This window comes from Deltaproteobacteria bacterium, from assembly GCA_029210625.1.
Lineage (GTDB): Bacteria > Myxococcota > Myxococcia > SLRQ01 > SLRQ01 > JARGFU01.
In genome coordinates, this window is record JARGFU010000010.1 from 173015 (window position 1) to 215407 (window position 42393).

A 42393-nucleotide genomic window follows, 5' to 3' on the forward strand; every position below is an offset into this window, starting at 1 on the left:
GCTCCTTCTCGGATCCCTCGGTGACGACCACCTCCACCCGCAACGTCACCCAGTGGCATACGGGAGACGCGAGCTATGCCGACACCGACGGTCGCTGGCTGACCTTCTACTCCTACGTGGGCGTGCACAACGTCTACCGCTTCGCGCTCGCCAACCTCTCCACCCTCGACGCGGGGACCTCGGCCTCCTACATCACGGAGGTCTCCGGGAGCGAGGTCGTCCAGCGGGGACCCACCCGGGTCTCCTCCTCCTCCCTCACCATGCGGGTCTTCTACATCGCCTACACGGCGCCCAACTATCAGATCTACCGCTACTTCAACTCGGCCTTCACCGGCACGACCCGCGAGATCATCACCAACAACCGCAGCGGGGGCTGGGACTCCAACTCCCGCTTCATCGTCTGGACCGAGCTCGTCGGCGGCGAGAACCAGCTCTTCTGGCTGCCCATCTCTGCCGCTCCGAACACGCGAACGGCGACCGGGGCGGCCGTCACCGGGATCGGGGGCATCTGGTCGCCCCCGGCCACCACGGGCTACGGCTACACCTTCGACGCCATGGTCGTCGTCACGCGCACGCCCGGGAACGGGAGCTCCTCGGAGCTCTACCTCTACAAGATCGGCGCCACCGACCCGGGGCCGACGCGGCTGACGGACTCGCCGGCCCCCAAGAGTGTCCCGGCGCTTTCCAACGGCGGCCGGATCCTCTTCCCGGCGTTCTCGGCGATGGCCGCGGACCTCTACGTCATGGACCTCTCGGAGACCCGGTGGATCACCGCGGATCCGGGGGACCAGTACTTCCCGAAGATCGACGGGGACCTCGTGATCTGGGGTGACGCCCGCCTCGGCGCGGCCGACCTGGGGGTCCACGATCTGAGCACGAAGACCGAGACCCTGATCACCTCCTTCGAGGGCGCTCCCCAGAGCCTGGGGGGAGCCTTCGTCGGCTACAGCGACGTCGGCATCCCCACCAACATTCGCCTCCTCGACATCTCGAACCCCGCCAGCCCGGTCCAGACCCTGGTCTCCACGTCCGGGGTCGGACCCACCGCGGTGGCGCTCGGCGGATCGCGGGTGGCCTGGACCCAGTTCAACGCCAACACCTACGCGATCTACCGCTCGGATCTTCCTCCGCCCATCAGCACGGTCCCCGAGACCTCCTTCGGGGCGAGGTTGTGGCCCGACGTGCAGTTCGACACGGTGGTCTGGTCGCAGGTCAACGACGGCTTCCGGATCTACTGCAAGAACATCGGAACCGGTCAGACGGCCGTCCTGGACACGGGCTTCTACGCGGACCTGGGGCCGGCCGTGACCGGCTCGCCCAACGTCGATCTGGTCTGGCGCGACGACATCAACGTCGCCAACGCCGACCTGCGCTATTGCCACCTCACCTGCGCGACCACCCCCACCTGCAACCAGATCGTCCTCGAGCCCGTCGGCTCGGCGCCGGCCAGCTTCTCCATCGCCGACGGCCTGATCGCCTGGCGCCGGGAGAGCCCCCAGGGCAGCGCCAACGTGAAGGTCTTCGACCAGAGCGTGGGTGCCCCCTTCACCCTGAGCCCCTTCGTGGCGCGCACCAGCACTCAGTCCGAGCCCGAGACCCAGGGCGGCCGGGTGGTCTTCGAGGACGATCGCAGCGGCAACCGCGACATCTACCTCTGGACCGCCTACCGCTGAGCTTCCGGCGAGAGCTCGGCGATGCGCCGGCGCAGGTGCTCGAGGTGGGTCGCGCAGGCGGCCTGGAAGGCCTCGAGCGTGCGGACGAAGTCCGAGTCGGTGGCCTTCACCACCGCCTCGAAGACGTCGTTGATCTCGGAGGCCTCGAGCTCCAGCACCAGGCTGAAGACCTCGTCGAGGGTCTCGGCCTCCCTCACCTGGATCTCGGCCGCCTCGAGCTCCTCCTCCAGCTTCGGGATCGAGGCGCGCCAGGGCGTGAAGGAGGCCTCCTGCCAGCCCGAGCGCTCGGCGGCCGCGCGGCAGAGGCGCAGCAGCTCGGCGTGGCCCTCCTCCTCCCGGGCCAGGCCGGCGAAGAAGGCGGCGACCTCGGGTCGATCCGAGAAGCGCCCCGAGAGGTCCTCGTAGATCGTCCCGGCGCGCTCCTCGAGGGCGATGGCCCGCTCGAGCAGCTCGGGCACCGCCACCGGCCGGGCGTGGGCCGGGACGGCGCAGACCAGCTCGAGGAAGGTCGTGCCGCGGCTGGCGGTCAGGGCCCGGAGGAGGACCACCCAGCCGAAGCAGCGGATGGTGACCACCGGGTGCGCGAGGATGTCACGGGTGCGAATGACGCCGAGCATCGAGTGTCCCCCTTCAAGCGATCCGTAGGCACCAGCGGGCACTTCGGCCTATGCTCGAAGCCATCTTGCAGAGCGCGATCGAGCTGAAGGGCCTCGTCAAACGCTTCGGGGAGCGAGAGGCCCTCTCCGGGCTGACCCTCGCCGTCCCGGCCGGCACCACCTTCGGCCTGGTGGGCCCGAACGGGGCGGGGAAGACCACCCTCTTCCGGATCCTGGCGGGCCTCTCCCGGCCCAGCGGCGGGGAGGTCGCGGTCCTGGGGACCACCCCCGACCGGGCCCGGTCGGGGGGGCAGATCGGCTACATGACCCAGGCCGAGGCGCTCTACCAGGAGCTGGGCGTCGAGGAGAACGTGCGCTTCTTCGGCTCCCTCTTCGGGCTCTCCGGGGCCGCCCTCGACAAGGCCACCGCGGGGGCGCTGGAGCTGGTCCACCTCGAGGATCGGGCGGACGATCGCATCCAGGATCTCTCGGGGGGTATGCGCCGGCGGGCCTCCCTGGCCTGCGCGGTGGTGCACCGCCCGAGGCTGCTCTTGCTGGACGAGCCGACGGTCGGGGTCGATCCCGAGCTGCGGGCCGAGTTCTGGGACGAGTTCCTGGAGTGGGGCAAGGCGGGGACGACCCTCCTCATCTCCACCCACCACCTCGACGAGGCCAGCCGCTGCGCCCGCCTGGGCCTCTTGCGGGCGGGCGCGGTCATCGCCGAGGGCGCGCCCTCCGAGCTGCTCGAGCAGGCGGAGGCCGAGACGGTCGAGGAGGCCTTCCTGACCTTCGCCCGGAGGCAGGCATGAACGCCGGGCGCACGGGGGCGGTGGCGGTCCGGATCCTGCGGCAGATCATCCGCGACCGGCGCGCCGTCGCCCTCTTCCTGATCGGACCGCTGGTGGTGATGACCCTCCTGGCCGTGCTCCTGCGCAGCGAGCAGAGGCCGCCGCGGGTCGCCATCGACGCGCGGGGCTCGATGGCGCTCTTCGTCGGAGAGCTCGAGCGGATGCTCGACGAGCCGGGTGAGGACGACGTCGCCCTCGAGCTGCGGATGGTCCCCGAGGGGATGAGCGCCCGGGAGGCGGTCGAGCGGGGCGAGCTGGACGCCGTGCTGGTCTTCCCCGAGACCTTCCTGGAGGAGCGGGCCGAGGGGCAGCGCTCGGGCACCGAGCTCATCGTCGAGGGCGCCGACCCGATGCGGACGGCCGAGATCTTCTCTCGCTTCCGCAAGGCGCTGCCCGACTCGATGGGGGGGCTGCCCCTCTTCCTGCCCGACGACTGCGACAGCCACTGCGCCGACACCATCGCCGACGGCCCCCCCGAGATGGAGCTGGTGAAGGTCTACGGGCAGGAGCTCGACGAGCAGATGGACTTCTTCACGCCCGTCCTGCCGCCCTTCTTCGCCTTCTTCTTCGTCTTCCTCATCTCGGGGATGACCTTCCTGCGGGAGCGCACCAGCGGCACCGCCGAGCGGATCCTCTCCAGCCCCCTGACCCGCTCCGAGCTGGTCGCGGGCTACGTGCTGGGCTTCCTCCCGGTGGCGATCGTGCAGGGGGGCGTGGTCATCGCCTTCGCCTACTGGGCGCTGGGCGGCCCCTGGGGCGGGATGGCCGTGGTGATCACGGTGCTGCTGCTCTCGGTGGTGGCCGAGTGCATCGGGGTGCTGGTCTCGGCCTTCGCCCGATCCGAGTTCCAGGTGATGCAGTTCATCCCGGTGATCATCCTGCCGCAGTTCCTCCTCTGTGGGTTGATCTGGCCGGTGGACCAGATGCCCGGCTGGCTTCAGGTCGTCGCCCACGCCTTCCCCCTGACCTACGCGGTGACGGCGATCCGGAACGTGGCCATCCGGGGGATGAGCCTGGGGGAGATCTCTTTCGAGCTGACGGTGATCGTCGGCTTCTGCGTCGCCGGGATCCTCCTGGCCGCCGCCAGCATCCGCCGGCGCGTCTAGGCGGCGCACTTACCTCCGCCGCGGCCTTGCCGGTGAGTCACACCGCCGCTAGCCGCGCCTCCGGTTCGCTCGGGTCGGGGCCGGCTTCGACCCGTGCTGGTTCGCTCCACGAAGCCGGCCCCTCCACGCCCTCGGCCGGGCACTCCCCCTCGACCCGCAGGCCGCTCGCGAGCCATCGCGCGCCGACCGCGCTATCGGCTACAGCTCGGCGAGGAAGTCGGTCACCGCCGCGTGGTAGGCGTCGCGGTTCACGAAGTAGATCCCGTTGTGGCCGCCCTCGTCGAAGGCGCAGCGCCGGGGGAGGGCGCAGGCCGCGGCGTTGGCCTCCGCGTGGTGCAGGCCGACGAGGTCGTCGTCCCGGGCGTGGAGGAGGAGGGTGGGGCCGGTGAAGGCCGCCAGCTTGGCCGCGTGATCGAAGTCGCGCTCGAGGGCGGCGGCGAACTCCTCTTCGGTGGCGCCCAGCTCGGCCGGGGCCATCCGCAGCCGCAGCCGCTCCCCGAGGTCGTGGATCCCGCTCTCGAGGATCAGCCCGGCCAGGGGCAGGCGCCGGCAGAGCTCGATGGCGTAGAGCGAGCCGATGCTGCGGCCGAAGGCCACGCAGCGGCCGGGGTCGAGCCCGAGGGCCTCCACCAGCGCGGCGCCGTCACCCAGCATGGCCGTCAGCGCTGGTTGGCCGGTCGAGGCGCCGTAGCCCCGGTACTCCACCAGGAGCGAGGAGAAGCCCGCGGCGGCGAAGAGGGCCGGGAGGAGGGGCTCCCAGTCGGCGACGACCTCGCCGTTGCCGTGGAAGTGCAGCACCCACCGGTCGCCGGGGACCTCGCTGCGGACACAGCCGAGGGTCTCGCCGCCCGGGAGCTCGAAGGTCCAGCAGCGGCGGGGAGGATCGCGGCGGGGGAAGAAGTAGCGCTCGGAGACGATCCGGTGGTCGAGGAGGCTCATCGGATCAGGCCCGGGCGAAGTGCTCGAGGCTCGCCTGGTTGAAGCGCTCGGCGCCCTCGCGGCTGACGCCGTGGCCGGCCTCGTCGATCCGCGCGAGGCGGGCCTCGGGGATGAGGCGGGCGAGGCGGTCGCTCTCTCGCGGCGGGACCAGGATGTCCTGACCGGGCCGGATCACGAGGGTGGGCAGGCCGCGGAGCTCGTGGAGGCGCGGTGCGGTGTGGTGTCCGGAGACGGCGTGGAGCTGCCGCAGCCGGACGCCAAAGGGGGCCAGGCTCTTGAAGTCCCGCCGGATGGCCTCCCGGGCCGCCTCGGGGTTGGCCCGGCGGTAGCCGTCCGAGAAGAGGAGGTGGGTCATGGCGTCGAGGCGCTCGGTCTGGCTCTTCGCCCGGCTAACCTTCAGGAACCACCTCGCCCCGCTGGCCGTCGGCAGCACCGGGAGCCGCCCCCCGGCGTGGGTGGCGGCCAGGGTCAGGGAGAGCACCCGCTCCCGGGCGTCGAGGGCCAGGTGCTGGGCGATCATCCCGCCCATGGAGATCCCCACCACGTGGGCCCGCTCCCAGCCCAGATCGTCCATCACCGAGAGGGCGTCCCGGCGCAGGTGGTCCATCGTGAGGCGCCGCACCGAGATGGGGCCGCTGTCGCCCACCCCGGCGTGATCGAAGACGGCCACCCGGTGGTGGGGGGCGAAGGCCTCCACCTGCCGGTGCCAGGCGATCCCGGACATCGTGAGGCCCATGATCAGCAGCACGGGGCTGCCGCTCTCTCCGGCGGTCTCGTACCAGATGCGGTGGGGGCCGCGCTCGGCGTGGGCGGTGGGCATGCCCCCCTCTCTATCAAAGCAGCCTTCGGTCGGGGGCCCTCTTCGTGCTAGTTGCCTGAGGGTGAGCGAAGGCAGACCCATCGAGCTCCCCCTCCCCGGCCTCACCCTGCGGGGCCTCGCCTGGGGCCCGAGGGAGGCCCCCCCGGTGCTGGCTCTCCACGGCTGGCTCGACAACGCGGCGAGCTTCTCGACCCTCGCCCCTCGGCTCGAGGGCCGGCAGGTCGTGGCCCTGGACCTGCCGGGGCACGGCCGCTCCGATCACCGGGCGGCCAGCGCGAGCTACAACTTCATCGACTGGGTGCCCGACGTCCTGTTGGCGGTGGATACCCTGGGCTGGGGGCGCTTCTCCCTCCTCGGGCACTCGATGGGCGCGGGGATCGCCTGCCTCCTGGCCGGCGCCCTCCCGGAGCGGGTCGAGCGGCTGGTGCTGATCGAGGGCTTCGGGCCGCTGACCGAGGCGGCCGAGGCCGCGCCCGCCCGCCTGGCCCGGCACCTGGTGCAGCGCGGCTTCGGCGGGGAGCCGCGGGTGATGGCGGGCCGGGAGGAGGCGGTGGAGCGGATGCTCCGGGCCAGCCACGGGCTGGAGCGGTCCTCCGCCGAGCTGCTGGCGGCCCGGGGGACCCGCGAGGTCGAGGGCGGTGTGGTCTGGGCCTGGGATCCGCGGCTGCGGCAGTCCTCGGCCATTCGCCTGACCGAGGAGCAGGTGATCGCCTTCCTCTCGCGCATCGAGGCGCCGGTGCTGGTGGTGCGGGGGGTCCCGGGCTGGCCGGCGGACGAGGCGCTCCTCGACGGGCGCAAGGCCGCGGTGAAGGACCTCACGGTGCGGGAGCTCGCCGGCGGCCACCACCTGCACCTCGATCACCCCGAGCCCGTGGCCGAGGTGGTGCGGGCCCACCTGGAGCGCTAGCGGTTCCGGGGCGGCGGCTTCAGCTCGAGTCGCGCTGACCCCCCCTCGGAGGCGAGGATCGAGAGGGTCAGATCGAAGTCGTGGCCCATCCGCATCTCGAGCAGCAGGTCGCCCTCGTTCTCCTCGAGCCACTCCGGCGGGACGCGGACCGTGCCCAGCAGGTCGCGGTCCACCGAGGTGGCGTCCACTGCCTCGTAGATCGCGATCATCAGGGGCTGCCCCGCGGGCGGCCGGGTGACCGCGGTTCGCTCGGTGCAGGGGATGGTCGAGTTCTGGGAGAGCACCTCCACCGAGCCGATCCCGGCGGCCATGATGCCGATGGGGATGGGGATGACGTCGATGAGGGCCGCGCCGTTGGGCAGGCCCAGGGTGCGCCCCAGGATGGCGGCGCCGACCGCCACCCCCAGCTCGGGGTGGACGTTCTTGCCGGGATCGGTGTCGAAGCGGTCCGTGAGGCGGTCGCGGATCCGGGGCATCCGGGTCTGGCCGCCGACGAAGACGACCTCGCCCACCTGCGAGGGCTCGCGGTTCCCGCGCTTCAGCACGTCCTCGACGATGCCCAGGCAGCGCTCGATGAGGCCCTCGGTGAGGTCCTCGAGCTCGTCGCGGGTGATCACGGTCTCGAGATCGAGGAAGCCCCCGGAGGGGTTCTGGGCGACGAAGGGCACCCGGATCTTCGCGGTGTCCTCCTTCGAGAGGAGGATCTTTGCGGTCTCCGCCGCCGAGCGCAGGCGCTGGAGCACGACCTTGTTCTCCCGCAGGTCGATCCCGTGCCGGTCCTGGAAGCTGTTCACGAGGTGATCGACGATCGTCGAGTCGAAGTCGTGGCCGCCCAGGAAGGCGTCGCCGCCGGTGGCGAGCACCCGCACCTCGCGGCGGTCGACCTGGAGGAGGGTGGCGTCGAAGGTGCCGCCGCCCAGGTCGAAGACCAGGACCTCGTCCGAGGCCTCGCGGTGCTTGGCGTAGTAGAGGGCCGCGGCGGTGGGCTCGTTCACCACCGCCCGCACGTCCAGGCCCGACATCTCGGCGGCGGTCCGGACGGCCTTGCGCTGCCCGTAGGAGAAGTGAGCGGGGACGGTGAGCACGACCTTTTCGAACTCGAGGCCCGCGGCGCCGTTCGCCAGCTCGACGATGCGGTGGATGATCTCGAAGGCGGCGTCGATGAAGGAGATGGGCGCGCCGAAGATGTCGACCGCCGCGTTGCCCACGTCGTCCTCGATGATCGGGTAGACGTAGCGGTCCTTGTTCTTGGTCACGAACTCGGAGTTGTAGCGCCGCCCGAGGAAGCGCTTGGCCCCGATGATCGTGTGGGTGGGGTCGTCGGCGATCTGCTTGCGGGCCATCTCGCCCACGAGGATACGGTCGCCGCCCCCGTACCAGACGATGGAGGGGAGGGTGTAGCGCTTCGCCGCCACGGGGACGAGGTGGATCTTGGAGGCCTCGTCACACCAGGCTGCTGCAGTGTTCGTCGTGCCGAAGTCGATGCCCAGGACGGGAGGATCAGACGCCATTCCCGACATTCTGCCGCGAATGACCCTCTCCTGGAAAGCGGCCTTCGGGTCTGGCCCGGCTCAGGCCCTACTCGGTGGCCTCGTCCGGGTGCGTCCACTTCGTCAGGAGCGGGGCGATCGCGAAGCAGATCACCGCGGAGACCAGGGCGGTCAGCCCGATGGTCCCGAAGACGTCGCCGTAGAGGTGGACGGTCTCGGCGGGGGCCGGGATGAACTGCAGCCCGCCCTCACCGTGACCGACGCCGGTCTGGGAGGCGATGAGCGAGGCGAGGTCGTTGGAGAAGGCCGTGGCCAGGAACCAGGCGCCCATCACCGTCGAGACCAGGCGGGCCGGCGAGAGCTTGGTGACCATCGAGAGGCCCACCGGCGAGAGGCAGAGCTCGCCGGTCGTGTGGAGCAGGTAGCCCAGGAGGAGCCAGCTCATCCCGACCATGCCCAGGGCGTCGCTCTGCTGCGCGCCCCACCAGAGCACGCCGAAGCCCATGGCCAGCTGCAGGAGGCCGAGGGCGAACTTGAAAGGGGTCGAGGGCTCCCAGCCCCGCCGGCCCAGGAAGGTCCAGAGGGCCGAGAAGACCAGCCCGAAGATCAGGATGAAGACCGGGTTGGCCGCCTGGAACTCGGAGGCCGGGATCTCGCTGCGGGAGAGGCCCATGCCCACGTTGGACTCGTCGATCTTCCACTCGACGAAGCGATCGGCCTCGGTGGCGCCCTCGGCGCTCGCGGCGGTGCGCAGGTAGGTCAGGCCGGTCATGGTGAGGGTGCCGGCGGCCCGCACCCGGGCGGTCAGCTCCTCGATCTCGGCGGGGGTCGCCTTGCCCCGGGCCTCCTCCTGCTTGCGGACCTCGGCGACGATGCGGTCGAGCATCCCCGGGTCGGCGTTCTTCCGGCCGAGCTGCTCCTGGGAGAGGAGGAAGGCGTCGCCGTCCGCCTCGTCGCGCAGCAGGTCCACCCGCAGCTTCAGGGTCTCGCCCACCTGTCCGGCGGCGACCCCCTGGCCCTCGAAGACCCGGTCGACGTTCCGGTCGGTGAAGTTGTTCACCGAGGAGCCGGCCTGCTCGAAGAAGGCCCAGAAGAGCATGGAGAAGAACATCAGGATGAGCACCACGAACATCCGCTGGCGCTCGACCTTCGCCGAGCGGATGGCGCCGACGAGGAGGTAGACGATCGCCACGCCGCCCAGGAGGACGAGGACGATCCGGTGGATGGGGATGGCGGTCTCGCCGACGTGCAGCTGGGCCTCGGTCACGGTGGCCAGCTTCACGATCAGGCCGAGGACGGGGACCAGGGCGAAGGTGCCCACGTAGACCCAGAGGCCCAGGGGGAGCCCGCCGACCTTCTTCTTCAGCTTCTCGGGGTCCGGCGGGCCGCCGGCCTCCGGCGAGAGGCCGCCGCGATCGAGGGCCATGAAGGCCGAGCCGCCGGCGATCAGCAGGGCCAGGGCGATGAGGATCCGCACGCCCAGCTGCAGCCAGCTGTCCTGCAGGAAGGGCAGGGAGAGGGCGACGGCCAGGGCGCCGGCGCTGATGGTGATCTGGGAGAAGCGGCCGGGGATGGCGAAGACCGCCAGGCCCACGAGCATGCCGATGGTGGCCAGGCCGAAGCCGTAGTGCCAGCCGTAGGTCTCGCCGATGTAGCCGCAGAGGATCGGCGACATGGCGGCACCCAGGTTGATGCCCATGTAGAAGATGGTGAAGCCCGCGTCCCGCTGGCCGGAGCCGGCCGGGTAGAGCGAGCCCACGATGGTGGAGATGTTCGGCTTGAAGAAGCCGTTGCCGCAGATCAGCAGGGCCAGGGCGCCGTAGAAGGCCCAGTCGAACTCCACGGACATCAGGAGGTGACCGGCGGCCATGAGGATGCCGCCGAGGATCACGCCCCGGCGGGGGCCCAGCAGCCGGTCGGCGAGCATCCCGCCGATGTAGGGGGCGGCGTAGACCAGCGCGCCGTAGGCGCCGTAGATGGCGTAGGCCGACTGGTCGTCGAGGCCCAGGAAGCCCTTGATGATGTAGAAGATCAGCAGGGCGCGCATGCCGTAGTAGGAGAAGCGCTCCCACATCTCGGCGAAGAACAGCGTGAAGAGGCCGGTCGGGTGGCCGTAGAGGGTCGGGCCTTCGATCTTCTTGTCTTCCATGGGGTCCCCGCAGCAGTAAGGAGGCGTCTAGCTACCACCTGCTGGCCCGCGTGCGTAGGGGGGGCGCGCCGGCGGCGGACGAGCCCGGAAGGGGTCTGGTAGACTTACCAGGTCATATCTTTCGGGCTTGACCGCTGGAGAACCAGACGATGACCTTCCCTCGCTCCCTCGCTCCCTCGCTCCCTCGCTCCCGGCTAGCCGCTTCGCTGGTCCTGCTGGGGTGTCTCGCCCCTTTCTCGGCTAGCGCTCAGCCAGCCTGCGACCAGTTGCCACCGCTCTTGCCGCTGCTCGACGGGTATCCCACTCGGGTGCAGAACCCGGGCGGGTGGCAGTCTTCCTCGTCGGCGATCCACGCCATCGACGGCGAGGTCGCCCGCGGGGTGTTCCTGGCGGTCGATGGCAACCAGGGCGAGATCGACTCGCTCACGGACGTCTCCGGTAGAACCACGAAGCTCGAGGAGGTGGTGGCGCCCCTCGCCCTGGAGCCGACCGCGCCGGACCTCCGGGGCGCGATCGCCGTGTTCGGCGGAAGGGACTCCAACAAGTCCGACATCTATCTCTACCCCTTCTCCCTCGGGACCCTGATCAACCTGACGGAGGAGGAGAACCCACTCCTCCCGGAGGACACGCTCCCCACGGTCGGCGGATTGGAGGGTGATGAGGTCTTCTGGCAGCGGAACCAGGGGATCTGGCCGCCTGCCGGGGTGACCCAGGAGTGGGACCTCTGGCACAAGCCCTCCGGGTGCGGGCGCCTCTCCTGCTCGCGCGCCATCTTCGAGAGGAATGGGCGGAACGAGATCCGTCCGCGGGCCTCCCGGGACCACCTGGCCTACGAGGTCTTCTCCCCCGGGGCGCCTCTTTCCGGTCACGATGTCGCCGTCTGGGACGTCGAGCAGAGGACCGAGGTGTGGCAGTCGAATCACCCGCAGGAGGAACGGGCGCCCGACACCCACGCAGGTCGACTGGCTTTTCTGCGTCGTCGCCCCGACCTGACCAACAACCCCTACTGGGTCTGCCACGGTGCCCTCGGAGCCGTGCCACAGCCGGTCCTCAGCCCGGATTCGCCTCCCTACAACGAAGCCTGCGAAGAGATGCTCGGTGTGCGCGTCGGAGGGAGTGAAGGTCAGCTGCTGCTCTATCTCACGCAAGATTGCTGCAACCTCGGAAACAGCACCCGCAACCTCGTCCTCTGGCTGGAGGATGTGTCCGCTGGGTGCGTCTGGGAGGTCGATGTCATCGCGAACAGCCAGTCGACCTTTGTGCCTCAAACGACCCTCGTTGGCCTCCCATCACTCTTCGACATCTCGGGGAACGCGATCATCTACTCGAAGGACCGCGACGACAGTGGCCAGGACGAGTGGTGGACCTACGTGGTGCGCTTCGATGAATCCCGTCTCCCGGAGACCTGTGGAAAGATCCGGGAGCTGCCTTGAGACCTCGGGCAACAGCCCTCGCGATCCTGCTGCTCCTCACGGGATGCGACGGCCTGGGGCTCGGTGTCTCCGGCGAGGACCTCCTGGTCGAACCTGAAGCCCTGGACTTCGGGATGCAGGAGGTGGGGCGGGTCGTCGGTCGAGAGGTCTCGATCACGAACCTTTCTCGGTCCGCCGTCGAACTCTCGCTGCGGGTCGATCCGGGGACGGAGGGTGCCACCTTCGGGGTCGATCCCGAAGAGTTGCGCCTGGAGGCGGGCACCACCGGCACGGTTCTCGTCGAGTACCTGCCGGTGCTCGGAGCCTCGGAGGCCACGCTGGTGCTGGCTCACCGGGGGAAGACCCTCGAGAGCCTTCCGGTCAGTGGGAGCGGAGCCATTCCCACGCTGCGGATCGAACCAGAGGCGATCGACTTCGAGCTGGTGCTGATCGGCACCGCCGAGTCGATACCCTTCGCCGTGAGGAACGAGGGACCCATTCTCGCGAGGTTCACCCCGCGCGTCGTTCCGGCTGAAGGGGCCTTTGCCTTGGGATCGACGCCCGATGCCATCGAGCTGGCCGTCGGGGACGAGGTCGAGCTCGACCTACGCTTCGCTCCCTCGGTCGAGGGCGTGCAGGGAGGGTGGCTGGAGCTGGTTCCCTGCACGGGGTGCGAGGTGGTCCGCGCCGCGCTCGAGGGCGAGGGCATCCGCTCGGGCCTGGTGCTCTCCCCCTCCAGCCTCGACTTCGGGGCCGTGACCCTCGGTGAGGCTCGCACACTCCCGCTCGAGCTCCGAAACCTCTCCAACGTGGAGCTCTCCTTCGACCTGGCTCCTGCCAGTGGGGGTCCCGATGCGCTGGCCTTCGAGATCGGGGAGGGGCCCTGGGTGATCTCGCCGCGGTCGAGCCACGAGATCCCCGTGACCTTCGCTCCTACCGAGGAGCGCGCCTACGCTGCCTTGCTCGGCTGGACCTCGACCGACCCTCGTTCTCGTAGTGGCAGCCTGCCGCTCCTCGGTTCCGGCGGAGGACCGGAGCCTCTCGTCCTGCCCACGCGGCTCGACTTCGGTGAGGCGGCCCTCGCGACGCGCCGCCAGGCCGAGCTCGTCGTCTCGAATACCGGCACCTCGGTGCTGCGACTGGAGTCGGCCGCCTTCTCCACCCCGGAGGCGTTCTCCCTGCTGACGCCGCTCCCCCTCGCGGTGGAACCGGGTGCGCTGGAGAGAGTCGAGGTGGCGTTCGAACCGGGTGTGCCGGGTGCTCACACCTCCACGCTCCAGCTCGAGACCAACGACATCGACACTCCCCGGCTGGAGATCCCCCTCACGGGGACCGGGATCGTGCTCCCGGCCTGCGAGGTGGAGGTCCACCCCCCGGCGCTCACCTTCGGGGTGAGCGCGGACGGGTGGCCGCTGCGGCGCCAGATCGTGGTGCGAAACGGGGGCTTGCTCGGCGACTGCCTGGTGGCCGACTGGCGGATCTCCGGCGCGGACGCCGGCACCTTCACGCTCGATGGACCGATCGGTGGCAGCGCGAGGCTCGCGCCGGGAGAGCGGCTGGTGTTCGGAGTGGAGGCCACGCTCCCCGAGGTCGGCAGCTTTTCCGCCCTCTGGACGGCCTACGTCTCACGCCCGGGGGAGGATCGAATCAGCGTCCCCCTCACCGCGCATCGCGTGGATACCGAGCTCTTCGTGGCGCCCGCTCCACTCGACTTCGGCGCCGCGCGGCCGGGTTGCGTCCGGGCCGAGCGCAGCGTCTGCCTCCACGACGCGGGCAACCTGGGGGCCCGTGTACTGGACGCCGGCGTCTCGACCACGGGGCCCGCGGACGCCTTCTTCCTCAGCGCCCTGCCCCCCGAGCTGGGGACGCCTGCCGGATACACCTTGGGTGCAGGGGAATCCCTCTGCGTGGGGGTGTCCTATCTGCCGACCGTCCCCAGTGGGTCCGAATACGGGGCGCTTCGTTTCGAGGTGGAGGGCCAGCCCGGCCCCTTCGTGGTCGGTCTTCGTGGTCTGGCAACCTCCCTGACCGGATTGAGCGAGCGCTTCAGCCTCCCCGGGGCGGCTCCTGGTCCGAAGGCAACGCTCTTCGTGGTGGATGTGTCAGCCTCGATGTACGCGGAGGAGGGGAGCTTCGTCGCAGGTGCCCCGATCTACTTCGACCGGCTCTCGAACTCCAGTTCGAACTATGCCATTGCCGTGACCAATATGGAGACGATCCAGGAGGGCGGTCGGTTTCACCCGCTGGATGACGCTCGTCCAAGAGTCGTCACACCGGCGCTCGCCGATCCCCGGGGGGCGTTCCTCGCAACCGTCGCAGAGCTTGCGGCTACCAATCTCTTCAATAGCGAGCTCGGAATGGAGGCCACATTCCTCGCCTTCTCGACCGCGGCCCTGACCACCACCAACCAGGGCTTCCTCTCGCCGGAGGGACCACTTCACATCGTGTTCGTCTCGGACAACGACGACTGGTCTCCGCGAGACGACCTTCTCTACGCTCACTTCCTGGAAGCCCTCGTGGGGCGCGAGGTGTCCTCCCTTACGGTCTCGGCGGTCGTGACGCCGCCAGAGGGTTGCCCGCTGCCCTCCGACACGACCGAGCTCGTGGGTCACCGCTACATCGGTCTGGCCGGGCGCTTCGGGGGCATCGTCCGCCCCGTCTGCTCGGAGGCCGACTGGAGCGAGACCATGACCGCGCTCGCCGACGTCTCCACCGGGAGCCGCTGGCACTTTCCACTCTCCGACCAGCCCGTTCCGGCTTCCATCGCCGTGTTCGTGGAGCAGCGCGGCGGTCAGCGGCTCCCGCTCACGGGGTGGATCCACGACCCGGCTCGCAATAGCGTGGATTTTCCTGAGACTGGTCCTGCTCCGGAAGGCGAAGCGGTCGTCATCGAATACGAGCCGATCTGTCTCTGAAACTCGAGAGCGGTCGGGCTGAAGAGGGATGACTGACGCCTAGAAGACGTGGCCGAGATCGAGGTAGAAGCCGGTCGTGCCGTCGGTGGGGGAGACGCCGTAGTCGGCGCGCACCAGGAAGGTCTTGCCCCAGAGGAGGCGCAGGCCGCCGCCCAGACCCATCCCCAGGCGGGGCGGGCCCTCGATGCTGCGGCGCAGGGGATCGGCGAAGACCAGGCCGAGGTCCGAGAAGGCCAGGGCCCGCAGCTCGAGGTTGGTCAGCACCTTCCCCAGCCCGTGGAAGCGGCGGGCGAGCACCCCCCGCAGGCCGATGGCTCCGCCGGTGGCGCTGAAGGGCCTCGGCCCGCCGATCTCCGAGAGCTCGTAGAAGGGGGGGCGCCCGAGGATCAGGTCCCCGGCCAGGCGAAGGGCGGCGGAGAGGCGCCCCGGCCAGAGGGTCCGGTAGAGGCGCAGATCGGCGGTGAGCCCGCCCCAGAGCAGCGCCCGTACGGCAAGGGACCCCATCGGGGGAAGATAGCGAAAAAGAGAAGGCCCCGACGAGCAGGGTGCTCGTCGGGGCCTTCGAGTGGCGTCCCCGGGGGGAATCGAACCCCCGTTGCCGGCTTGAAAGGCCAGCGTCCTGGGCCACTAGACGACGGGGACCTATTCGAGATTGGTGGGTTGCAGAGGAGTCGAACCTCTGACCGATGGATTAAAAGTCCACTGCTCTACCAACTGAGCTAGCAACCCGCTTTCGTCACGAGGGGGTCTACTTTACGACCTTGACGGCGAACTCGCCCGTCTTTCCCTCCAGATTCACGTCGACGACGGTCTCACCGATGGCCTGGGCCCAGACGCCGCCCTGACCGTCGATGGTGACGATGCCCTCGTCGCGGGGCTTCAGGAAGATCTGCCGGTCCACGACCTTGGTGCCCTGGTAGTCGAAGGCCTCGATCTTCGGGACCACCCGCTCGGCGGCCTCGAGGGAGAGCTCCAGCGCCTTGTCGTGGATGACGATCTTCTCGACGAGGTTCACCCGCACCAGGACCCGGCCCTCGAGCTTGTCGGCCCGGGCGTAGACGTAGGCGGTGCCCGAGCCGGTGGCCTGGGCGCGGCCCTGCATGTCGATCTCCACGACGTCGGGCTTCTCGGAGACCCAGTCGAAGAGGACCTCGGGGTAGTAGTGCCCCTGCTGGTCCATCGCCCGGGCCTTGAGCTGCAGGGCCTGCCCCTTCCGGACGAACTGGACGTCCGTGGGCTCGACCTCGATGTAGCTGGGCCCCTTGCAGCCGGCGGCGGCGAGCAGGGTGGCCACTCCGAGGCCGATCAGGGTGTTGAGGTGGGTCGTCGTGTGCATGGTTCACCCCCGTGAAATCGAAGAACGCCTCGGTATCACGGCGGCGAGCGGCCTCGCAAGCGAGGGGGCACTTTCGTGAGCTTTGGGGTACCCTCCGGGGCATGAAGAGCGCCGGGATGGGACGGAGCGCGCTCGTTGGAGCGCTGGGTTTCACGCTTTGCCTCGGGGCCATGGGCTGCACCGAGAAGGGGCTCTACGGCCTCGAGCTGGGGGTCCCCCTCCCGGCGGCCCAAGCGGCCTACGCGCCGGCCGTGGCGGGGGGGAGCTGGTCCCGGGAGGGCAGCCGGGCGGTGATCGAGGGCGAGAAGCTGCTCCCCAACCGCACCGAGCTCTTCCTCGACGGCGAGACGGTGATCGGCCTGCGGATGCGCTTCGACAAGTCGGGCATCGTGGCGGCGAACGAGCACCCGGTGACCCTGCCCCAGACCTTCCTGAACAAGCAGCAACCGGAGGGGGCGGCGGGGCCCTTCGAGCACAGCGGCATGAAGTTCTGGATGGACGCCACCACCCTCTACGGCTTCGCCAAGGACGGGGACGGCTTCACGATCGAGCGCCACACCCGCGCGGGCCTCGGGGCCGGCGGCGAGGGCTGCGACGCGGCCGCCGAGGTCGCCCGGCGCCTGGCCTCGGAGACGGCGAAGGCCTTCGGCGAGGACGGCGCCCGCACGAGGGACGAGCGCCTGGCCGAGGCCGCCCGCCTGCGCCCGCTCGCGGCGGCCGCCGAGCTGCTCTGCCCCGAGTCGAGCGGCGTGCTCACGGTCGTCGGTGACTTCTTCCGGGCCTCCGGCGCTGCCAACGGCGCCCTCGAGCGCTACAAGAAGGCGATGAAGGTGGCGGACGGCTGGGGGGTCGCCTCGATCTCCGACGCGCACGCCGGCATCGGCGCCGTGAGCTTCCAGTACCGCAAGGACGAGGAGGCCGCCGAGCACTACCGCCTGGCCATCGAGCGCTCCAGCGACTCGGGGCAGCGGGCGAAGGTTTCCCGCGCCTACGCCGACGACCTCCACCAGCGGGAGCGCTACGGCGAGGCGGCGAAGTACTACGCCACCTACCTGGAGAACACGGCCTCGACCGACCAGAGCGACCTGGCCCGGGTCCACGCCCGCCTCCTGAGCACGACCATCGAGCAGCCGGGCGGCTGCAAGAAGGCCGAGCCGATCGCCGAGAAGGGCCTCGCCCTCGATCAGGCCAAGGAGCGCTCCCGGGCGGCGATGCTGGCCGCCGAGGCCTTCCGGATCATCGCCTGCGATCCCAAGAAGAAGAAGGACGGCTACAAGCGCCTCGAGGAGGCGGTGAAGCTCGATCCCCTGATGGCCGCCGAGTGGTCCCGCTTGACCGCCTACTACGACCGCGAGGCGCAGGACGAGTGGGTCCTGAAGACCATGGTCGAGAACGGCTGGCTCGATCCGAAGGGCCTGAAGGCCGCCCGCGAGTACCAGAAGGAGGTCCGGGGGGAAGCCCGCTGATGCCCGCCGAGCGCCTCCTTCTGGAGACGCCCGAGCGAGTCGGCCTCGATCTCGAGATCGTGGGGCTGGGGCCGCGCGCCCTGGCCTTCATGCTCGACGCCTTCATCCTCTTCCTCTGGTGGATCTTCGCCGTCTTCGTCCTGGGGCTCCTGACCCGGGGTGACGCCGTCGGCTGGTACGAGGGGCTCTCGGATCTGATCCGGACCCTCCTCTTCGTCGCCATCTTCGCGGTGAACTGGGGCTACGGCCTGATCTTCGAGTGGGCCTGGAACGGCCAGACCCCGGGCAAGCGGGTCGTCGGGCTGCGGGTCGTGCGCCGCGACGGCAGGCCCTACGACCTGGTCACCTCCGCGGTGCGCAACCTCTCCCGCCTCGTGGACGGCTTCCCCTTGAACACCTACGCGATCGGCCTGACCACCGTGGCGGTCACCACCGAGCACCGCCGCCTGGGCGACCTGCTCGCCGGGACCGTGCTGGTGCGGGACGCGCCCCCGGATCTCTCGGTCTACGGTAGCGGCGGCGGGGTGGAGACCGAGGGGCTGGAGCGGATCGCCCCCCTCGAGGCGCAGGTCTACGAGACGGTGGCCGACTACCTCGACCGGCGGGAGCACCTCGATCCGGCGGTGCGGGAGAAGGTCGCCCGCGCCACCCTGGAGATCGTCCTCTCGGGGAGCCGGGATCCGGCCGGGGAGCGTTCGGCGGCCGGGGAGGGCGGCGCCGCCATCGACGCCTACCTGCGGCGCCGGATGGAGGCGAGCCGGGCCACGCGTCGCGGCGCCGGGGTCGGCGCGGCGGCCCTCCTGCACTTCGTGGCGCGGCGGCGGGAGGACTGGGAGCACCTCGCCGACGCCCTCGACCGCCTGGTCCTCGGCCGGGCCTCCCTGGCGGACCTCGAGGACCTCGACAACCTCTACCGGCAGAGCAGCCGCGACCTGGCCTGGGTGCAGACCCGCTACCCGGGCTCCACCGCCTCCCGCTACCTGCAGGGCCTCTGCGCCCGGGCCTACCGGGAGGTCTACCGGGGCACGGGCGACCGCCGGGAGGCCTTCCGGGCCTTCTGGCGGCGCGACTTCCCGCTGGCGGTCTGGGACTCGCTGCCGCAGGTGCAGCTCGCGACCTTCCTCCTCGCCCTCGGCGCGCTGACCGGCGCCCTCCTGGTCCACCTCGATCCGGCCGTGGCGGACGACGTCCTCGGGCCGGCGCTGATGGAGACGGTGCGCTCGGGGAGGGTCTGGACCGACGACCTCCTCTCGGTGGCGCCCCCCTCCCTGGTGAGCGCCCGCATCTTCACCAACAACCTCTCGGTGACGATCGCCGCCTTCGCCGGCGGCCTCACCTTCGGGGTCTGGACCATCGTGCTCCTGATCCTCAACGGCGCGCTCCTCGGCGTCGCCTTCGCCGCGACGGCCATGCACGGGGTCTCGGGCAACCTCCTCGACTTCATCGCGGCCCATGGCCCGGTGGAGCTCTCGGTGATCGTCCTGGCCTCCGCCGCGGGGCTCAAGCTCGCGGTCGCCCTCCTCCTGCCCGGAGAGCTCCCCCGGGGTGACGCGCTGAAGACCCACGGCCGCACGGCGGTGCGGATCGTCCTGGGCGGCGCGCCCCTCCTGGTGGGGGTGGGGCTCATCGAGGGCTTCGTCTCGCCGGGGAGCTTCTTCCCCACCTGGCTGAAGGCCACCCTGGGCCTCGGCCTCGGGGTGATGGTCTGGGTCTACCTCCTGCGCTTCGGCCGCCGCGCCTGGCTCGAGCGCGCCGCGGGGGCAGCCCGGGCGCCCGAGGTCTGGTAGACAGCCGCCCCGTGACCACGATCGTCTCCATCGATGGAAAGCTGGTGCCCCCCGAGGGCGCCACCATCTCCGTCTTCGACCGGGGCTTCCTCTACGGCGACTCGGTCTACGAGGTCGTGCGCACCTATCAGGGGCGCCCCTTCGAGCTGGGCGCCCACCTCGACCGCCTGGCGCACTCGGCGGCCCGGATCGGCCTGCGCCTGCCCTGGAGCCGCGAGCAGCTGACCCGCGCGGTGAACGACATCCTGGAGGCCTCGGGGCACGGCGCGCAGGAGCGCGAGAGCTACCTGCGGATCGTCGTCACCCGGGGCTCGGGAGAGATCGGCCTCGATCCCTCCCTGGCCGTCGAGCCCCGCACCATCCTCATCGCGCGCGTCCTCGAGCAGCCCGCCGTGGAGGCCTACCGCGAGGGAGTGACCGTGGCCCTGGTCGGGGGTCGGGAGGGGCTGCGCCGGCACGTCGATCCTTCCGCCAAGACCGGCAACTACCTGCCGAACGTCCTCGCGGTCGCCGAGGCCCGGGAGCGCCACGCCTACGAGGCGGTGATGGTCGACGAGCGAGACCGCCTCACCGAGGGCTCCTCCAGCAACGTCTTCCTGGTGCAGTTCGGCATCGTCCGCACGCCACCCCTCGCCGTCGGCATCCTCGAGGGGGTCACCCGCCGCACGGTGATCGAGGTCTGCCGGGAGGCGAAGATCCCGGTGGAGGAGGCGCGCCTGACCACCGCCGACCTGCACAGCGCCGACGAGGCCTTCCTGACCTCCTCCATCCGCGAGATCGTCCCCATCACCCGGGTCGAGGATCAGCCGGTGGGGACGGGGAAGGTCGGCGACGTCACCCGCGCCGTGCAGGCCGCCTTCCGGGGCCGCACCGGTCCGCCCTTCGGGGAGCCGCGATTCTAGGATGGCCGTCGAGCTCGTGAAGGGGGAGGACGGCGTCTCCCGCTGCTGGTGGGCCACCTCGACGCCCGCCTACGCGGCCTACCACGACCAGGAGTGGGGGCGGCCCACGGCCGATGACCGCTGGCTCTTCGAGAAGATCTGCCTGGAGGGCTTCCAGGCGGGGCTCTCCTGGCTGACGATCCTCAACAAGCGCGAGCGCTTCCGGGAGGTCTTCGCCGACTTCGAGATCGACCGGGTCGCCCGCTTCGACCGGCGCTCGGTCGAGCGCCTGATGAAGGACGTGGGCATCGTCCGCAACCGCAAGAAGATCGAGTCGACGATCCACAACGCGAAGCGGGCGCGGGAGCTGCGGGCCGAGCTCGGCTCCCTGGCGGCCTTCGTCTGGCAGTTCGAGGCGCCGCCGCGCAAGCGGGTCGAGCTCGTCAGCCAGAGCGCCGAGTCGGTGGCGCTCAGCAAGGCATTGAAGAAGCGCGGCTGGAGCTTCGTCGGCCCCACCACGTTGTACGCCTTCCTGCAGGCCGCGGGCGTGGTGAACGACCACCTGCCGGGCTGCGCCGCGCGTCAGGGCTGCCTGGACGAGCGCGCCCGCTTCGAGCCGCCTCGCCCGCGGTAGGCGAGCGCGAGGAGCGCCAGGAGCAGCCCGGCCGCCCCTGGCGAGGGGCCGCCCGCGCTGCAGCCGCAGCCGGGGAAGGCGCCGCACTCGGTGCCGGGGTCGCCGCAATCGCTGTGGACGTCGTCCGGGGGTGGAGTCGCGACCTCCGGGCAGATGAGGGCGTGATCGCAGAGGTCGCCGGGCTGGCAGTCGGCGCAGTCGAGGCAGCCGGAGCTCGAGTCACAGAACTCTCCCGCGGCGCAGCCCAGGCGCTCGCAGGCGGGGTCGGCCTCGATCAGGAAGACCGCGCTCGCGACCGGCGAGACGCCGCCGCGCTCGTCGATGGCGGCGAAGCCCACCGAGACGAGATCCCAGGGCTGCAGGGGGGCGCCGCCGGTCAGCGATGACACCGTCACCGTGGTCGTCGGACCCGCCTGGAGGGGGAGGCGGAGGGGCCACTCGGTCGGGTCCAGGGAGCAGACCTGGGCCGGAGGGACGAGCCCGTCGTGATCCACGCGATGACAGACGGCGAGCTCCAGGCTGTTGCCCGGCACGACCGAGTCCTCGTCCACGGGGTCGGTCAGCTCGATCGTGACGTCGGTGGTGGTCGCCGGGAAGACCTCGTCCAGCGTCGGGCTGCGTACGGTCGGGGGACCGGGCAGGGAGCTGAGGGCGTCGAGCCAGAAGGTGCAAGAGGACCAGTCGCTGGTGGCATCCCCGTCCCGGGCCCGCACGCGCACCCGGTGCAGGCCGTTCTCCCGCAGCCACGCCGGGTCGATGGGGACGCGGGTGAAGGTGCCCGCGTCGAGCTGGGTCACCGAGGTCTGCCCCAGGAGCAGGCCGGTGGGGTGGGTGCGGAGCTCCAGCTCGATGATGATCGGGTGGCCGGTCTCGGTCTGGCTCAGCGAGACGTCGAGGTGGTCGGGCGTGCCCCGGTAGACGTGCTCGTCGCAGTCCGCGGCGAGGTCGAGGAGGACGACCTCGGTGGGAGGCTCCGGCGGTCGGATCTGGAAGTGGATGATGTTGCTGAAGGCGCTCTGGCCGCCACAGATGGGGCCGGTGAGGTTGGCGTAGGCCCGGGCGGCGTAGCTGCGCCCCCACTCCAGGGGTGGATCGACGATCCAGCTCGTGGTCGTTCCGGCGCTCTGCGGGAGGGCAGGCGAGGTCGCCGAGACGAGCGCGAAGGTGTCGTCGGTCGCCACCTCGAAGTAGAGGTCGGTGGCGCCGCCGTTGGGGTCGGTGGTGTTGTTGGCGACGAGCGTCGGCGTGGGGGTGTCGAGCACGGCGCCCTCGGCCGGCGTGACGAGCAGCGGGGCGAGGGGGGCGTCACAGACGCCGTTCACGAAGAAGCTCCAGTAGCCCGACCAGGGGGAAGCCCGGTCCTCGCCGCAGATCAGGTCGTGCATCCGCACGCGCCAGTAGACGAGGGTGTTCTCCGGGATGCCCGCGGTCACCCACGAGGTCTGCCCGCCGGCGCCGGCGGCGATCCGTCCGGAGCTCTGGTCGGGGGCGCTCGCCGGGGCGGGGCCCGGGTTCAGGTAGTAGTAGAGCTCGAACTCGTATTCAGGGGAGCTGCCGGGGCTGACACCCTGGTTCACGGTCAGGGTGGGCGCCACCGTCGTGACGATCGCCCCGTCGGGTGGGGCGACCTGCTGGGGGGTCGAGGGGACGATGGCGACCGGTCGGACCGTGAGGCCGAGGGAGAGGCCGGTGCAGGCGTTCTGATCGTCGCAGGCCTGGACGACGATCGTGTACTGGAGGACCGGCGAGCAGGTGCCCTGGCCGAGGACCCAGCTCCACTCCCCGGTGGCGGGCGCGTAGCTGCCATACCCGGTGAGGTTGCCGGCGGCGTCGAAGACCCCGACGGTGATGTTCACCGTGGCGCCCTCGGGATCGACGCTCGCGATCTGGAGGGTGAGGGTGTCGCCCTCGCTGGCGGTCCGCTGATCGCCGTCGAGGAGCTGGTTGCCCAGGGCGTCGGTGAGCGTCAGCAGCGGCGGCTGGTTCTGGGCCCGGGCCGCGCCGGGCAGGGCCAGCAGGAGCCCGAGGAAGAGGACCACCTCGCCCGGTGTCCGTCGCTTCTCCTTCCTCATGCTCGCCTCCCCGTTCCTCTGCCCCCCATCGTAGGCAGGTCGGCCCCGCCACGGCCACCGCCCCCCGGGTCGCCGAGCTGGTATCGTCGGGTGAGAGATGAAGGCCTGGCTCTCCAAGATCCTGGCGGGCGCCGCCGCGGAGGCCGGCGCCGAGGCCACCCGGCGCGGGCTGCAGAAGCTCGACGAGAGCCCGGAGGAGGCCCTGAAGCGGGAGCAGCGCGCGAAGCGACGGCGGGCCTGGCTCCTCCTCGGGGGCGGGGCCATCGGGCTGGTCCTGGTGATCGGCCTGATGAGCGCGGTGCTGGAGTGGATCCTCCTGGCGGGCTTCGCCGCCGCCGCCGGCTACGGGGGCTGGCTGCTGCTGCGGCCGAAGGTGCGGCAGCTCACGGCGGCCCGGAGCGAGCGGCGGGCGGCGCTCGCGGCGAAGGAGGCCGAGGCCGAGGCGGCGCGCGAGGCCGAGGCCGCCGTGCGCGAGGCCGCCGCCGCGCGGGAGGCGAAGCAGCAGGCCCTCGAGGACGAGCTCGCCGCGCTCAAGGCCCGCTCGGGCCGCGAGGACTGAAGCGTCCTCGTCTGGCGCGCGAAGTCCGCGAGATCATTCGTGCCCGCGCCCTTTGTTCCGGCGGATCCGGTGGTAGAGTCCCAACTAGCGATGACGGATCGCCCCCCCTTCCAGCCGCAGGTCTTCGGGCACTACTACCTGCTCGAGCACATCGCCTATGGAGGCATGGCCGAGATCTATCGGGCCAAGTCCTTCGGCGCCTCGGGATTCGAGCGCGAGCTGGTCCTGAAGCGGGTGCTCGAGAAGCTGATCGAGAACCCCGACTTCCTCCGGATGCTGGTGAACGAGGCGAAGCTCACCGCCACCCTCCAGCACGGCAACATCGCCCAGGTCTTCGAGCTGGGGCTCGAGAAGGGCGTCTACTTCATGACCATGGAGTACGTGGAGGGGGTGAGCCTCAAGGCCCTCCTGCGCCGGGTCTCCAAGGCCGGAGAGCGGCTCACCCCGCAGATCGGCGCCTACCTGATCCTGCAGATCGCCCGGGGCCTGCACTACGCCCACGAGAAGAGCGATCCCATGGGGAAGCCCCTGGGGATCGTCCACTGCGACATCTCTCCCGAGAACATCGTCGTCGGCTACGACGGCAACGTGAAGATCGTCGACTTCGGCATCGCCCGCGCCCAGTCCGCCTTCTCCAACTACAAGGAGGGGATGGTCATGGGGAAGTTCAACTACGTGGCCCCCGAGCAGGCCATGGGACGCCCCCTCGACCGGCGCGCCGACATCTTCTCCACCGGCATCCTCCTCTACGAGGCCCTCACCGGGCAGCATCCCTTCGGCCGCAAGGGCGACGTCGACACCCTGGTGCGGATCGCCCGCTTCCAGAAGGGCGAGGTGGTGCCGCCCGAGCAGGCGGCGCCCGGGCTTCCCAAGGAGCTCTCCGAGATCTGCATGACCGCCATGGCGCACGATCTCCAGGAGCGCTACGCCACCGCGCAGAACCTGGCCGAGGCTCTCGGTGGCTACCTCCGGGCGATCCCCACGGCGCTGCTCCACGATCAGCTCAAGGATCTGCTCCACGATCGCTTCGCCCAGGACATCGCCACCCGCCGCAGCGCCCGCGAGCAGGATCCGAGGATCATCGGCGAGCTGCAGCGCAAGCGGGCCGTGATGGTCGACGACTCGGGTGAGTTCGGCGCGCTGGCCGCCAAGGAGCCGGTCGCCGAGCCCCCGGAGAAGGGCAAGGGCAAGGGCGCCCTCCTGGGCGGAATCGGGCTCGTGCTGGGCCTGGCCCTGGGCCTCGGCGGTGCGCTGGCGATGCGGCCGCCGCCCGCGTCGGTGCTCTTCGTGACCTCCGATCCGGCCGGCGCGACGGTGAAGCTCGAGGGCTCGGCGCGGGGTGAGACCCCGGTGGCCGTCGAGCTCGAGGAGGGGACGCCCTACCTGCTCCAGCTCGACCTCGCGAACCACGAGCCCTGGCAGGAGACCTTCACCGCCGAGGGCGCGCTCGTCGAGAAGAGCGCGACCCTGAAGGCGAAGACCGCCCGCCTCGAGGTCGTCTCCCAGCCCGAGGGTGCCCGGGTGCAGATCGACGGTGAGGACCGGGGCGTGACCCCCGTCTCGCTCGAGCTGCCCATCGGCACCGAGCACGTGGTGCGGATCAGCCGCGGGACGGTGACCGAGGAGCGCCGGGTGAACCTCTCCGGCGCCGGGACCCGGCTGCAGGTCGAGTTCAGCGCGGCCGGGAAGCCGGCGCCGGGCAAGTCACCCCCGAAGCGGCGGAAGCGGGGCCGCTAGGACGAGCCGTGCGTCGCCTCGCCCTCCTCCTCGTCCCGCTGCTGCTGCCCTGGATGGCGGTGGCGGCGGAGGCCGCCGGCACGCCGCCGCCCTCCATCGACGCCTCCACCCGGCGACCCTCGCCTCCGAAGCTGGAGGGCGCGCCCGAGGATCCCCTCGACCGCCTGAACCGGCCCGCCCTCGATCTCGCCCCCGGGGAGGAGCCCCGGATCACCGTGCGCCTGATGCGCGGGCAGCCCCGGGTTCGCCTGCGCGCGGTGGGCGGCGGGCTGGCCGCCTCCCTGCGCGCCGGGGGCGTCGAGGGCAAGTCCCTCCACCTGCCCGCCGAGGTCTGGCTCACCGTCGGCCTCGAGCAGCACGCCCGGGGCAAGCGCCAGCAGTTTCCCGTGGTGGCCGAGCTCCCCCCCGACGAGGCCGCGGCCCTCGAGGCCGTCGTCCGGGAGTGGAAGGGCCGGGACGAGGCGGTGAAGATCGTCGAGGTCGGCTCGGTCTTCGGCCTCGCCGGGCGGGTCATCGACACCCGCCAGACCCTCGTGCTGATCGACGGCCCCGGCAGCGCGCAGTGGGCGAGCGCGGCCTCGGACCGGGTCGCCGCGGTCCTCGGGCGGCCGCCGGACCTCTACGAGAAGGTGCTCGAGCGGGCCTCCGGGGAGCTCACCCTGATCCGCGAGGATGGCAGCCCGGTGGCCACGGCCGAGAGCCTGGCCAGCTTCCGGGCCGAGGGTGAGGAGAGCTACCTGGAGATCGACGAGGTCGAGTACGGGCGGGGCTACGACTGGCACGGCCGCGAGCGGCGCTCCTTCTTCGGGACGGTGCACGTCGCGGCGGGCCCCGAGGGGCTCACCGTGGTCAACGAGGTCGGCCTCGAGACCCTCCTGCGCGGCGTCGTTCCCGCGGAGACCTTCGCCTCGGCCCACGCCGAGGCCCTCGCCGCCCAGGCGGTCACGGCGCGGGGCGAGATCCTGGCCAAGGTGGGCACCCGCCACCTCGGCGAGCCCACCCTCCTCTGCGCCGAGCAGCACTGCCAGGTCTACAAGGGCACCACGGCGAGCACCGCCGCCACCGACGCCGCGGTGAAGCGGACCCGGGGCAAGGTGCTGGTCGAGGAGGACGGCAGCCTGGTGCACGCCGTCTACTCGGCCGTCTGCGGTGGGCACACCGAGAACAACGAGGTGGTCTGGGGGGGCGCCTCCCGCCCGGCCCTGCGCGGGCGCCTGGACTTCCCGGCCGAGGGCGAGTGGCTGCGCTACGCCGCCGGCATCGGGGAGCGGGATCTGGGCAGCTGGCTGGCGGCCTCTCCCCCGGCCTGGTGCAACCGCTCCTCCTTCCGCAACGCCTCCAAGTTCCGGTGGACGAAGCGGATGAGCGCCGCCGACGTGAACCGCCGGGTGGCTCACCTGGGCGTGGGTGAGGTGAAGGCCCTGGAGGTCTCGGGCCGGGGCGTCTCCGGCCGGGTGAAGGCCCTGAAGATCGTGGGCAGCCGCCGCACCGTCACCGTCCACCGCGAGTTGCCGGTCCGCCGGCTCTTCGGCAACCTGAACAGCGGAATGTTCGTCGTGGCCGGGGAGAAGGACGCGAGCGGGAAGATCGCCACCTGGGTCTTCACCGGCGGGGGCTGGGGCCACGGCGTGGGGATGTGTCAGGTGGGCGCCATCGGCATGGCCGAGGCGGGACACGATCACGAGACGATCCTGCGGCACTACTACAACGGAGCGCGCATCCAGCGAATCTATTGATGGAGCCGAAGACCCCGAAGCAGTCCCGGGTGGAGATGACGGAGATCGTCCTGCCCACCCACACCAATCGCTTCGGTACCGTCTTCGGCGGCCAGATCACGGCCTGGATCGACATCGCCGGCGGCGTCGCGGCCATGCGCCACGCCGGCAGCCTGGCGGTGACCGCCTCGATGGATCAGCTCCACTTCCTCCACGGAGCGAAGACCGGTGACATCGTCGTGCTGCGGGCGCAGGTGAACTACGCCGGGCGCACCTCGATGGAGGTGGGGGTGAGGGTCGACAGCGAGAACCCCATCACCGGAGAGCAGCACCACACCGCGACGGCCTACCTGACCTTCGTCGCGGTGGACGAGGAGGGGCAGCCGCGCGCGGTGCCCGCCCTCGAGCCGATCACGGAAGACGAGCGACGAAGGCACGAGAAGGCCCGGCGGCGCCGGGAGCAGCGGCTGGCCGATCGGCGGGAGGCCGTCGAGCGGGCGAGGCGCAAGGGGGACGTATGAGCGAGCTCTATCTCGCAGGGAGGCTCGAGCTGCTGCAGGACGACATCACGCAGCTCGAGGTCGACGCGATCGTCAACGCGGCGAACACCAGCCTGATGGGCGGCGGCGGCGTCGACGGCGCGATCCACGACGCCGCGGGGCCGAGGCTGCTGGAGGCCTGCGCCTCGCTGGGGGGCTGCCCCTGCGGAGAGGCGAGGGTCACCGAGGGCTTCGACCTGCCAGCGCGCTGGGTGATCCACGCGGTGGGACCCCAGTGGCGGGGTGGGGCCGCCCGGGAGGCCGAGCTCCTCGAGAGCGCCTACCGGGCCAGCCTGCGGCGGGCCGTGGAGGTCGGCGCCCGGAGCGTGGCCTTCCCGGCGATCTCCACGGGCATCTACGCCTACCCGCTGGAGGCGGCGACCCTGATCGCCCTCTCGACGATCGCGAGCGCCCTGGAGGACGCCCCCTCGATCGAGCGGGTCATCGCCGTGGCCTTCAGCGCCCGGGTCCACGCCGCCTACCGCCGGGCGGCCGAGCACCTCTTCGGCGCGCCCGAGGCCTGAGGCTTCAGCCGGCGGAGGTCTCGGTGACGACCAGGCCGGCCGGGTACTCGTCGGTCTCCGCCTGGTGGCGCGTGATCTCACCCTTGACGATGACCGTCGTGCCGACGTCGTCGACGCAGCGCAGGGTCACGGCCGTCCCCACCGGGAGGAGCTCCTCGGTGAGCACCAGCATCGAGCGGTCGTTCATGTCGTGACCGGGTCCGGAGAGGGACCCGCCCGGGTGCTCGAGGGTCACCTCGCAGTCGACGCGAATGCGGGGGCTCTTGCGCTGCTCGTCGCTCTTGGAATCGCTCATCGGGCCACATCCTAACCCGGAACCGGAGATGGGAGGGGAGGGCTCCGCTTGTGCTATTAGCCAGGGGATGGTGCGCACCTCGGCCCTGCTCCTCTTCTTCTCCCTGCTCCAGGCCTGCGGCGGCCCCGCCTGGGAGGACCGCCCGACGAAGGTGGTCTTCGAGCCGGCCTCGCCCGACTTCTGGGCCCGGCCCCTCCCCTCGGACCTGCGGATCCAGGCGGACGGAACGACCGACCTGGAGGACTGGCCCGGTGACTGGACCAGCGATCTGATCGACACCTGGCTGGACGCCGCCGAGGACCGCCTCGACGGCTGGGGCGTGAGCTCGGGGGTCTTCGTGCTCCTCGACGGGGAGATCGATCCGGCGAGCCTGCCCGCCGGCCCGGCCGAGAGCCTGGCGCCCGGCGCGTCGGTCTACCTCCTCGACGTCGACCCCGACTCGCCCGAGCGGGGCCGGCGCTTCCCCCTCGAGGTCGAGCAGCTCACCCAGGGCGACCTCTACACGCCCGAGAACCTCCTCGCCGCGATCCCCGTCTTCGGCTTCGTGCGGCGGCCGCGGACCACCTACGCCCTCGTCATCACCGAGGGGGTCCGCGACGCCCAGGGCCAGAGCCTGGGGCGCAGCCAGGCCTTCCATCTGGCGTGGGAGGATCAGAAGGGCGCCCACGCCGCGGCCCGGGACGAGCTGGTGGCGGTGCGGGAGACCATGGAGGAGGAGGGCGCCGAGCTCGACGCCGTCGTCGGCGCCGCGGTCTTCACCACCCTCGACCCCAACGAGCAGCTCCTGCGGATCGCGGAGTGGGCCGAGGCCCTGCCCCAGCCGGTGCTCTCCTCGCCCTGGACCGTGGCCGAGGAGTACGAGAGCTATCAGGTGCTCACCGCCGCCTTCGACGTGCCGGTGATCCAGAAGGGCGAGCGCCCCTACGACCAGGCCGGAGAGGGCGCCATCGACTGGGGCGCGGACGGCTGGCCGGTGATCAAGGAGACCCAGACCATGCGCCTGGTGCTCTCGGTCCCGAAGAGCGCGCAGCCGGCCGCCGGCTTTCCCCTCACGATCATCCTCCACGGCTCGGGCGGAGAGTGGCGGATGGGCATCGACCGGGGCCCGAAGGACGAGACCTTGCCCAAGTCGGAGCAGGTCGAGCCGCCGCCGGGCACCGGCCCCGCCGAGTGGCTGGCGCGCCGGGGCGTCGCGACCGTCGGCTTCGACTTCCCGCTCCACGGCGATCGCCACTCGCCCCCCGACACCTCGGGCCTCGTCTTCTACAACCTCTTCGGCAACATCATCGCCACCCTCGACAACTTCGACGTGGCCCACGCTGAGCTGCTCCAGCTCTCGCGCCTGATGATCACCACCACGGTGGACCCCACCCTGGCCCCCACCCTCGACGCCGGCGCCGCCCCCGACGGCCTCATCCGCTTCGACCCCGAGCGCCTCACCGCCCTCGGGCAGTCCATGGGCACCACCCTCGGCGTGCCCTGGGCCGCGGTCGATCCGCGCCTGAAGGGCGCCCTCTGGTCCGGGGCCGGCGGCATCCTGGTGGAGATCGCGGTCACCGCGCTCGAGCCCATCGAGCTCAAGCCCTTCGTCGAGCTCCTCCTCGGGATGACCGCCGAGGGTGCCGAGCTCCACCGCGCCCACCCGATCCTCCACGCCTTCCAGAACGTCTGGGACCTGGCCGACCCCATCGCCAAGGCTCCCTGGCATACGGCGGTCACCCACCCCGGCATCCCGCCCAAGGACGTGATGATGACCGCGGGCGTGCGCGACGGCTACTTCCACCCGAGGGCCGAGACCGCGATGGCCGTCTCCCTCGGGATCCCGCTGGTGGGCGAGGAGGTGGAGCCCTGGCTCCCCGACTCCCTGCGCCTGGCCGGCGACAGCACCCGCGGCTACCCCCTGCAGGGCAACCTGAATGGCCGCACCGCGGGGGTCGTGCACTACGCCTCGCCCGAGAACAACGGCCACTACGTGATCTTCAATCAGGATGGCGCCCGGCAGCAGTACACCTGCTTCCTCGCCAGCGTCGGCACGCCCGGCGGCGCCAAGATCGCCGAGGCCCGCGGCCTCGACGACCCCTGCGAGTAGGGTGAGCCGCTGACGGCCTCCTCCCGGGAGGGGGGTCGGTTGGCCGTCCCCGATCTCTGACGGACGATGACACGTGGGCGCGATCGCCGCGCCATCTGTCCCGGGCTGTCACGTGAGCGGCGGTCTTCGTGCATCCGGCCGCGCGGGTCGGACCGCATCCGTCGCAGGTGTGATCCACGCTCTCCCTCGCGAGCCGGAGTGTCGCGAGGTGTCGCCTCGATGCATCCCGCCTCGTGAACGGGGCCCGCACCGGTGCTCCGTCCACTCATCCACCCAATGGAATCCAGGGCTTTCGCGATGATGAACCACAGGTGCTCCGGTCTTCTGGTGTTCTTCCTTCTTGTCGCCGCGTGTGGGGCTCCAGACGACGACTCGGGCGAGCTCGAGCCCCGAGCGGGGGATGCCTGTAGCGGGCATGCGGGCTGCTCCTCCTTCGACGCGGCGCTCTACTGCTCCAACAACATCCTGGTCTCGGTTCCCTGCCGCGGACCCGGACACTGCGTTCAGGACGCGACCCACTTCGAGTGCGACATGGCGGGGAACTCCGTCGGAGATCCTTGCCCCTCGCAGATGGAGGGGCTCGGAATGTGTGACGGGCGCGACGACGCTCGAGTGCTTGTCTGCCAGGGGGGCGCCCTGGCAGTGTTCCAGACCTGCGAGGGGCGGTGCCTCGAGACCGGGGGCCAGGTGGGGTGTGACGCGACGGGCCCCGATCCGAGCTCGCGGTGGCGGGTCACGGTGACCAACGGAACGCTGCCCGAGCGCGACCCCAACGGGAGCGCCTGGGATGCCGCCGGTGGCCTCCCGGATCCCTACGTCTGCCTCACCGTCGGCACTTCGCCGCGCTGGTGCACCTCCACGAAGCAGGACACGCTCAACCCCGTGTGGAACGAGTCTTCGGGGACGGCCTATCTGTGGTCCGCGCTCGGGGACGTCCGCATCGAGGTCTTCGATGAGGATCTGACCGACAGTGAGGCTGTCTCTTCCGGTTCCATCCCCCTCCAGCCGCAGACCAGCGGGCAGTCGGCCACGATCCCGGTCACCTGGACGGGAGGGCAGGTGACGTTGAGGATCGACCCGGCCTGATGGCGGTGCCTCGAAGAGGCGTCGAGTGACACCGGCGCGGCCTTGCATCCAGGGCGAGGCGGGGTAGGGTGCGCCCCCGCGAACTCCTGACCCTCGAGGTGTCCATCGATGCGCGCCCTCCTGATCCTGCTCTCCCTCGCCCTGGCCACGCCCGCGGCCGCGCAGATCGTCAACGTCCAGAGCCGCTTCGACGCCAGGCCCGAGGACGGGCTCCACGGCGCCCTCTCCGGCTCGGCCGACTGGCGGACCGGCAACACCGAGTACCTGGCGCTGCGGCTAAAGCTCTCGGGGACCGGGAGCTTCGGTGACCACCTGATCCTGCTGGCGGCCAGCGCGGAGTACGGCGTGGCGTCCGGCGCCGACGAGCCCTTCCTCTCCCGCCTCTTCGAGCACCTGCGCTACCGCCACGCCTTCGGAGAGCTGGTCTCGGCCGAGGCCTTCGTGCAGCACGAGTACGACCGCTTCCGGAAGCTGCAGCTGCGCTTCCTCGCCGGCGCGGGCCTGCGCCTCGATCTGGTCTCCAGCGAGACCTGGGGCGCGGCGATCGGGCTGGCGGCGATGCTGGACCACGAGGAGCTCATCGAGGGGCGAGGCCAGGCGACGGTGGGGCGCTTCTCCTCCTACCTCATCGGCCGGGCCTCCTTGAGCGAGTCCCTCTCCCTGACCGAGTCGGTCTACGCCCAGCCGCGCATCGATCTGCCCTCCGACATCCGCCTGCTCTCGGAGACCTCCCTGAACGTGAAGGCGGCCGCCTGGCTCTCGGTGGCCGTCTCCTTCACCCTCGCCTGGGACTCCGACCCGCCCGCCGACTTCGATCCGGAGGTCCAGCCCCTCGACACCCAGTTCAAGACCACCGTGGCGGTCAGCTTCTAGCTCGCTAGCGATCGTCCTCGGCGACGACGACCAGTCCGTCGCCGGGGCCGAGGGTGACGGTCTCGTCCTTGGGGGGGATGAGCCGCACCCCGAAGTTCGCGTGGCTGTCGTGGGCTTGGCGCCCGAGCTTGAAGCCGATGCAGACCTCGCCGTCGCGCTTCTGGGCCGCCCGCATCAGGTCGCCGAAGCGGCAGCTGATGGGGAGCTCGTCGCAGTAGAGCCCGATGGGCTTCACGTAGATCTCCGAGCCCTCCTCCTCGAAGAGGTCGTCGTAGACCTTCTTGATGTCGGGCTCCTCGCTGATCTGGGCGAAGATCATCGAGATCATCCGATCGGAGATGATGAAGTCGTTCACGCCGGCCTGGGAGACCAGCTCCTGGTTCTCGGAGTCGATGACCTCGGTGATGATCTTGGTGTCGATACCCTCGCTCTTGCCGGCATCGCGCAGGAGGCGCCGCAGGTTCAGCAGCACCAGGATGGTCTCGGCGTCGATGCGCTCCGCGTCGAGGTGCTCACCGGCCCGGTGCGGGAGGATCGTGACGTTGTGGTAGTCGAAGGGGCGCACCCGGGCCAGGACGTCCCGGTCGAGGGGGTCACCCTCGATGAGCGTCACCTCGAGCCCCTCCAGGCTGGCGTCCAGCTCGCGGACGGCCTCCCGGGTCGCCTCGTCGGGGTGGGCCACCAGCACGTCGACCTTCGAGCCCTCGAGGACGTAGTCGGCGTACTCGGTGATGATGGTGGGCGCCTTGGGGCCCCAGCCGACGATCAGCTGCCGCTCCTGGTGCTGCTCCAGGCGGGTCTCCTTCACCGGGCGCTCCTCGGGCTGCATCACGGGCCGCGGACGGTACTCGATGGTCGAGTCGTCGGTGGCGACGATCAGCACCTCGTCGCCGGCCTCGATCGGCGTCTCGGGTGCGGGCCGGATGGTCAGGGAGCCGTCGGCGTGGCGCAGGCCGATGGGGACCCCGTCGGGGAAGTGGTACTGCAGCTCCCCGAAGGTGTGCTCCCCCCACTCGGCGCCGTGGAAGTAGATCTCGCAGCCCTCGAAGGAGAGCAGCTCCGAGTACACCACCGAGAGGCCGGAGGTGCGGGAGGTCTGCACCATCAGCTTGGCGAGGATCGTCCGGGTGTCGATGGCCACGACCCTGCCGGGCGAGAGCTCCATGATCACCTGGCGGTTCCGCGGGTCGAAGACCTCGGCCACCATCGGGAAGTCGGCCCCCTCGCCGCCCTCGCTGCCGATGGCGTCGAGGGCCAGCACCGTCTTGATGGTCTTGGCGTCGCTGATCGCCTTCTCCGCCTCGGAGGCGGTGTCGCTGCATGAGGCCAGGACGATGGCCGACTTGCACTGGGCCGCGTTGACGTGCTGCAGGCTGGCCAGGGACGAGGTCGTGCCCGAGCGGGTCACGAGCTTCGTGTTCCGCCGGTCGGTGAAGTGCGCCTGGAGGTACTCGTCGATCGCCTCCTTCTCCTCCTCGGCCAGGACGACCACCGCCGGGTGGTCCTCGCTCTCGTTGGCCTCGACCAGCTCCCGCAGGATCTCGACCACCCGCGGCCCCCAGCCCAGGATCAGGGTGTGCCCCGACTCGAGCACCCGGCTGTGGCCCCGCTTCAGGCCGGCGATGGCCTGATCGAGGGCCGTGGTGATGAAGGCGATGAGGGCCGAGAAGATCACCACCCCGGTGATGCCGGTGAGGATCGCCACCGCCTTGAAGCCCGGGTGGGTGTCGGTGTCGATGCCCATGTTCCCGGGGTCGGTGAGCTCGAGGAAGATCGTCCAGACGTGCCGCAGGGCGTCCTCGGAGGCGTCCGGCGCCACCAGGTGGACGGCGAGCCGCACGAGGGCCAGGGCCACGATGGAGCCGAGGAAGGCGACCAGAAGCGAGAGGAAGAGCGCGCCGCTCCCCCGGGCGAGGAAGTTGTCGACCCGGTAGTGGAGGCGCTGCGTGAAGGTCACCTGTTCGGGCATGCCGATCCCCCTTGTCGAGAGGCAGCGTATCCCGAAGAGAGGACTTGACGGATCGTCTTGCGTTGATCCAAGCTGACCGCATGTTCGGAACCCTCCAGCATCATCGGCACCATCACCCCTAGGGGTCGGTGTCGAGCTGCGCGTAGGTTCCCCCACGAAGACACCGGCCCCGAGAGGCCGGTTTTTTCGTGTCCGGAAGGCACGAAGGGGCCGCAACCCCCGGGGTCGCACAACGAAGGAGCGACACAGTGCCTGGACGAGACGAAGCGAAGGTGAAGCTGGCCCTGCCCAAGGGCCGGATGATGGACGGAGTCCTGACCCTGCTGGCGGACGCCGGCGTGCGGGTGAGCCTCGGCGAGCGGGGCTACCGGCCCCGGCTCTCTCTCGAGGGCTTCGACGTGAAGCTGCTCAAGCCGCAGAACGCGGTGGAGATGATGCACCAGGGCACCCGGGACCTCGGCTTCGCCGGCGCCGACTGGGTGGCCGAGCTGGACGGTGACCTGGTCGAGCTCCTCGACACCGGCCTCGACCCGGTGCGGGTGGTGGCGGCGGCGCCCAGCGCCCTGCTGGTCGAGGGCGAGCTGCCCCGCCAGCCCCTGCGGGTGGCCTCCGAGTACGAGCGGCTGACCACCCGCTGGATCCGCGAGCGGAACCTCGAGGCCAGCTTCCTGCGCTCCTACGGGGCCACCGAGGTCTTCCCCCCCGAGGACGCCGACTGCATCGTGGACAACACGGCCACCGGCGCGACCCTGGAGGCGAACCGGCTGACGATCATCGACGAGCTGATGCGCTCCTCGACCCGCCTCTACGCCAGCCCCGCGGCCCTGGCCGATCCGGTGAAGCGCCAGCGCATCGAGGACCTGGCCCTGGTGCTCGGTGGAGTCCTGCAGGCCCGCCGCCGGGTGATGGTCGAGGTGAACGTCGCCCCGGATCGCCTCGACGCGCTGGTGGAGATCCTGCCCTGCCTGCGCCAGCCCACCGTGGCCCGCCTCTCCGGGGACGCCGGCTTCGCGGTGAAGGCCGCCGTGCCCCGGGACGCGCTGCCCGGCCTCATCCCCCGCATCCGCCAGAGCGGCGGCAGCGACATCGTCGTCACCGAGCTGGCCCAGCTCCTGGCCTGAAGGATCCACGCGATGCTGACCCCCGTCCCTGCCCTGCGCGCGCTGCGAGCCTACGAGGCCCCCCGCAGCGAGTACCCCATCGACCTGAAGCTCGACGGCAACGAGGGGCCGCCGCCCCCGGCGGCGATGCTGCGGCTGCTCTCCGAGGCCCCGCCCGAGATCCTGCGGGGCTACCCCCGGGCCGCCGCCCTCGAGGCCGCCCTGGCCGAGGCCTGGGGGCTGCCGGCCGGCGGCGCCCTGATCACCGCCGGGGGTGACGAGGCCCTCGACCGCCTCTGCCGCGCCTACCTCGCCCCGGGGCGCGAGGTGATCCTCCCCGAGCCCGCCTTCGAGATGAGCCGCCACTACGCCCTCCTCGCCGGCGCCACCCTGGTCTCCCCCTCCTGGACCGAGGCCGGCTACCCGGCGGCGGAGGCGCGCGAGCGGATCGGAGAGGCCACCGCCCTCGTCGTCGTCACCAGCCCCAACAACCCCACCGGCGGCGTGATCGACCGGGCGGGGCTCGAGGGCCTCCTCGAGGCCGCCGCCGCGCGCGACGCGCTGCTGCTCCTCGACGCGGCCTACGCCGAGTTCGCCGACGAGGACCTGACGGCCCTGGCGCTCTCGCGGCCCGGCGGCCTCGTCCTGCGGACCTTCTCCAAGGCCTGGGGTCTGGCGGGGCTGCGGGTGGGCTGCCTCCTCGGCGCGCCCGAGGTCCTCGCGCCCCTCCGGGCCGCCGGCGGCCCCTTCCCCGTCTCGGGGCTCTCCCTCTGGCTGGTCGAGCAGCTCCTCGCCTCGCCGGCCCAGCGCGAGCTCCGCGAGCGCTTCATCGCCCGGGTCCGGGAGGAGCGGGCGCGCCTCGAGGAGGCCCTGCGGAGCCTCGGCGCCCGGCCCTGGCCCTCCCAGGGGAACTTCGTCCTCGCCCGGGTGCGGGACGCCGGCGGGCTGCGCGAGGCGCTCGCCCGTCAGGGCATCGCGGTGCGGGCCTTCCCCGGCCGCGCGAGCCTGGAGGACGCCGTCCGCATCGCCCTGCCCGGAGACGAGGCCGCCTTCGAGCGCCTCCTCTCCTCCCTCTCGATCTGTCAGGAGGTGATCGCATGAGCCGCCAGGTGACCCTGAAGCGCGAGACCCGCGAGACCCGCATCGAGCTCTCCCTCGAGCTCGACGGCCGGGGCGAGAGCACCCTGGAGACGGGCCTGCCCTTCCTCGATCACATGCTCGAGGCCCTCGCCCGTCACGCCCGCCTCGACCTGCGCCTCACCTGCGAGGGAGACCTCGAGGTGGACGATCACCACACGGTCGAGGACTGCGCGCTGGTCCTCGGCGCGGCCCTGGATCAGGCGCTGGGGGAGCGGCGGGGCATCACCCGCTTCGGCTCGGCCTACGCGCCCCTCGACGAGTCCCTCGCCCGGGCGGTCGTCGATCTCTCCGGGCGCCCCTTCGCCTTCGTGGAGCTGGGCCTCCGCCGCGAGCGGCTGGGCACCGTGGCCTGCGAGAACCTGACGCACTTCTTCATCAGCCTCGCCACCGCGGCGCGGCTCACCCTCCACCTCGAGCTCCTCCGGGGGGAGAACGACCACCACCGCGCCGAGGCGGCCTTCAAGGCCCTGGCCCTGGCCCTGCGCCAGGCCCTCGCCCTCGAGGGCGAGGGGGACGCGGTCCCGAGCACCAAGGGGGTGCTGTGATGAGCGAGCGAGCGCTGGTGCTCCCCACCGGGCTGGCCAACACCGCCAGCGTCTGCGCGGCGCTGCGGCGGGCCGGGGCGACGCCCGAGATCTGTGACGATCCCGGGCGGCTCGCCGCGGCGGAGCGCCTGGTGCTGCCGGGCGTGGGCACCTTCGGCGCGGCGATGGCGCGCCTGGAGGAGCTCGGCGTCGTCGAGCTCCTCCGGGAGCGCCTCCGCGCGGGGAGGCCGACCCTCGGCATCTGCCTGGGCCTGCAGCTCCTCGCCGAGGGCAGCGAGGAGAGCCCGGGGGTGGAGGGCCTGGGCCTCTTGCCCCTCGAGGTCGGCGGCTTCCCCGCCGGGCTGCGCAGCCCGCAGATGGGCTGGAACGCGGTGGGGGAGGGCGAGGCCTACTTCGCCAACAGCTACCGCCTCGCCGAGGTGCCCGCGGGGTGGGAGGTCGCCTGGGCCTGGCACGGCGGCCCCTTCGTCGCCGCCCTCGAGCGCGGCGCCGTCCTGGCCTGCCAGTTCCACCCCGAGCTCTCCGGCGCCTTCGGCCAGGGGCTGCTGGAGCGCTGGCTCGCCGGGCAGCCCGCCCTCGCCCCCTCGAGCGGCCCCCGGGAGGCACGGCTGCGCCGCCGGATCATCCCCTGCCTCGACACCCGCGACGGCCGGGTGGTGAAGGGCGTGCGCTTCCAGGGGCTGCGCGACCTGGGCGATCCGGTGGAGCTCGTCTCCGAGTACCAGCGGCAGGGGGCCGACGAGATCGTCCTCCTCGACGTCTCGGCGACCCCCGAGGGGCGGGGGCACGCGCTCGAGACGGTGCGGGCGGTGCGCGAGGTCCTCTCGCTGCCCCTCTCGGTGGGAGGCGGCGTGCGCACGCCCGAGGACGCCGCGGCCCTCCTCGGGGCGGGCGCCGACAAGGTCGGCGTGAACAGCGCCGCGGTGGAGCGGCCCGAGCTGATCGGCGAGCTCTCCCGGCGCTTCGGCCGCCAGTGCACGGTCCTCTCCCTCGACGCCGCGCGCAGCGGCGAGGGCTGGGAGGTGGTCGTGCGCTCGGGCACGGTGCGCACCGGCAAGGACGCCCTCGCCTGGGCGGTGGAGGGGGTCGAGCGGGGGGCCGGTGAGATCCTGCTCACCTCCTGGGACCGGGACGGAACCCGCAGCGGCTACGACACCGAGCTGTTGCGGGAGGTGAGCCGGCGGGTGTCGGTGCCGGTCATCGCCTCCGGGGGCGCCTCGGGGCCCGAGCACCTGGCCGAGGCCCTCGACGCCGGGGCCGAGGCGGTCCTGGCGGCGTCCATCTTCCACGAGGGGAGCTACACCGTCCCCGACCTCAAGCGCGCGCTGGCCGGAGCGGCCGGGCGCTGGGAGCTGCGCTCATGATCGTCCCGAGCATCGACCTGATGGAGGGCGAGGCCGTCCAGCTCATCGGAGGGCGCGAGCGGGAGCTCAGCGCCGGTGACCCCCGGCCCCTCGCCCGCACCTTCGGCCGGGTGGGGGAGGTCGCGGTGATCGACCTCGACGCCGCCCTCGGCCAGGGCAGCAACGCCGGGCTCGTCCGCGAGCTGCTGCGCCTGGCTCCCTGCCGGGTGGGCGGCGGGATCCGCGATCTCGAGACCGCCCGGGCCTGGCTGGACGCGGGCGCCGAGAAGATCATCATCGGCACCGCGGCCCGGCCCGAGCTGCTGATGCAGCTCCCGCGGGAGCGGGTGATCGTCGCGCTCGACGCCGACCGCGGCGAGGTGGTGGTGGAGGGCTGGCGAAGGGGTACCGGCGCCGGGATCCTCGAGCGCCTCGAGGCGCTGCGCGAGTACGCCGGCGGCTTCCTCGTCACCTTCGTGGAGCTCGAGGGGCGCCTGGGCGGCACCGACCTCGAGCGGGTGGAGGCCATCGTGGCGGCGGCGGGCGAGGCCCGGGTGACCATCGCCGGTGGCATCACCACCCCCGAGGAGGTGGCGGCCCTCGACCGCCTCGGCGCCGACGCCCAGGTGGGGATGGCCCTCTACACCGGCCGGATGGGCCTGGCCGAGGCCTTCGCCGCTCCCCTGCGCTCGGACCGCCCCGACGGACTCTGGCCCACGGTGGTCTGCGACGAGGGCGGCCGCTCGCTGGGCCTCGCCTACTCCGACCTGGAGAGCCTGCGGGTCGTCATCGACGAGGGCCGCGGCGCCTACCGCTCCCGCAGCCGCGGGCTCTGGGTGAAGGGGGCGAGCTCGGGCAACACCCAGGAGGTGATCGACCTCTCCGTCGACTGCGACCGCGACGCCCTGCGCCTGCGGGTGCGGCAGCGCGGCCCCTTCTGTCACCTCGGGACCCGGGGCTGCTTCGGGGAGGGGAGGGGGCTCGAGGCCCTCGCCCGCCTCCTCGAGGCGCGCCGCCGGGAGGCGCCGGCGGGCTCCTACAGCGCCCGGCTCTTCGAGGAGGCGGGCCTGCTGGAGGCCAAGCTGCGGGAGGAGGCCGGCGAGCTCGGTGAGGCCCGGGGCGAGGCCGAGGTCGTGCACGAGGCCGCCGACCTGATCTACTTCGCCCTGGTCGCGGCGACCCGGGCCGGCGTGGGGCTCGAGCCGATCGAGGCCGAGCTGGATCGCCGGGCGCTGAAGGTGAGCCGGCGCCCGGGTGACCGGAAGGACCGGGAGGAGGCGAAGTGATGTTGAAGCGAAGGAAGGCGGGAGAGATCCGGGCCGAGACCCTGGACCCGGTCGACGCCGAGACCCTGGCGCAGGTCGATCCGATCCTGGCCGAGGTCCGCGAGGAGGGGGAGCCGGCCCTGCGCCGCTGGGCCGAGCGGCTGGGAGACCGGCAGCCGGGGGAGCCCCTGGTGATCGGCCGGGAGGCGCTGGAGGCGGCCCTCGCCGCGCTCGACGAGGAGCGGCGCGGCGTCCTCGAGCGCACCGCGGCCCGCATCGAGCACTTCGCCCGGGCCCAGGCCGAGGGCCTCCGGGCGCTGGAGGTCGCCATCGAGGGCGGCCGGGCGGGCCTGCGCCTGGTGCCGGTGGAGCGCGCCGGCTGCTACGCCCCGGGGGGGCGCTATCCGCTGCCCTCCTCGGTGCTGATGACGGCGATCACCGCCCGGGTGGCCGGGGTGCGCGAGGTCTGGGTGGCGTCTCCCCGGCCGGCCCCCGAGACCCTGGCGGCCGCGGCCCTCGCCGGCGCCGACGCGCTGCTGGCGGTCGGCGGCGCCCAGGCCATCGCCGCCCTGGCCCACGGCGCCGGAGAGGTGCCCGCCTGCGACGCCATCGTGGGGCCGGGCAACCGCTGGGTGACCGCCGCCAAGGCCCGGGTCGCGGGCCGGGTGGCCATCGACATGCTCGCCGGCCCCTCGGAGCTGCTGGTCCTCGCCGACGCCGGGGCCGACCCGGCGCTCGTCGCCGCCGACCTCCTGGCCCAGGCCGAGCACGATCCCGACGCCCTGCCGGTGCTGGTCGCCCTCGACGCGGCGGTGGCGGAGGCCGTGGACGGAGAGCTGGAGCGGCAGCTTCGCGACCTGCCCACCGCCGGCGTCGCCCGGCAGGCCCTCGCGCGGGGCTTCACGGTGGAGGCCGCCGATCTCGAGGAGGCGATCGCGCTCTGCGATCGCCTGGCGCCGGAGCACCTGGCCCTGCACCTGCGGGACGCCGCCTCCCTGCGCGAGCGCTTCTACCACTGCGGTGCCCTCTTCGTCGGCGGGTCCTCGGCCGAGGTCCTCGGCGACTACGGGGCCGGCCCCAACCACGTGCTGCCCACCGGGGGCAGCGCCCGCAGCCGGGGCGCCCTCTCGGTCCTCACCTTCCTGCGGGCCCAGACCTGGCTGGACTTCGACCTGCAGGCCGGGGCCCGGGTGGCCGAGGACGCCGAGGCCCTCGCGCGCATCGAGGGCCTCGAGGCCCACGCCCGCGCCGCCGGGCGGCGCGGGCGCTCCAGGCAGCGGCCTACGGGTTCGGGTTCTTGACCCGGACGGCGTAGGTGTTCAGGTCGTCGATCATCAGCTTCAGCCAGTAGGCCTTCCGGGGGTGGAGCTTGCCGCAGAGGACGGGATCGGAGTCCCAGGTCTCCTGGAAGTAGTTGGTGCCGTCGTAGGTGTAGATCGAGGAGTAGACCCAGCCGGCGAGGACCGCGTTCTCCCAGGTGTTCACCACCTCGCTGGCGCCCGGGTTCTGCACGATCGTCACCGCCGAGAGCAGCACCGAGTCGGCGTGGGGGTTCGCCACCATGTTCATGCCCTTCTGCAGGGGCACCTCGACGGTCGAGCCGTTGGTGGTGGGCGTGGAGTCGCCGGGCGGGGTCAGTTCCTCGCCGCCGGTCATGCCCAGCCAGTAGCCGTAGCCGTCGTAGACGGTCCCGGCCGAGCCGGTATCCGAGTAGGAGCCGTCCCAGTCGGACAGGCCGGTGGAGACCCAGTACATGCAGGAGGTCACCCCGAAGACGCCGAGGCAGGTGTTGGTGGCGCCGAGGTTGTTCTCGTTGCCGGCCAGGTTCCAGCCCATGTGCAAGGTGGAGTGGGTCTGGTCGGTGTCCGCCGCGAGGGGGGTGGCCAGGGGACCGACGTTCGAGAAGTCGTCCACCGCCCGCACCTGCACGTAGTAGCGGGTGTTCGAGTCCAGGCCGGTGATCTGCACGGTCTCGGGGGCGCCCGCGGCCACCGTGGGCGTGAAGGTGTCGTTGAAGACCAGCGCGTTGGCCCAGGTGCCCGAGGTGATGGTCGCGTAGTCGTAGCGGACCATGTAGGTGGTCGGGGTGCCGGTGGTGCCGAGGCAGTCCTCGTAGGGCGCCGTGAAGGTGAAGGTGATGGTGGTGTCGGTGGTCGCCGTCACCTGGAGATCGGCTGCCGCGCAGGGCGCGTCCGAGTCGCCGATGGCCGGCTGGTGGGGGCCGGTCTGGACGCCGGCGGACCAGTTGCCGTTGCTGTCCCGGCTGAAGGCCTTGAACCAGTAGTCCTGCCCGTTGGTCAGGGTGGTGGCGATGTGCGAGGTGCCCAGCCCCACGTACTGGACGTAGCTGGATCCCAGGGTGCCGCCCTGGAGGTGGGTGCTGCCCTCGGAGGGCGTGTCCGAGATGCTCGCGGTGTTGCGCAGGATCATCACCTCGGCGAGGTCACCGTCGCCCGGGTTGCTCCAGTTCAGGCTGATCTGGGTGTTGGCCGGGGAGACGCCGCCCCAGGTGGCGTTCCCCGGGGAGAGGTTGTCGATGGTCAGGGTGTCCGAGCCGGTGTCGCTGCCGCTCACCGCGTTGCC

General features: G+C 71.6%; 35 protein-coding genes and 2 tRNA genes (1 of these 37 running past the window's edge). 24 read left to right on the plus strand and 13 right to left on the minus strand.

Annotation, left to right across the window (positions count from 1 at the left end):
* On the plus strand, positions 1-1673 hold the 3' end of the coding sequence (locus tag P1V51_11510) for a carboxypeptidase regulatory-like domain-containing protein (GenBank protein ID MDF1563664.1). Its footprint begins 4750 nt before the window's first position; 1673 of the gene's 6423 nt are visible here — the last part of the coding sequence; the start codon falls outside the window, past its left edge; the stop codon is at positions 1671-1673.
* Here P1V51_11510 and P1V51_11515 read toward each other — a convergent pair.
* On the minus strand, positions 1664-2290 hold the full coding sequence (locus P1V51_11515; GenBank protein ID MDF1563665.1) for a ferritin family protein: 627 nt from the start codon (positions 2288-2290) through the stop codon (positions 1664-1666). The genes P1V51_11510 and P1V51_11515 overlap by 10 nt on opposite strands.
* 65 nt (positions 2291-2355) lie before the next feature.
* Here P1V51_11515 and P1V51_11520 point away from each other — a divergent pair, with 65 nt between their 5' ends.
* Both P1V51_11520 and P1V51_11525 read left to right on the plus strand, forming a co-directional pair.
* Positions 2356-3078: an ABC transporter ATP-binding protein gene (locus P1V51_11520; protein MDF1563666.1), complete on the plus strand. Its 723-nt coding sequence runs from the start codon at positions 2356-2358 to the stop codon at positions 3076-3078.
* Positions 3075-4223 carry an ABC transporter permease gene (locus P1V51_11525; GenBank protein MDF1563667.1) on the plus strand — a complete coding sequence of 383 codons (1149 nt, stop codon included), beginning with the start codon at positions 3075-3077 and terminating at the stop codon, positions 4221-4223. Before P1V51_11520 ends, P1V51_11525 begins: the two co-directional genes overlap by 4 nt.
* 198 nt (positions 4224-4421) lie before the next feature.
* On the opposite strand, the gene P1V51_11530 is transcribed toward P1V51_11525, so the two are convergent.
* Positions 4422-5162: an alpha/beta hydrolase gene (locus tag P1V51_11530; GenBank protein ID MDF1563668.1), complete on the minus strand. Its 741-nt coding sequence runs from the start codon at positions 5160-5162 to the stop codon at positions 4422-4424.
* Positions 5163-5166: 4 nt separating this feature from the next.
* A complete protein-coding gene (locus P1V51_11535; GenBank protein ID MDF1563669.1) occupies positions 5167-5982 on the minus strand; it encodes an alpha/beta fold hydrolase in 816 nt (271 codons plus the stop codon).
* 61 nt (positions 5983-6043) lie between these two features.
* Here P1V51_11535 and P1V51_11540 point away from each other — a divergent pair, with 61 nt between their 5' ends.
* Positions 6044-6889 carry an alpha/beta hydrolase gene (locus P1V51_11540; GenBank protein ID MDF1563670.1) on the plus strand — a complete coding sequence of 282 codons (846 nt, stop codon included), beginning with the start codon at positions 6044-6046 and terminating at the stop codon, positions 6887-6889.
* On the opposite strand, the gene P1V51_11545 is transcribed toward P1V51_11540, so the two are convergent.
* Both P1V51_11545 and P1V51_11550 read right to left on the minus strand, forming a co-directional pair.
* The gene (locus P1V51_11545; protein ID MDF1563671.1) at positions 6886-8400 is read right to left on the minus strand and encodes an Hsp70 family protein; all 1515 of its coding nucleotides are present in this window, start codon (positions 8398-8400) and stop codon (positions 6886-6888) included. The two genes, P1V51_11540 and P1V51_11545, sit on opposite strands and share 4 nt — an antisense overlap.
* A gap of 67 nt (positions 8401-8467) precedes the next feature.
* A complete protein-coding gene (locus tag P1V51_11550; GenBank protein ID MDF1563672.1) occupies positions 8468-10528 on the minus strand; it encodes a peptide MFS transporter in 2061 nt (686 codons plus the stop codon).
* A gap of 278 nt (positions 10529-10806) precedes the next feature.
* Here P1V51_11550 and P1V51_11555 point away from each other — a divergent pair, with 278 nt between their 5' ends.
* Positions 10807-11961 (plus strand): hypothetical protein, encoded by a 1155-nt coding sequence (locus P1V51_11555; protein MDF1563673.1) that lies wholly within the window; start codon positions 10807-10809, stop codon positions 11959-11961.
* On the plus strand, positions 11958-14855 hold the full coding sequence (locus P1V51_11560; GenBank protein MDF1563674.1) for a choice-of-anchor D domain-containing protein: 2898 nt from the start codon (positions 11958-11960) through the stop codon (positions 14853-14855). Before P1V51_11555 ends, P1V51_11560 begins: the two co-directional genes overlap by 4 nt.
* Positions 14856-14894: 39 nt before the next feature.
* Here the strand turns inward: P1V51_11560 and P1V51_11565 are convergent, their stop codons facing one another.
* From P1V51_11565 to P1V51_11580, 4 genes are all read right to left on the minus strand, one after another.
* Positions 14895-15359, minus strand: coding sequence for a hypothetical protein (locus P1V51_11565; protein MDF1563675.1), 465 nt, complete (start codon positions 15357-15359; stop codon positions 14895-14897).
* A gap of 62 nt (positions 15360-15421) precedes the next feature.
* A tRNA-Glu gene (locus tag P1V51_11570) sits at positions 15422-15497 on the minus strand.
* A gap of 11 nt (positions 15498-15508) precedes the next feature.
* Positions 15509-15584, minus strand: a tRNA-Lys gene (locus P1V51_11575).
* A gap of 19 nt (positions 15585-15603) precedes the next feature.
* On the minus strand, positions 15604-16191 hold the full coding sequence (locus P1V51_11580) for a hypothetical protein (protein ID MDF1563676.1): 588 nt from the start codon (positions 16189-16191) through the stop codon (positions 15604-15606).
* Between the two features lie 170 nt (positions 16192-16361).
* Between P1V51_11580 and P1V51_11585 the strand changes: the two genes are divergently transcribed.
* The 4 genes from P1V51_11585 to P1V51_11600 are packed head-to-tail and all read left to right on the plus strand — an operon-like array spanning position 16362 to position 20959.
* On the plus strand, positions 16362-17657 hold the full coding sequence (locus tag P1V51_11585) for a hypothetical protein (GenBank protein MDF1563677.1): 1296 nt from the start codon (positions 16362-16364) through the stop codon (positions 17655-17657).
* Positions 17657-19444: a stage II sporulation protein M gene (locus P1V51_11590; GenBank protein ID MDF1563678.1), complete on the plus strand. Its 1788-nt coding sequence runs from the start codon at positions 17657-17659 to the stop codon at positions 19442-19444. The genes P1V51_11585 and P1V51_11590 overlap by 1 nt, the downstream gene beginning before the upstream one ends.
* A gap of 11 nt (positions 19445-19455) precedes the next feature.
* Complete coding sequence (locus P1V51_11595) at positions 19456-20346, plus strand: aminotransferase class IV (GenBank protein MDF1563679.1); 891 nt, start codon at positions 19456-19458, stop codon at positions 20344-20346.
* A gap of 1 nt (position 20347) precedes the next feature.
* Positions 20348-20959, plus strand: coding sequence for a DNA-3-methyladenine glycosylase I (locus P1V51_11600; GenBank protein ID MDF1563680.1), 612 nt, complete (start codon positions 20348-20350; stop codon positions 20957-20959).
* On the opposite strand, the gene P1V51_11605 is transcribed toward P1V51_11600, so the two are convergent.
* Entirely contained in the window at positions 20908-23031 is a 2124-nt protein-coding gene (locus tag P1V51_11605) for a hypothetical protein (protein ID MDF1563681.1), read from the minus strand. The two genes, P1V51_11600 and P1V51_11605, sit on opposite strands and share 52 nt — an antisense overlap.
* Positions 23032-23128: 97 nt before the next feature.
* Between P1V51_11605 and P1V51_11610 the strand changes: the two genes are divergently transcribed.
* The 5 genes from P1V51_11610 (at position 23129) to P1V51_11630 (ending at position 28105) form a co-directional block, all read left to right on the plus strand.
* Positions 23129-23590: a hypothetical protein gene (locus P1V51_11610; GenBank protein MDF1563682.1), complete on the plus strand. Its 462-nt coding sequence runs from the start codon at positions 23129-23131 to the stop codon at positions 23588-23590.
* A 90-nt stretch (positions 23591-23680) separates the two neighbouring features.
* Positions 23681-25327 carry a serine/threonine protein kinase gene (locus tag P1V51_11615; protein ID MDF1563683.1) on the plus strand — a complete coding sequence of 549 codons (1647 nt, stop codon included), beginning with the start codon at positions 23681-23683 and terminating at the stop codon, positions 25325-25327.
* A gap of 8 nt (positions 25328-25335) precedes the next feature.
* Entirely contained in the window at positions 25336-27063 is a 1728-nt protein-coding gene (locus tag P1V51_11620; protein MDF1563684.1) for a SpoIID/LytB domain-containing protein, read from the plus strand.
* On the plus strand, positions 27063-27563 hold the full coding sequence (locus P1V51_11625; protein MDF1563685.1) for an acyl-CoA thioesterase: 501 nt from the start codon (positions 27063-27065) through the stop codon (positions 27561-27563). Before P1V51_11620 ends, P1V51_11625 begins: the two co-directional genes overlap by 1 nt.
* Positions 27560-28105 (plus strand): O-acetyl-ADP-ribose deacetylase, encoded by a 546-nt coding sequence (locus P1V51_11630; GenBank protein MDF1563686.1) that lies wholly within the window; start codon positions 27560-27562, stop codon positions 28103-28105. The genes P1V51_11625 and P1V51_11630 overlap by 4 nt, the downstream gene beginning before the upstream one ends.
* A gap of 4 nt (positions 28106-28109) precedes the next feature.
* Here P1V51_11630 and P1V51_11635 read toward each other — a convergent pair whose 3' ends face one another.
* Entirely contained in the window at positions 28110-28400 is a 291-nt protein-coding gene (locus P1V51_11635; protein MDF1563687.1) for a PilZ domain-containing protein, read from the minus strand.
* 67 nt (positions 28401-28467) lie between these two features.
* On the opposite strand from P1V51_11635, the gene P1V51_11640 reads away from it, so the two are divergent.
* The 3 genes from P1V51_11640 (at position 28468) to P1V51_11650 (ending at position 32448) form a co-directional block, all read left to right on the plus strand.
* A complete protein-coding gene (locus P1V51_11640) occupies positions 28468-30489 on the plus strand; it encodes a hypothetical protein (GenBank protein MDF1563688.1) in 2022 nt (673 codons plus the stop codon).
* 297 nt (positions 30490-30786) lie between these two features.
* A complete protein-coding gene (locus P1V51_11645; GenBank protein MDF1563689.1) occupies positions 30787-31575 on the plus strand; it encodes a C2 domain-containing protein in 789 nt (262 codons plus the stop codon).
* Positions 31576-31683: 108 nt separating this feature from the next.
* Positions 31684-32448 carry a DUF481 domain-containing protein gene (locus P1V51_11650; protein MDF1563690.1) on the plus strand — a complete coding sequence of 255 codons (765 nt, stop codon included), beginning with the start codon at positions 31684-31686 and terminating at the stop codon, positions 32446-32448.
* Between the two features lie 4 nt (positions 32449-32452).
* On the opposite strand, the gene P1V51_11655 is transcribed toward P1V51_11650, so the two are convergent.
* Entirely contained in the window at positions 32453-34417 is a 1965-nt protein-coding gene (locus P1V51_11655; GenBank protein ID MDF1563691.1) for a hypothetical protein, read from the minus strand.
* Between the two features lie 272 nt (positions 34418-34689).
* Here P1V51_11655 and hisG point away from each other — a divergent pair, with 272 nt between their 5' ends.
* Genes hisG through hisD form a run of 6 tightly spaced genes read left to right on the plus strand, consistent with a single transcriptional unit; the run spans position 34690 to position 41111 of the window.
* Positions 34690-35538 carry an ATP phosphoribosyltransferase gene (hisG, locus tag P1V51_11660; protein ID MDF1563692.1) on the plus strand — a complete coding sequence of 283 codons (849 nt, stop codon included), beginning with the start codon at positions 34690-34692 and terminating at the stop codon, positions 35536-35538.
* A 12-nt stretch (positions 35539-35550) separates the two neighbouring features.
* On the plus strand, positions 35551-36618 hold the full coding sequence (locus P1V51_11665) for a histidinol-phosphate transaminase (protein MDF1563693.1): 1068 nt from the start codon (positions 35551-35553) through the stop codon (positions 36616-36618).
* On the plus strand, positions 36615-37202 hold the full coding sequence (gene hisB / locus P1V51_11670) for an imidazoleglycerol-phosphate dehydratase HisB (GenBank protein ID MDF1563694.1): 588 nt from the start codon (positions 36615-36617) through the stop codon (positions 37200-37202). The genes P1V51_11665 and hisB overlap by 4 nt, the downstream gene beginning before the upstream one ends.
* A complete protein-coding gene (gene hisH / locus P1V51_11675; protein MDF1563695.1) occupies positions 37202-38566 on the plus strand; it encodes an imidazole glycerol phosphate synthase subunit HisH in 1365 nt (454 codons plus the stop codon). Before hisB ends, hisH begins: the two co-directional genes overlap by 1 nt.
* A complete protein-coding gene (hisE, locus tag P1V51_11680; protein ID MDF1563696.1) occupies positions 38563-39831 on the plus strand; it encodes a phosphoribosyl-ATP diphosphatase in 1269 nt (422 codons plus the stop codon). The genes hisH and hisE overlap by 4 nt, the downstream gene beginning before the upstream one ends.
* Positions 39831-41111, plus strand: coding sequence for a histidinol dehydrogenase (gene hisD, locus P1V51_11685; protein MDF1563697.1), 1281 nt, complete (start codon positions 39831-39833; stop codon positions 41109-41111). Before hisE ends, hisD begins: the two co-directional genes overlap by 1 nt.
* Here the strand turns inward: hisD and P1V51_11690 are convergent.
* The coding region (locus tag P1V51_11690) for a hypothetical protein (GenBank protein ID MDF1563698.1) at positions 41092-42393 on the minus strand (1302 nt) is incomplete at its 5' end. The genes hisD and P1V51_11690 overlap by 20 nt on opposite strands.

What these genes read in the sequence shown, in the direction of transcription:
- P1V51_11525 (MDF1563667.1), top strand. Translation starts at nt 3,075, where the DNA reads ATGAACGCCGGGCGCACGGGGGCGGTGGCGGTCCGGATCCTGCGGCAG.
- P1V51_11515 (MDF1563665.1), bottom strand. Translation starts at nt 2,290, where the DNA reads ATGCTCGGCGTCATTCGCACCCGTGACATCCTCGCGCACCCGGTGGTC.
- P1V51_11645 (MDF1563689.1), top strand. Translation starts at nt 30,787, where the DNA reads ATGATGAACCACAGGTGCTCCGGTCTTCTGGTGTTCTTCCTTCTTGTC.
- P1V51_11580 (MDF1563676.1), bottom strand. Translation starts at nt 16,191, where the DNA reads ATGCACACGACGACCCACCTCAACACCCTGATCGGCCTCGGAGTGGCC.
- P1V51_11640 (MDF1563688.1), top strand. Translation starts at nt 28,468, where the DNA reads ATGGTGCGCACCTCGGCCCTGCTCCTCTTCTTCTCCCTGCTCCAGGCC.
- P1V51_11545 (MDF1563671.1), bottom strand. Translation starts at nt 8,400, where the DNA reads ATGGCGTCTGATCCTCCCGTCCTGGGCATCGACTTCGGCACGACGAAC.
- P1V51_11565 (MDF1563675.1), bottom strand. Translation starts at nt 15,359, where the DNA reads ATGGGGTCCCTTGCCGTACGGGCGCTGCTCTGGGGCGGGCTCACCGCC.
- P1V51_11615 (MDF1563683.1), top strand. Translation starts at nt 23,681, where the DNA reads ATGACGGATCGCCCCCCCTTCCAGCCGCAGGTCTTCGGGCACTACTAC.
- P1V51_11530 (MDF1563668.1), bottom strand. Translation starts at nt 5,162, where the DNA reads ATGAGCCTCCTCGACCACCGGATCGTCTCCGAGCGCTACTTCTTCCCC.
- P1V51_11650 (MDF1563690.1), top strand. Translation starts at nt 31,684, where the DNA reads ATGCGCGCCCTCCTGATCCTGCTCTCCCTCGCCCTGGCCACGCCCGCG.
- hisE (MDF1563696.1), top strand. Translation starts at nt 38,563, where the DNA reads ATGATCGTCCCGAGCATCGACCTGATGGAGGGCGAGGCCGTCCAGCTC.
- P1V51_11605 (MDF1563681.1), bottom strand. Translation starts at nt 23,031, where the DNA reads ATGAGGAAGGAGAAGCGACGGACACCGGGCGAGGTGGTCCTCTTCCTC.
- P1V51_11630 (MDF1563686.1), top strand. Translation starts at nt 27,560, where the DNA reads ATGAGCGAGCTCTATCTCGCAGGGAGGCTCGAGCTGCTGCAGGACGAC.
- P1V51_11665 (MDF1563693.1), top strand. Translation starts at nt 35,551, where the DNA reads ATGCTGACCCCCGTCCCTGCCCTGCGCGCGCTGCGAGCCTACGAGGCC.
- P1V51_11610 (MDF1563682.1), top strand. Translation starts at nt 23,129, where the DNA reads ATGAAGGCCTGGCTCTCCAAGATCCTGGCGGGCGCCGCCGCGGAGGCC.
- P1V51_11600 (MDF1563680.1), top strand. Translation starts at nt 20,348, where the DNA reads ATGGCCGTCGAGCTCGTGAAGGGGGAGGACGGCGTCTCCCGCTGCTGG.
- P1V51_11585 (MDF1563677.1), top strand. Translation starts at nt 16,362, where the DNA reads ATGGGCTGCACCGAGAAGGGGCTCTACGGCCTCGAGCTGGGGGTCCCC.
- P1V51_11590 (MDF1563678.1), top strand. Translation starts at nt 17,657, where the DNA reads ATGCCCGCCGAGCGCCTCCTTCTGGAGACGCCCGAGCGAGTCGGCCTC.
- P1V51_11635 (MDF1563687.1), bottom strand. Translation starts at nt 28,400, where the DNA reads ATGAGCGATTCCAAGAGCGACGAGCAGCGCAAGAGCCCCCGCATTCGC.
- P1V51_11535 (MDF1563669.1), bottom strand. Translation starts at nt 5,982, where the DNA reads ATGCCCACCGCCCACGCCGAGCGCGGCCCCCACCGCATCTGGTACGAG.
- hisD (MDF1563697.1), top strand. Translation starts at nt 39,831, where the DNA reads ATGTTGAAGCGAAGGAAGGCGGGAGAGATCCGGGCCGAGACCCTGGAC.
- hisB (MDF1563694.1), top strand. Translation starts at nt 36,615, where the DNA reads ATGAGCCGCCAGGTGACCCTGAAGCGCGAGACCCGCGAGACCCGCATC.
- P1V51_11655 (MDF1563691.1), bottom strand. Translation starts at nt 34,417, where the DNA reads ATGCCCGAACAGGTGACCTTCACGCAGCGCCTCCACTACCGGGTCGAC.
- hisH (MDF1563695.1), top strand. Translation starts at nt 37,202, where the DNA reads ATGAGCGAGCGAGCGCTGGTGCTCCCCACCGGGCTGGCCAACACCGCC.
- P1V51_11550 (MDF1563672.1), bottom strand. Translation starts at nt 10,528, where the DNA reads ATGGAAGACAAGAAGATCGAAGGCCCGACCCTCTACGGCCACCCGACC.
- P1V51_11625 (MDF1563685.1), top strand. Translation starts at nt 27,063, where the DNA reads ATGGAGCCGAAGACCCCGAAGCAGTCCCGGGTGGAGATGACGGAGATC.